The organism is Sphingomonas sp. UYP23, assembly GCF_054059235.1.
Window position 1 is genome coordinate 3,339,966 of sequence record NZ_JBSSBX010000001.1, and the last position, 56,064, is coordinate 3,396,029.

General features: G+C 65.0%; 56 protein-coding genes (2 of these 56 running past the window's edge). 45 read left to right on the plus strand and 11 right to left on the minus strand.

The window, feature by feature from the left end:
- Positions 1 to 886: the 5' portion of an MFS transporter gene (locus ACVWYO_RS16440; protein WP_457352591.1), read on the minus strand. The gene continues 323 nt to the left of window position 1, outside the view; only the first 886 of its 1,209 coding nucleotides appear in the window; it begins with the start codon at positions 884 to 886; its stop codon lies off the left edge, out of view.
- A gap of 134 nt (positions 887 to 1,020) precedes the next feature.
- Here ACVWYO_RS16440 and ACVWYO_RS16445 point away from each other — a divergent pair, with 134 nt between their 5' ends.
- The 5 genes from ACVWYO_RS16445 to ACVWYO_RS16465 are packed head-to-tail and all read left to right on the plus strand — an operon-like array spanning position 1,021 to position 3,580.
- On the plus strand, positions 1,021 to 1,929 hold the full coding sequence (locus ACVWYO_RS16445) for a class I fructose-bisphosphate aldolase (RefSeq protein WP_457352593.1): 909 nt from the start codon (positions 1,021 to 1,023) through the stop codon (positions 1,927 to 1,929).
- Positions 1,930 to 1,965: 36 nt separating this feature from the next.
- Complete coding sequence (locus tag ACVWYO_RS16450; RefSeq protein ID WP_457352595.1) at positions 1,966 to 2,415, plus strand: hypothetical protein; 450 nt, start codon at positions 1,966 to 1,968, stop codon at positions 2,413 to 2,415.
- A complete protein-coding gene (gene thiE, locus ACVWYO_RS16455) occupies positions 2,405 to 3,103 on the plus strand; it encodes a thiamine phosphate synthase (protein WP_457352597.1) in 699 nt (232 codons plus the stop codon). The genes ACVWYO_RS16450 and thiE overlap by 11 nt, the downstream gene beginning before the upstream one ends.
- A 32-nt stretch (positions 3,104 to 3,135) precedes the next feature.
- Positions 3,136 to 3,330 (plus strand): type II toxin-antitoxin system RelB family antitoxin, encoded by a 195-nt coding sequence (gene relB, locus ACVWYO_RS16460; RefSeq protein WP_457352599.1) that lies wholly within the window; start codon positions 3,136 to 3,138, stop codon positions 3,328 to 3,330.
- A complete protein-coding gene (locus tag ACVWYO_RS16465; protein ID WP_457352601.1) occupies positions 3,308 to 3,580 on the plus strand; it encodes a type II toxin-antitoxin system RelE/ParE family toxin in 273 nt (90 codons plus the stop codon). The genes relB and ACVWYO_RS16465 overlap by 23 nt, the downstream gene beginning before the upstream one ends.
- Position 3,581: 1 nt before the next feature.
- Here ACVWYO_RS16465 and ACVWYO_RS16470 read toward each other — a convergent pair whose 3' ends face one another.
- Positions 3,582 to 4,127, minus strand: coding sequence for a DUF882 domain-containing protein (locus ACVWYO_RS16470; RefSeq protein ID WP_457355023.1), 546 nt, complete (start codon positions 4,125 to 4,127; stop codon positions 3,582 to 3,584).
- A gap of 79 nt (positions 4,128 to 4,206) precedes the next feature.
- On the opposite strand from ACVWYO_RS16470, the gene ACVWYO_RS16475 reads away from it, so the two are divergent.
- The 4 genes from ACVWYO_RS16475 (at position 4,207) to ACVWYO_RS16490 (ending at position 7,418) form a co-directional block, all read left to right on the plus strand.
- The gene (locus tag ACVWYO_RS16475; RefSeq protein ID WP_457352603.1) at positions 4,207 to 5,223 is read left to right on the plus strand and encodes a L,D-transpeptidase family protein; all 1,017 of its coding nucleotides are present in this window, start codon (positions 4,207 to 4,209) and stop codon (positions 5,221 to 5,223) included.
- A gap of 4 nt (positions 5,224 to 5,227) precedes the next feature.
- Positions 5,228 to 5,839 (plus strand): M23 family metallopeptidase, encoded by a 612-nt coding sequence (locus tag ACVWYO_RS16480; protein ID WP_457352605.1) that lies wholly within the window; start codon positions 5,228 to 5,230, stop codon positions 5,837 to 5,839.
- A 57-nt stretch (positions 5,840 to 5,896) separates the two neighbouring features.
- Positions 5,897 to 6,460 (plus strand): elongation factor P, encoded by a 564-nt coding sequence (gene efp / locus ACVWYO_RS16485; protein WP_140849783.1) that lies wholly within the window; start codon positions 5,897 to 5,899, stop codon positions 6,458 to 6,460.
- Between the two features lie 145 nt (positions 6,461 to 6,605).
- A complete protein-coding gene (locus tag ACVWYO_RS16490; RefSeq protein WP_332791003.1) occupies positions 6,606 to 7,418 on the plus strand; it encodes an inositol monophosphatase family protein in 813 nt (270 codons plus the stop codon).
- A gap of 173 nt (positions 7,419 to 7,591) precedes the next feature.
- Here ACVWYO_RS16490 and ACVWYO_RS16495 read toward each other — a convergent pair whose 3' ends face one another.
- A complete protein-coding gene (locus ACVWYO_RS16495; protein ID WP_457352608.1) occupies positions 7,592 to 8,245 on the minus strand; it encodes a hypothetical protein in 654 nt (217 codons plus the stop codon).
- Between the two features lie 179 nt (positions 8,246 to 8,424).
- Here ACVWYO_RS16495 and ndhC point away from each other — a divergent pair, with 179 nt between their 5' ends.
- The 20 genes from ndhC (at position 8,425) to ACVWYO_RS16595 (ending at position 28,483) form a co-directional block, all read left to right on the plus strand.
- Entirely contained in the window at positions 8,425 to 8,799 is a 375-nt protein-coding gene (ndhC, locus tag ACVWYO_RS16500) for an NADH-quinone oxidoreductase subunit A (protein ID WP_457352610.1), read from the plus strand.
- Positions 8,790 to 9,368 carry a NuoB/complex I 20 kDa subunit family protein gene (locus tag ACVWYO_RS16505; protein WP_229839220.1) on the plus strand — a complete coding sequence of 193 codons (579 nt, stop codon included), beginning with the start codon at positions 8,790 to 8,792 and terminating at the stop codon, positions 9,366 to 9,368. Before ndhC ends, ACVWYO_RS16505 begins: the two co-directional genes overlap by 10 nt.
- Complete coding sequence (locus ACVWYO_RS16510; RefSeq protein WP_457352613.1) at positions 9,365 to 10,189, plus strand: NADH-quinone oxidoreductase subunit C; 825 nt, start codon at positions 9,365 to 9,367, stop codon at positions 10,187 to 10,189. Before ACVWYO_RS16505 ends, ACVWYO_RS16510 begins: the two co-directional genes overlap by 4 nt.
- Complete coding sequence (locus tag ACVWYO_RS16515) at positions 10,186 to 11,421, plus strand: NADH-quinone oxidoreductase subunit D (RefSeq protein WP_457352615.1); 1,236 nt, start codon at positions 10,186 to 10,188, stop codon at positions 11,419 to 11,421. The genes ACVWYO_RS16510 and ACVWYO_RS16515 overlap by 4 nt, the downstream gene beginning before the upstream one ends.
- A 26-nt stretch (positions 11,422 to 11,447) precedes the next feature.
- Positions 11,448 to 11,753 (plus strand): nuclear transport factor 2 family protein, encoded by a 306-nt coding sequence (locus ACVWYO_RS16520; RefSeq protein ID WP_457355024.1) that lies wholly within the window; start codon positions 11,448 to 11,450, stop codon positions 11,751 to 11,753.
- Positions 11,753 to 12,421, plus strand: a complete 669-nt coding sequence (locus tag ACVWYO_RS16525; RefSeq protein WP_457352617.1) for a complex I 24 kDa subunit family protein — start codon at positions 11,753 to 11,755, stop codon at positions 12,419 to 12,421. The genes ACVWYO_RS16520 and ACVWYO_RS16525 overlap by 1 nt, the downstream gene beginning before the upstream one ends.
- Positions 12,421 to 13,725: an NADH-quinone oxidoreductase subunit NuoF gene (gene nuoF / locus ACVWYO_RS16530; protein WP_140849777.1), complete on the plus strand. Its 1,305-nt coding sequence runs from the start codon at positions 12,421 to 12,423 to the stop codon at positions 13,723 to 13,725. The genes ACVWYO_RS16525 and nuoF overlap by 1 nt, the downstream gene beginning before the upstream one ends.
- Positions 13,725 to 15,725, plus strand: a complete 2,001-nt coding sequence (nuoG, locus tag ACVWYO_RS16535; RefSeq protein ID WP_457352619.1) for an NADH-quinone oxidoreductase subunit NuoG — start codon at positions 13,725 to 13,727, stop codon at positions 15,723 to 15,725. Before nuoF ends, nuoG begins: the two co-directional genes overlap by 1 nt.
- A complete protein-coding gene (gene nuoH / locus ACVWYO_RS16540; protein WP_457352621.1) occupies positions 15,722 to 16,891 on the plus strand; it encodes an NADH-quinone oxidoreductase subunit NuoH in 1,170 nt (389 codons plus the stop codon). Before nuoG ends, nuoH begins: the two co-directional genes overlap by 4 nt.
- Positions 16,888 to 17,373, plus strand: coding sequence for an NADH-quinone oxidoreductase subunit NuoI (gene nuoI, locus ACVWYO_RS16545; protein ID WP_133189365.1), 486 nt, complete (start codon positions 16,888 to 16,890; stop codon positions 17,371 to 17,373). The genes nuoH and nuoI overlap by 4 nt, the downstream gene beginning before the upstream one ends.
- Positions 17,374 to 17,406: 33 nt before the next feature.
- Entirely contained in the window at positions 17,407 to 18,018 is a 612-nt protein-coding gene (locus tag ACVWYO_RS16550) for an NADH-quinone oxidoreductase subunit J (protein WP_140849773.1), read from the plus strand.
- Positions 18,015 to 18,320, plus strand: coding sequence for an NADH-quinone oxidoreductase subunit NuoK (nuoK, locus tag ACVWYO_RS16555; protein WP_010187224.1), 306 nt, complete (start codon positions 18,015 to 18,017; stop codon positions 18,318 to 18,320). Before ACVWYO_RS16550 ends, nuoK begins: the two co-directional genes overlap by 4 nt.
- A gap of 5 nt (positions 18,321 to 18,325) precedes the next feature.
- Positions 18,326 to 20,476 (plus strand): NADH-quinone oxidoreductase subunit L, encoded by a 2,151-nt coding sequence (gene nuoL / locus ACVWYO_RS16560; protein WP_457352624.1) that lies wholly within the window; start codon positions 18,326 to 18,328, stop codon positions 20,474 to 20,476.
- A 115-nt stretch (positions 20,477 to 20,591) separates the two neighbouring features.
- On the plus strand, positions 20,592 to 22,121 hold the full coding sequence (locus ACVWYO_RS16565) for an NADH-quinone oxidoreductase subunit M (RefSeq protein ID WP_457352626.1): 1,530 nt from the start codon (positions 20,592 to 20,594) through the stop codon (positions 22,119 to 22,121).
- A complete protein-coding gene (gene nuoN, locus ACVWYO_RS16570) occupies positions 22,118 to 23,557 on the plus strand; it encodes an NADH-quinone oxidoreductase subunit NuoN (protein WP_457352628.1) in 1,440 nt (479 codons plus the stop codon). Before ACVWYO_RS16565 ends, nuoN begins: the two co-directional genes overlap by 4 nt.
- A gap of 5 nt (positions 23,558 to 23,562) precedes the next feature.
- A complete protein-coding gene (locus tag ACVWYO_RS16575) occupies positions 23,563 to 24,354 on the plus strand; it encodes a biotin--[acetyl-CoA-carboxylase] ligase (protein ID WP_457352631.1) in 792 nt (263 codons plus the stop codon).
- A gap of 30 nt (positions 24,355 to 24,384) precedes the next feature.
- Positions 24,385 to 25,167, plus strand: a complete 783-nt coding sequence (locus ACVWYO_RS16580) for a type III pantothenate kinase (protein ID WP_457352633.1) — start codon at positions 24,385 to 24,387, stop codon at positions 25,165 to 25,167.
- A gap of 124 nt (positions 25,168 to 25,291) precedes the next feature.
- Positions 25,292 to 26,929: a ribonuclease J gene (locus ACVWYO_RS16585; protein ID WP_457352635.1), complete on the plus strand. Its 1,638-nt coding sequence runs from the start codon at positions 25,292 to 25,294 to the stop codon at positions 26,927 to 26,929.
- A gap of 142 nt (positions 26,930 to 27,071) precedes the next feature.
- Positions 27,072 to 27,350, plus strand: a complete 279-nt coding sequence (locus ACVWYO_RS16590) for a DUF1467 family protein (protein WP_457352636.1) — start codon at positions 27,072 to 27,074, stop codon at positions 27,348 to 27,350.
- A gap of 89 nt (positions 27,351 to 27,439) precedes the next feature.
- Positions 27,440 to 28,483 (plus strand): GGDEF domain-containing protein, encoded by a 1,044-nt coding sequence (locus ACVWYO_RS16595; protein WP_457352638.1) that lies wholly within the window; start codon positions 27,440 to 27,442, stop codon positions 28,481 to 28,483.
- 43 nt (positions 28,484 to 28,526) lie between these two features.
- On the opposite strand, the gene ACVWYO_RS16600 is transcribed toward ACVWYO_RS16595, so the two are convergent.
- Positions 28,527 to 29,972: a carboxylesterase/lipase family protein gene (locus ACVWYO_RS16600; RefSeq protein WP_457352641.1), complete on the minus strand. Its 1,446-nt coding sequence runs from the start codon at positions 29,970 to 29,972 to the stop codon at positions 28,527 to 28,529.
- A gap of 640 nt (positions 29,973 to 30,612) precedes the next feature.
- Positions 30,613 to 31,170 carry a rubrerythrin family protein gene (locus ACVWYO_RS16605; RefSeq protein WP_457352643.1) on the minus strand — a complete coding sequence of 186 codons (558 nt, stop codon included), beginning with the start codon at positions 31,168 to 31,170 and terminating at the stop codon, positions 30,613 to 30,615.
- Between the two features lie 114 nt (positions 31,171 to 31,284).
- Between ACVWYO_RS16605 and ACVWYO_RS16610 the strand changes: the two genes are divergently transcribed.
- The 7 genes from ACVWYO_RS16610 (at position 31,285) to ACVWYO_RS16640 (ending at position 39,985) form a co-directional block, all read left to right on the plus strand.
- Positions 31,285 to 31,566 (plus strand): PepSY domain-containing protein, encoded by a 282-nt coding sequence (locus ACVWYO_RS16610; protein WP_457352645.1) that lies wholly within the window; start codon positions 31,285 to 31,287, stop codon positions 31,564 to 31,566.
- Between the two features lie 2 nt (positions 31,567 to 31,568).
- On the plus strand, positions 31,569 to 32,171 hold the full coding sequence (locus ACVWYO_RS16615; protein WP_457352646.1) for a cytochrome b/b6 domain-containing protein: 603 nt from the start codon (positions 31,569 to 31,571) through the stop codon (positions 32,169 to 32,171).
- A gap of 138 nt (positions 32,172 to 32,309) precedes the next feature.
- On the plus strand, positions 32,310 to 33,242 hold the full coding sequence (locus ACVWYO_RS16620; protein ID WP_457348219.1) for an IS5 family transposase: 933 nt from the start codon (positions 32,310 to 32,312) through the stop codon (positions 33,240 to 33,242).
- A 537-nt stretch (positions 33,243 to 33,779) separates the two neighbouring features.
- On the plus strand, positions 33,780 to 36,077 hold the full coding sequence (locus ACVWYO_RS16625) for an FdhF/YdeP family oxidoreductase (RefSeq protein WP_457352648.1): 2,298 nt from the start codon (positions 33,780 to 33,782) through the stop codon (positions 36,075 to 36,077).
- Positions 36,078 to 36,105: 28 nt separating this feature from the next.
- Complete coding sequence (locus ACVWYO_RS16630) at positions 36,106 to 36,957, plus strand: COX aromatic rich motif-containing protein (protein WP_457352650.1); 852 nt, start codon at positions 36,106 to 36,108, stop codon at positions 36,955 to 36,957.
- Positions 36,954 to 39,038 carry a cbb3-type cytochrome c oxidase subunit I gene (locus tag ACVWYO_RS16635; protein WP_457352652.1) on the plus strand — a complete coding sequence of 695 codons (2,085 nt, stop codon included), beginning with the start codon at positions 36,954 to 36,956 and terminating at the stop codon, positions 39,036 to 39,038. The genes ACVWYO_RS16630 and ACVWYO_RS16635 overlap by 4 nt, the downstream gene beginning before the upstream one ends.
- Positions 39,035 to 39,985, plus strand: a complete 951-nt coding sequence (locus ACVWYO_RS16640; RefSeq protein WP_457352655.1) for a cytochrome C oxidase subunit IV family protein — start codon at positions 39,035 to 39,037, stop codon at positions 39,983 to 39,985. Before ACVWYO_RS16635 ends, ACVWYO_RS16640 begins: the two co-directional genes overlap by 4 nt.
- Before the next feature lie 95 nt (positions 39,986 to 40,080).
- On the opposite strand, the gene ACVWYO_RS16645 is transcribed toward ACVWYO_RS16640, so the two are convergent.
- Genes ACVWYO_RS16645 through ACVWYO_RS16655 form a run of 3 tightly spaced genes read right to left on the minus strand, consistent with a single transcriptional unit; the run spans position 40,081 to position 44,617 of the window.
- On the minus strand, positions 40,081 to 41,799 hold the full coding sequence (locus ACVWYO_RS16645) for an SLC13 family permease (protein ID WP_457352657.1): 1,719 nt from the start codon (positions 41,797 to 41,799) through the stop codon (positions 40,081 to 40,083).
- Complete coding sequence (locus ACVWYO_RS16650; protein ID WP_457352659.1) at positions 41,796 to 43,058, minus strand: cation:proton antiporter; 1,263 nt, start codon at positions 43,056 to 43,058, stop codon at positions 41,796 to 41,798. Before ACVWYO_RS16650 ends, ACVWYO_RS16645 begins: the two co-directional genes overlap by 4 nt.
- Positions 43,055 to 44,617 carry a DUF389 domain-containing protein gene (locus ACVWYO_RS16655; RefSeq protein ID WP_457352662.1) on the minus strand — a complete coding sequence of 521 codons (1,563 nt, stop codon included), beginning with the start codon at positions 44,615 to 44,617 and terminating at the stop codon, positions 43,055 to 43,057. The genes ACVWYO_RS16650 and ACVWYO_RS16655 overlap by 4 nt, the downstream gene beginning before the upstream one ends.
- A 326-nt stretch (positions 44,618 to 44,943) precedes the next feature.
- Here ACVWYO_RS16655 and ACVWYO_RS16660 point away from each other — a divergent pair, with 326 nt between their 5' ends.
- From ACVWYO_RS16660 to tnpC, 5 genes are all read left to right on the plus strand, one after another.
- Entirely contained in the window at positions 44,944 to 46,356 is a 1,413-nt protein-coding gene (locus tag ACVWYO_RS16660) for a DUF2254 domain-containing protein (RefSeq protein ID WP_457352664.1), read from the plus strand.
- 121 nt (positions 46,357 to 46,477) lie between these two features.
- Positions 46,478 to 47,689 (plus strand): hypothetical protein, encoded by a 1,212-nt coding sequence (locus ACVWYO_RS16665; RefSeq protein ID WP_457352666.1) that lies wholly within the window; start codon positions 46,478 to 46,480, stop codon positions 47,687 to 47,689.
- A 108-nt stretch (positions 47,690 to 47,797) separates the two neighbouring features.
- Positions 47,798 to 48,139 (plus strand): IS66-like element accessory protein TnpA, encoded by a 342-nt coding sequence (tnpA, locus tag ACVWYO_RS16670; RefSeq protein ID WP_457349615.1) that lies wholly within the window; start codon positions 47,798 to 47,800, stop codon positions 48,137 to 48,139.
- Positions 48,136 to 48,477, plus strand: a complete 342-nt coding sequence (tnpB, locus tag ACVWYO_RS16675) for an IS66 family insertion sequence element accessory protein TnpB (protein WP_457349022.1) — start codon at positions 48,136 to 48,138, stop codon at positions 48,475 to 48,477. The genes tnpA and tnpB overlap by 4 nt, the downstream gene beginning before the upstream one ends.
- A gap of 49 nt (positions 48,478 to 48,526) precedes the next feature.
- Entirely contained in the window at positions 48,527 to 50,173 is a 1,647-nt protein-coding gene (gene tnpC / locus ACVWYO_RS16680; RefSeq protein ID WP_457355026.1) for an IS66 family transposase, read from the plus strand.
- A 281-nt stretch (positions 50,174 to 50,454) separates the two neighbouring features.
- On the opposite strand, the gene ACVWYO_RS16685 is transcribed toward tnpC, so the two are convergent.
- The gene (locus ACVWYO_RS16685) at positions 50,455 to 51,738 is read right to left on the minus strand and encodes a mechanosensitive ion channel family protein (protein ID WP_457352667.1); all 1,284 of its coding nucleotides are present in this window, start codon (positions 51,736 to 51,738) and stop codon (positions 50,455 to 50,457) included.
- A gap of 187 nt (positions 51,739 to 51,925) precedes the next feature.
- On the opposite strand from ACVWYO_RS16685, the gene ACVWYO_RS16690 reads away from it, so the two are divergent.
- The 4 genes from ACVWYO_RS16690 to ACVWYO_RS16705 all read left to right on the plus strand — a co-directional run bounded on the left by ACVWYO_RS16690 (position 51,926) and on the right by ACVWYO_RS16705 (position 55,493).
- The gene (locus ACVWYO_RS16690) at positions 51,926 to 53,929 is read left to right on the plus strand and encodes a glycoside hydrolase family 97 protein (protein WP_457352668.1); all 2,004 of its coding nucleotides are present in this window, start codon (positions 51,926 to 51,928) and stop codon (positions 53,927 to 53,929) included.
- A gap of 66 nt (positions 53,930 to 53,995) precedes the next feature.
- The gene (locus ACVWYO_RS16695) at positions 53,996 to 54,409 is read left to right on the plus strand and encodes a MarR family winged helix-turn-helix transcriptional regulator (RefSeq protein WP_457352669.1); all 414 of its coding nucleotides are present in this window, start codon (positions 53,996 to 53,998) and stop codon (positions 54,407 to 54,409) included.
- A gap of 118 nt (positions 54,410 to 54,527) precedes the next feature.
- Positions 54,528 to 54,833: a hypothetical protein gene (locus tag ACVWYO_RS16700; RefSeq protein ID WP_457352670.1), complete on the plus strand. Its 306-nt coding sequence runs from the start codon at positions 54,528 to 54,530 to the stop codon at positions 54,831 to 54,833.
- A 96-nt stretch (positions 54,834 to 54,929) separates the two neighbouring features.
- The gene (locus tag ACVWYO_RS16705) at positions 54,930 to 55,493 is read left to right on the plus strand and encodes a hypothetical protein (protein WP_457352672.1); all 564 of its coding nucleotides are present in this window, start codon (positions 54,930 to 54,932) and stop codon (positions 55,491 to 55,493) included.
- 62 nt (positions 55,494 to 55,555) lie between these two features.
- Here ACVWYO_RS16705 and ACVWYO_RS16710 read toward each other — a convergent pair whose 3' ends face one another.
- Positions 55,556 to 55,723 (minus strand): DUF4396 domain-containing protein, encoded by a 168-nt coding sequence (locus ACVWYO_RS16710; RefSeq protein ID WP_457352674.1) that lies wholly within the window; start codon positions 55,721 to 55,723, stop codon positions 55,556 to 55,558.
- 64 nt (positions 55,724 to 55,787) lie between these two features.
- A protein-coding gene (locus ACVWYO_RS16715) for a DUF4396 domain-containing protein (RefSeq protein WP_457352676.1) crosses the window boundary here: on the minus strand, positions 55,788 to 56,064 show its 3' portion. It continues 44 nt past the right edge of the window; the window shows 277 of its 321 coding nt (coding positions 45-321); its start codon lies off the right edge, out of view; it ends in the stop codon at positions 55,788 to 55,790.

The window sequence follows — 56,064 nt, forward strand, 5'->3', positions numbered from 1 at the left end:
GATCGGCGACGACGAACGACACGGTGAGCAGCGACAGCGCGAACAGCGTGGTGGCACGCGCGCGGCCCTTGTCGGCGAAATGGCCGGCGATCGGCGCTGCAAGCGCGCCGCCGGCGCCGGCCAGCGCGAACAACGCCACGCCGTTCGCGCCAAGCCCGAAACGCTGCGTCAGGACAAGCGGCGCCACGGTCCAGAACAGGTTGAACGCGATAAACAACAACGCCTGATACGCCGCGCGCAGGCGCAGCGCGGGATAGCGTCGCAACAGATCGAACGACGATGCGAGCAACGCTGCATAGCGCAGCGTGCTTTCGGGCCGCCGCACTGGCAACATCAGCAGCAAGGCGAGCCCAACCAGGGCAGTGACGCCAGCCGAGCAGAAGAACAGCGCGCGCCATCCGAGCGCTCCGGCGACGAAGCTCGCAATCGGCCGCGCGAGCATGATCCCGGTGAGCAGTCCGCTCATCACGAGCCCGATCGTACGGCCTTGCCGCGCCTGGCTGCTCAGTTTTGCGGCGAGCGGCACAAGGATCTGTGCGCCGACAGAACAGATCCCCATGATCGATGCCGCGACGAGGAACGTGCGCGGACCCTCCGCCATCGCGATGCCGATGCAGCCGAGCGCCGCGCCCGCGGTAGTGATGATGATGAGGCGCTTGTTCTCGATCAGGTCGGACAAGGGCACGATGAAGGCGAGGCCGAGCCCATAGCCGAGCTGGATCAGCGTGACGATCCCGCCCGCCGCCGCCGGCGACAGGCCGATGTCGGGGCCGATCAACTCGATCGGCGTCTGCGCATAATAGAGATTGGCGACCATCGCGCCACAGGCGACCGCCATCAGGGCGGTGACGATAGGGGACAGGTCGTGCGTATCAGGATCGCTCATCGCACAGCGAAAGCGCGCGGGCCGGCAAAAGGCAAGTGCGCAGGGCACAATCGCCCGACCCGAGATTGCTGCGTTGCAGTGCAATGCAAGGCTGACTATCAGCCGCATAAAGAGTCACAACTGGAGAGCTGTCGATGACCCCAATAGTTCAAGCCATTCTCGACAAATATGAGTCGGATAGCCCTGCGACCAAAGCGAATCTTGCGCGCATTTTGATGCACGGCAAGCTCGGCGGCACGGGCAAGTTGGTGATTCTTCCGGTCGACCAGGGCTTCGAACACGGCCCGGCACGCAGCTTTGCGGTCAACCCGCCCGCCTATGACCCGCATTATCATTGGCAGCTCGCAGTCGATGCGGGCCTTTCGGCCTTTGCCGCACCGCTCGGCATGATCGAGGCAGGCGCACAGACCTTTGCCGGCCAGGTCCCGACGATCCTCAAGGTCAACAGCTCGAACAGCTGGGCGCAGGGCGCCAACCAGGCCGTGACCGGTTCGGTCGAGGACGCTGTGCGGCTCGGCTGCGCAGCGATCGGCTTCACCATCTATCCGGGTTCGGACGATCTGTTCGAGATGATCGGCCAGATCCGCGAAATGTCGGCGGAGGCCAAGTCGGTCGGGATCGCCACCGTGATCTGGTCGTATCCGCGCGGCGGCGTGCTGCCCAAGTCGGGCGAGCTGGCGCTCGACGTCGGCGCTTATGCCGCGCACATGGCGGCGTTGCTCGGCGCGCACATCATCAAGGTCAAGCTGCCGAGCGATCATATCGAGCAGAAAGAGGCCAAGCCGATGTACGAGGGCACCGACTGGTCGAACCAGGCGGATCGCGTCAAGCATGTCGTCCAGTCGAGCTTCGCCGGGCGCCGCGTGGTCGTCTTCTCGGGCGGTGCGGCCAAGGGGGCCGACGCGGTCTATCAGGACGCGCGCGACATTCGCGACGGGGGCGGCAACGGCTCGATCATCGGGCGCAACACCTTCCAGCGCCCGCGCGACGAAGCGCTCGAGATGCTCGCCAAGATCATCGCGATCTACAAGAACGAAGAATAAGCCGTGGAATTCGCCTATCATCGTAGCCTGGCTCCGATGATAGGCGTCCTGCTCGGCATCGCGATCGTCGAGATGCTGGTGGTGCATCTTGTCGTCGTCGCGTGGTTCGGCGGGTGGGCGGCGTTGGTCGTCGGCGTGCTCGATGCGTCACTGGTGATTGCTCTGATCGGCCTGATCCGGTCATTCCGGCGCTTGCCCGTGACGCTGGCCGACGGCGTGCTGACGATGCGCGCGGGGGCGCTCCGATCGATTGCGATCCCGGTTGCCAATATCGCCGGATTGCGGGCCAGCTGGGATGCCGCGGCGATCAAGCAGCGTGGTGTCCTCAACCTTGCGTTGGCGAGCTGGCCGAGCGTTGTCGTCGATCTCGATCCGCCGATCGAGCAGCGCCGCGGGCGCCGCGTCCATGCCGTAGCGCACAAGCTCGATGATCCCGTGGCTTTCCATGCCGCGATCGCGGCGCTATCGCGCAGGGATGGATATTGAAGACGCACGCGGCGAAGACCCGCTCGGCCCGCTCGACCCCAATTTCGCGGCGCGCTTCACGCGCGATATCCGCCGGCCGCCGTGCCAGCTTTATTTGATCTCGCCGCTCGATGTGACCGGTGGCTTCCCTGATCGGCTGCGTCGAGCGCTCGACGCCGGCCCGGTCGCGGCGTTCCAGTTTCGCGTCAAGGACGTCGACCAGCATGTCGCGGCGGCTCTGGCCGATCCATTGCAGCGGATCTGCGCCGACGCCGACGTCGCGTTCATCGTCAACGACAGGATCTCGCTCGCCAAGCGGCTCGGGGCCGATGGCGTGCATCTCGGGCAGGACGATGGCGACCCACGCGAAGCGCGTTCCGAACTGGGTGCCGCGGCGCAGATCGGTGTTTCGTGCGCCGACAGCCGCCACCTCGCGATGGAAGCGGGCGAGGCAGGGGCGGACTATGTCGCGTTCGGTGCCTTCCATCCGACGACGACCAAGGTCACCGAGCATGTCGCCGATCCGGTTCTGCTGAGCTGGTGGACGACGGTGTTCGAAATCCCGTGCGTCGCGATTGGCGGGATCACGCCGGCCAATGCCGCGCCGCTCGTCGCGGCGGGTGCGGACTTCGTCGCAGTGTCGAGCGCGGTGTGGGGCGGGGACGAGGCGGCGGTGGTTCAGGCCTTCGCGGCGGTGCTTGCCCGGTAGAGACTCGCGGGCATTTGTGCTATCGCCTCGGCATGGCCAAGCTGTCTCCGATTGAGTCCGAATTCGCCACCACCGAGGAGGCCGAGGCGTATGACGTCTGGTTTCGCGCGAAGGTGCAGGAAGCGCTCGATTCGACCGAACCCGACGTGCCGCATGATGTCGTGATGGCGAGCGCTCGGGCGATCATCGAGAAGCACAAGGCTGATGCGGCTCGTTTGGCGCGCTAAGGCGCGGAGAGACTTCGATTCGATCGTCGATTATATCGCGAAGCGTAATCCCGCGGCTGCTGAAAGACTTGAGGCTCTCATCCAGCGATCGGTCGAGTTGCTTGTGTCACATCCGTTCATGCACCGGGTGGGGCGCATTCCCGAAACGCGCGAAGCCGTCGTCCACCCCAACTATATCGTCGTCTACCGTATTGAAAACGACGTGATCACGATCATCGCCGTTTTGCACACCCGGCAGGATTATCCCTGACTCACCACTGCCGCACGCGGCCCGTATCGACATGCACGAACCCGTCGCGCGGATAGTATCCCACGCCGCCGCCGCCGAGCGCGAGCGCCGCGCCGTGCAGCCGGTCGAGCCGCACGCCCGCGACCTTGATGTCGGTTGCCTTCCCCAGCATGTGCTGGCTCTGGCTCGCAACGCCGGTATGCGCGCCGCCCTTGGCGCGCAGCGAGGCGTTGGTGGCGGGGGAGCGATAGCCCGAGATCAGGTCGATCTTGGTGCGGCCGGTCAGTTCGAGCTTGTCGCGCAACCGCACGAGCAAGGCCAGCAAGCGACGGTCCATCGCGGTCGCTTGGCCGGTGCGCCAGTCGCGCAGGCCATGATTGAGCTCGGCTAGACCCTGGGGGACGAACGCGCCGTTGCGCGCGAACAGGGCGTCGACAGTCTCGTTGGTATGGACGTTGCGGATCGCCAGGCGCCATTCGGTACCGACCGCCACCGCAGGAAGCGGGAAGGAGAGGGCAGCGCCGCCAGCAAGAACGCCGCCGATGAGGCCACGCCGCGACAGGGTCATTTCGGGGTTGCGTATTTTGTCGGACACAAGCGTGTCGCAAGTCGTTGTCTGCATAGTGAATATGTAGGAGCCGAGCGTAATGCGGAAAATGGTGGCCGGAACGGCCTGTCTGGTGATAGCCTCCTTTGGGCTGATCGCCGCCGCCGCGCCCGGAACAAAGGTCGCCATGGCCGCCACAAAGCTCGATCCCTCGACGCTGCATGTGCAGGTGATCCTCGATCATCTCGGCTTCTCGCCCGGCGTACTCGACGGTCGCGAGGGTAAGTCGCTGGTTGCCGCCCTGAAGGGCTTCCAGGAAACACGCGGCCTTCCGCAAACCGGCGCGATGGACAAGCCGACGCTGCAGGCGCTGTACCCCGATCGCAAATGGCGTCCGACGGTGACGGTCACCCTCACGCCGGAAATGCTCGCCGGGCCCTACACCAATCCTTTGCCGAAGAACCCGGCACTCCAGGCAAAACTGCCGCAGCTGGGCTATCGCAACGCGATGGAGAAGCTCGGCGAGATGTTCCATACCACGCCAGCAGTGCTGGTCGAGCTCAACAGCCCGACGACGCCGCTCAGGGCCGGCAGCAAGATCGTGGTGCCCAACGCGATCGCATCATCGATGGCGTACGACGCGAAGTTGCCCGAAAAGTGGCGGCAGACGCTCGCCTCGCTCAACATCGACTCGACTCAGCCTGCAGGCGCCAAGATCGTGGTGAGCAAATCACGCGAAGTGCTCCGTGTGCTCGACAAGGACGGCAAGCTCGTCGCGCAGTTCATGGCGACGATGGGCAGCGAGCATGATCCGCTCCCGATTGGCACGTGGAAGATCAACGGCCCGTCGTACAATCCGACGTTCCACTACAACCCCAAATTGTTCTGGGATGCCAAGGGCAGCGCGAAGGCCGCCTTGCTTCCGCCGGGCCCGAATGGGCCGGTCGGCGTGGTATGGCTCGATCTCTCCAAGGAGCATTACGGCATCCATGGCACACCCTCGCCAGAGACGATCGGGCGCGCCGAGAGCCATGGCTGCATCCGCCTGACCAATTGGGACGTCGCGCGGCTGGCGATGATGGTCAAGCCGGGCACACCGGCCATTTTCGAGAAGTGACCGCGTGAACCGGGTCGCGCGTTTCATCCTGATCTCGCTGGCGATCATGGCGGCGGCGTGGATTGCCCTTCTGGCTTTGCTACCCGAGGCGTCGCGCCGGATCGGGGGCAGCATCTCGCCATCTCTCGGCGTTGCCCCTGGGTCTGCGGGCTCGGCGCCGGCGGGGGTGGGGGCTGTGCTCGCCGTCCCGGTCGGCGGTATCCAGCGGCAGGATATCCGCGACTCCTGGGGCGATCCGCGCGAGAATGGCTTGCGCGAGCATCACGGTGCCGATCTGGCTGCTCCCGCCAACACCCCCGTCTCCGCGGCGGCGCCGGGTGTGGTCGAGAAACTCTGGACCAGTGCGGCGGGCGGGACCACCGTGTACGTCCGCTCACCGGCGAGAAACTGGACCTATTACTATGCCCATCTCAGCGGCTATGCGCCCGGACTGCATGAGGGCCAGTCGGTCAAGGTCGGCGATGTGCTCGGCTATGTCGGCGATACCGGCAACGCCGGGGCGGGCAATTTTCACCTGCATTTCGGGCTGACCCACACCACACCCGACCAGCATTGGTACGAAGGCGTCGACGTCGATCCCTACCCCTATCTTGCCGGAAAGGCCTTGCCCCGCTAAGGCTCACCTCCGCGCGGCGTGCCGTGCGCTTGGCTCTTTCCAACTACAGGCTCCCCCATGAAGATCAACGCGGTCGAAATTCGTCCCGGTAATATCCTGGAATATGAAGGCGGTATCTGGAAGACCGTCAAGATCCAGCATACCCAGCCGGGCAAGGGCGGGGCCTATATGCAGGTCGAGATGAAGAACCTCATCGACGGCCGCAAGACCAATGTCCGCTTCCGTTCGGCCGAAAGCGTCGAAAAGGTGCGGCTGGACACGGTCGATTTCCAGTATCTGTTCCGCGAGGGCGAGACGCTGACCTTCATGGACAAGATCAATTACGAGCAGATCACGCTCGACGCGGGCATCCTCGGCGATGCAGCGGCGTTCCTGCAGGATGGCATGGATGTCGTGATGGAGCTGTGGGAAGAGCGCCCGATCTCGGTGCAGCTCCCCGACACGATCGAGGCGATGATCGTCGAGGCCGATGCCGTGGTGAAGGGGCAGACCGCCTCGTCGAGCTACAAGCCTGCGATCCTCGAGAATGGCGTGCGCGTGATGGTGCCGCCGCATATCGGTGCCGGCACGCGGATCGTTGTCGACGTTTACGAGCAGACCTACGTGAGGCGCGCGGACTGATCTAGGTCCCTCTCCTTGTGGGAGAGGGTGGCCAAGCGAAGCGAGGTCGGGTGAGGGCAGGGCCTTTACCGACCCTCACCCTCCCACCGCCGTTGGCGGCGGGCCCCGCCCTCTCCCGATGGGAGAGGGGATTTGGAAAAAGACTATGCCCTCCCATTCCGGCCTCATGACGATCATCGACCGCGCGGTCCGCAAGGCCGGCCCACGGCTTCGGCGCGATTTCAACGAAGTTCAGCAGCTGCAGGTCAGCCGCAAGGGCCCGGCCGACTTCGTGTCGATCGCCGACCAGCGCGCCGAACAGACGATCTACGAGGAACTGTCGCGCGCGCGCCCAGATTGGGGCTTCCTGATGGAGGAGCGCGGCGAAGTCGCCGGGGACCCCAACAAGCCGCGCTTCATCGTCGATCCGCTCGACGGCACGACCAACTTCCTTCACGGAATTCCCCACTTTGCCATTTCGATCGGCGTCGAGGAGCCGCTGCCCAACGGCAAGCGTGAGATCACCTCGGCGATGGTCTATCAGCCGATCACCGACGAAGCCTTCTGGGCGGAGAAGGGCCGCGGCGCCTGGGTGCAGGAGCAGCGGCTGCGCGTCTCGGCACGCCGCGACCTTGCCGACTCGCTGATCGCGACTGGCATTCCGTTCCTCGGTCATGGCAATTTCACCGAGTGGAGCCGGATCTTCGGTGCCATCGCCCCCGAAGTGGCGGGCATCCGTCGCATGGGTTCGGCCGCGCTCGATCTCGCATGGGTCGCGGCGGGACGGTATGACGGTTATTGGGAAAGCGGCCTGAAGCCGTGGGACGTCGCGGCAGGCATGCTGCTGGTCAAGGAAGCGGGTGGTTTCGTCAGCGATTTCCGCGGCAGCGACCAGATGGTCCAGCGCAGCGAAATCCTCGCGGCGAACGATGCCTTGCAGTCGCGCCTGCACAAGCTGCTGGCGAACGCCCTGCGCTAGGGTTCATGGTTCCGTTCGTTATCCGTCACCCCGGGCTTGTCCCGGGGGGCGCCGGGATACGCGGTCTGCGGTGGTAGGATGGACGGCACGATGGACCCCGCCACGGAGTCGGGGAGACGGAGGGTGTCGAGCCGGCGCGATCGCCCACGTTCACTAAGCCAGCGCATCCTGCCTCAACCTCGCGCTTTCCCGAGCCCATGTGCCGCCCGGTACCGATCGACCGCCGCCAGCACTCCGGCAATCTCCGCCGCTACAAAACCGGCATCGCGTGCCACGCCCGAATGCGCCTTGAGCCGATAGCGCCACGTCGCGGGCTGCCCCGGCACGTAGCGCGCCGCGAATTGCCGCAGCAAAGCCTCGTTCACGTCGAAACCAACCACCTCGTCGAACGGGCACCCCTCGACCCGACGGCACCCATCGCGCGAGCGGAGGATGACCGTCAGCGGTTCCGTCGCCGGCCCCGTCGGCGTCTCGTAATTGACGGTTTCGAACGAGTCGCGGTGGCGCGCGATATAATGCATCGCGTGATAGACCTGGAACCGCGCGGCGCCGCTCTGCTTGTCGATGAACACGCGGAAGAAGGCGTCGGTGTTGACGATGCCGAGCAGTCCGACATGCTGCTGCCAGCCATTCCGGGTGGTGATCGTTGCGACCGTCTCGAGCGCATCATCGCGCAGATCGGACGCCGCTTCGAACTGCTCGGGCGTCATGTCGAGCAAGCGTCGCAGTTGGCGCGGCATCGCGTCTCGATCGGCGCCGAGTCCGGGCGCGGGGAGGATCGCCAGGCAGACCGCAGCCAGAGCAGTGACGATATCGAGCCGACTCATGCGGATTCCCCCAAATCCAATAGCTTGATCCTCCGCCTCGAACCCACGCTCCGTCAAGGGCTCAGGTGGTTGCGCTTGTTGCGATTCATTCTCATGGCCCAGAGCCTTGCCCGCTCGGGACCATCGTCCTAAAGCCGCGGGCATCCGTTCGCACGTGCGAGAAGCACCCAAGGGTTATCATGCTCGACCTGTCGCAATATCTCCCGATTCTGCTGTTCCTGGGCGTAGCCCTGGTGCTGTCGAGCGCGTTCGTGTTCCTGCCGATCCTCGCGGCACGCTTCACGGGCGCGAACAAGCCCACCGCCGAAAAGCTCAGCGAATATGAATGCGGTTTCCCCGCGTTCGAGGATCCGCGCAGCCAGTTCGACGTGCGCTTCTACCTCGTCGCCATCCTGTTCATCATCTTCGATCTGGAAGCGGCGTTTCTCTATCCCTGGGCCGTATCGGTCTTCAAACTCGGCTGGGTCGCCTGGGGCTCGATGATGCTGTTCATCGTCGAACTCGCGCTCGGCCTCGTCTATGCATGGAAGAAGGGAGCGCTCGAATGGGAGTAGCACCAAGCCTGCCCGGTCACTCGGGCCCCGTCGAGCTGCTCCGGCAGCCAAGCGGCAGCGACATCATCCAACCCGATCAGGCGTTCTTCAACGATCTCAACGGCGAGCTCGGCGACAAGGGTTTCCTCGTCACCTCGACCGAGGACCTGTTCCACTGGGCGCGCACCGGCTCGCTGTGGTGGATGACGTTCGGTCTCGCGTGCTGCGCGGTCGAGATGATCCACGTCAACATGCCGCGCTACGATCTCGAGCGTTTCGGCGCCGCGCCGCGCGCGTCGCCGCGCCAGTCGGACGTGATGATCGTCGCGGGCACGCTGTGCAACAAGATGGCCCCGGCGCTGCGCAAGGTCTATGACCAGATGTCGGAGCCGAAGTACGTCATCTCGATGGGGTCGTGCGCCAATGGCGGCGGCTATTATCACTATAGCTACAGCGTCGTGCGTGGCTGCGACCGGATCGTTCCGGTCGACATCTACGTTCCGGGCTGCCCGCCGACCGCCGAAGCGCTGCTCTACGGTATCATGCAGCTCCAGCGGAAGATCCGCCGCGTCGGGACGATCGAACGGTGAGGGCGCCCGCACCCTCCTATGTCGCCAATGATGGCGTGATCGACGCGGCGTCGGCTGCGCTCGGCGGCCGTCTGCTGCATTCGCTCGACGCCGTCGGCGAAATCGCGCTGCACGTCGATCGCGTCTCGCTGGTCGAGACGATGGTCGCGCTGCGCGATACGCCCGGCCTCGAATATCAGCAGCTGATGGAAATCGCCGGCGTCGACTATCCCGATCGCGGGATCGATCGTTTCGAAGTCGTCTATTGCCTGCTCTCGCTGACTCGCAACCATCGCATCCGCGTGCATGTGCAGACCGATGACGAGAAGCCGGTGCCGTCGGTGACGGGCATCTGGCCGGTCGCCGGCTGGCTCGAGCGCGAAGTGTACGACATGTATGGCGTGCTCTTTTCGGGCAATGCCGATCTGCGGCGCATCCTGACCGATTACGGCTTCCGCGGTCATCCGCAGCGCAAGGACTTCCCGCTCACGGGCTATGTCGAATTGCGCTATTCGGAAGAGGCCAAGCGCGTCGTGTACGAGCCCGTCCAGCTCGCGCAGGATTTCCGCACGTTCGATTTCATGAGCCCGTGGGAAGGCGCAGAGTACGTCCTCCCCGGCGACGAGAAGGCGAAGGTTCCGGAGCAGAAGGGCGCGCCGACGCCGCTCAAGGCCGACGAGATCGTCAAGGCCGACGCCAACGTGTCGGCCAAGGCCGCGCCGAGCGATCCCAAGACGACCGAAAGCACCGCGCAATCGGGCGCCGGCAGGCCCGGTCCAGGTGCCGGCGAGAAGCCCGCCGATCCCGACGTCGTTCCCTCCCCCAAGGGGCAGAACCAGTGACAGAGTATCTCGACCAGCTCGAAAAGCGTGTCGACGGCGAAGACCCCGAGGTCGGCGACGTCGAAATCCAGAACTACACGATCAACTTCGGTCCGCAGCATCCGGCCGCGCATGGCGTTTTGCGTCTGGTGATGGAGCTCGACGGCGAGATCATCGAGCGCGTCGATCCGCACGTCGGCCTGCTGCACCGCGGCACGGAGAAGCTGATCGAATACAAGACCTACATGCAGGCGCTGCCGTATTTCGACCGGCTCGATTACTGCTCGCCGCTGTGCATGGAGCATAGCTATGTGCTCGCGGTCGAGAAATTGCTCGATCTCGAAGTGCCGTTGCGCGCGCAGTATCTCCGCGTGTTGTTCGCCGAGCTGACGCGCATTTCGAACCACATGCTCAACCTCGGTTCGCACGTCATGGACGTCGGCGCGATGACGCCGAACCTGTGGCTGTTCGAAATCCGCGAAGACTGCATGAACTTCTTCGAGCGTGTCTCGGGCGCACGCATGCACAGCGCGTATTTCCGTCCGGGCGGCGTCCACCAGGATGCGCCGCTCAAGCTGCTGACCGACATCGCCGACTGGCTCGACACGCGCCTGCCGCGTCTGTTCGAGGATGCGATCTCGCTCGTCGCCGACAACCGCATCTTCAAGCAGCGCAACGTCGACATCGCGACGGTCAGCCGCGACGATGCGATCAAGTGGGGCTTCTCGGGCCCGATGATCCGCGGCTCGGGCATCGCCTGGGATCTGCGCAAGTCGCAGCCGTACGACGTGTACGACCGGATGGACTTCGACGTGCCGGTCGGCACGCGCGGCGATTGCTATGACCGGTTCATGGTGCGCGTCGAGGAAGTCCGCCAGTCGGCGCGGATCATGAAGCAGTGCTTGAACGAGATGCCCGAGGGGCCGATCGCGTCGCTCGACCGCAAGGTCGTGCCACCCAAGCGCGCCGAGATGAAGCGCTCGATGGAAGCGCTGATCCACCACTTCAAGCTCTACACCGAGGGCTTCCACGTGCCGGCAGGCGACGTCTATGTCGCGACCGAGAGCCCCAAGGGCGAGTTCGGCGTGTATCTCGTCGCCGATGGCACCAACAAGCCGTACCGCTGCAAGATCCGCCCGACGGCCTTCTCGCATCTGCAGGCGATGGACTTCATGTCGAAGGGCCACATGCTCGCCGATACCACCGCCATCCTCGGCGCGATGGACATCGTGTTCGGCGAGTGCGACCGGTGACGGGCAAGCTCGAGACCGCGCATCGCATGATCGCGCTGTACAATGCGCAGGATGCCGACGGCTATGTCGACCTGATGACCGACGCGGCGTGCGAGGCGACCTATCGCGGCGCCGTCGTCCGCGAAGGGCGTGAGGGCGTGCGATCGGGGCTCAAGGCGATGTTCGCGCAGTTCCCGCACAACCATGCCGGGATCCTGTCGTCCTACGTGCTCGGCGACACCGTCGTCCTGCACGAGAATGTTTCGCGCGCGCCCGGCGGTGAAGCGTTCGAAGTCATGTCCATCTATTCGTTCGTCGGCGACAAAGTCGACCGCGTGGAGTTCATCCGCTAATGGCCGAAGCGCCCAAAATTCCTGACGAGGCCGAGACCCGCGCGCGCTGGGGCGCGTTCGCCTGGACGCCCGAAAATCAGACCAAAGCGAACGAGATCCTCGGCCGCTATCCCAAGGGGCGCGAGCAATCGGCATCGCTGCCGCTGCTCGATCTCGCGCAGCGCCAGGTCGGTGCCGAGACGCAGACGCAGGGTTGGTTGCCGGTTCCGGTGATCGAGTTTGTCGCACGCCAGATCGGCGTGCCGTACATGCGCGTCTATGAAGTCGTCAGCTTCTACACGATGTTCAACATGGCACCTGTCGGCCGCTATCACGTCCAGGTCTGCGGCACGACGCCGTGCCTGCTCGGCGGCAGCGACGACGTGCTGTCGGCGTGCAAGAACAAGGGTCTGATCAAGGGTCGCACGACGCCCGATGGCATGTTCACGCTGACCGAGGTCGAGTGCCTGGGTGCCTGCGCCAACGCGCCGATGGTCCAGATCAACGACGATAACTTCGAAGACCTGGATTACGACAAGACCACGGCGATCCTCGAGGCGCTCGCCACGGGCGGGACGGTGACGCCTGGCTCGCAGACCGGGCGTCGCGACAGCTGCGCCGCGGGTGGCCCGACCAACCTCGTCGCTATGGTCGACGAGAATCACGATTATCGCGGGGAGTGGGGCTGATGCTCGCCGATAAGGATCGCATTTTCACCAACGTCTACGGCTTCCAGCCGTGGAACCTCGACGCCGCGATCAAGCGCGGCGATTGGGACGACACCAAGGGCCTGATGGCACGCGGCCAGGATGCGCTGATCGATGCGGTCAAGGCGTCGGGCCTGCGCGGCCGAGGCGGCGCTGGTTTCCCGACCGGCACCAAATGGTCGTTCATGCCGAAGGAGCCGAAGGCGGATCGCCCGAACTTCCTGGTCATCAACGCCGACGAATCCGAGCCGGGTTCGTGCAAGGATCGCGAGATCATCCGCCACGATCCGCACAAGCTGATCGAGGGCGCGCTGATCGCGGGCTTCGCGATGCGCGCGCGCGCGGCCTACATCTACATCCGCGGCGAATATATCCGCGAGGCCGAAGTGCTCTTCGCGGCGATCGCCGAGGCGTATGACAAGGGTCTGATCGGCAAGAACGCTTGCGGGTCGGGCTATGATTTCGACGTGTTCTGCCATCGCGGCGCCGGCGCCTACATCTGCGGCGAAGAGACCGCGATGCTCGAGAGCCTCGAGGGCAAGAAGGGCCAGCCGCGGCTCAAGCCGCCGTTCCCGGCAGGGGCGGGGCTCTATGGCTGCCCGACGACGGTCAACAACGTCGAGTCGATCGCGGTCGTTCCGACGATCCTGCGCCGTAGCCCCGAGTGGTTCGCCAGCTTCGGCGCCGAGAACAACCGCGGCACCAAGCTGTTCCAGATCAGCGGCCATGTGAACAAGCCGTGCGTCGTCGAAGAGGCGATGTCGATCACGTTCCGCGAACTGATCGAAACGCATTGCGGCGGCATTCGCGGCGGCTGGGACAACCTGCTCGCGGTGATCCCCGGCGGATCGTCGGTGCCGCTCGTGCCGGCGGCCGAGATCATGGACTGCCCGATGGATTTCGATGGCCTCAAGAAGGTCGGCTCGGGACTCGGCACTGCGGCGATCATCGTGATGGACAAGTCGACCGACATCGTCCGCGCGATCTCGCGGCTGTCGTACTTCTACAAGCACGAGAGCTGCGGCCAGTGCACGCCGTGCCGCGAAGGCACCGGCTGGATGTGGCGCGTGATGGAGCGGATGCGCACCGGCGACGCCGACATCTCCGAGATCGACACGCTGTATCAGGTGACCAAGCAGGTCGAAGGCCACACGATCTGCGCGCTCGGCGATGCCGCGGCATGGCCGATCCAGGGCCTGATCAAGCACTTCCGCCCGGAGATGGAGCGGCGGATTACGGAAAAGCGTGGCGGTGGTCTCTCGCCGATGATGGAAGCGGCTGAATAATGCCTATTGTCAAAGTCGATGGCGTCGAAGTCGAAGTGCCCGCTGGTGCCACCGTGCTCCAGGCGTGCGAGATCGCCGGCAAGGAAATCCCGCGCTTCTGCTATCATGAGCGCCTGAGCATCGCCGGCAATTGCCGGATGTGCCTGGTCGAGGTGAAGCCTGGTCCGCCCAAGCCGCAGGCGTCGTGCGCGCTGCCGGCGGCGGACAAGCAGGAAATCTTCACCAACTCGCCGATGGTCAAGCAGGCGCGTGAAGGGGTGATGGAGTTCCTCCTCATCAACCATCCGCTCGATTGCCCGATCTGCGACCAAGGTGGCGAATGCGATCTGCAGGACCAGAGCCTCGCTTATGGCCGCGGCCACTCGCGCTATGACGAGAATAAGCGCGCGGTCACCGAGAAGTATATGGGCCCGATCGTCAAGACGGTGATGACGCGCTGCATCCAGTGCACGCGCTGCATCCGCTTTGCCGAGGAAGTCGCCGGCGTCGAGGAAATCGGCGCGATCGGTCGCGGCGAGGACATGCAGATCGTGTCGTACCTCGAAGGCGCCGTCACGAGCGAGTTGTCGGGCAATGTCGTCGATCTGTGCCCGGTCGGCGCGCTGACCTCGAAGCCCTACGCTTTCGAGGCGCGTCCGTGGGAATTGAAGAAGACGCTGACGATCGACGTGATGGACGCGGTCGGCACCAACATCCGGCTCGACAGCCGCGGTCGCCAGGTGCTGCGCGCCGTGCCGCGGATCAACGAGGACGTGAACGAGGAGTGGGCGAGCGACAAGACTCGCCACGCCGTCGACGGCCTGGTCCGCAAGCGCCTCGACACGCCTTACATCCGCACGGACGGCCGCCTCACCAAGGCGACGTGGGACGAAGCGTTTGCTTCCATCGCGGCGGTCGACGCGGGGTCGAGCGTTGCCGCGGTCGCGGGTGACCTGGTCGACGCCGAGACGATGTATGCCGCCAAGGCGCTGCTCGCGAGCATGGGGTCGACCCTGCTCGAAGGTCGCCAGACCGGCATGGATTACGACACGTCGAGCCTCGCTGCGGTCAATTTCAACACCACGATCGCCGGCACCGAAAAGGCCGACGTGATCCTGCTCGTCGGCAGCAATCTGCGCTGGGAAGCGCCGCTGGTGAACACGCGGATCCGCAAAGCCATCAAGAAGGGCGCCAAGGTCTTCGCGATCGGACCGGAAACCGAGCTGACCTACAAGGTCGAGTGGCTCGGCGCCGATCTGGCGCTGCTCGGCAATCTGCCGGAAGCCGTGACCGAGGCATTCGCTTCGGCGGAGCGTCCGATGGTGATCGTCGGCGGGGCAGGGCTCAAGGCACTCGGCGCCGCGCTCGCATTGGTTTCGCCGCTTGGCCTGATCAAGGACGCGTGGAACGGCTTCAACGTTGTCCATATGGCCGCGAGCCGGATGGGCGGACTGATGCTCGGCTTCGCGCAGAAGGGCGGCATCGCCGACCTCGTCGCGGCGGCGCCCAAGCTGGCTTTCTTCCTCGGCGCTGACGAAGTCGATTTCAGCAGGTTCGCTGGCAGCTTCAAGGTCTATGTCGGCCATCACGGCGACAAGGGTGCAGCGGCTGCCGATGTGATCCTGCCGGGCGCGAGCTATGCCGAGAAGTCGGGTACCTACGTCAATCTCGAAGGTCGCGTGCAGCGTGGCGAGCGGGCGGTGTTCCCGCCGGGCGACGCGCGTGACGACTGGACGATCCTGCGCGCGCTGTCGGCCGTGCTCGGCAAGACGCTGCCGTTCGACACGATCGAGGAATTGCGCGCGAACATGGCGAGCGATACGCCTGCGCTCGCCAATCTCGGCCTCGCCAGCCTCGACTGGGCACCGCCTGCGCTCGACGCGAGCGTGACCGGCGAGATCACCGGCTATCCGATCCAGGACTTCTACTTGACCAACGCCATCTGCCGCGCGAGCCCGACGATGCAGCGCTGCTCGTCCGAACTCGTCCACGGTGTCGACTATGCGGAGGCAGCGGAATGACCTCCTTCTTCACCTATCGCTTCGGCTGGGATTATGGCTGGGCGTGGTTCGCCGCCACGCTGATGGACATCCTGCTCGTCGCACTGCCGCTGATGCTGTCGGTCGCGATGATCATCTATGCCGATCGCAAGATCTGGGCGTCGATGGCGCTGCGCCGCGGCCCCAACGTCGTCGGGCCGTTCGGTCTGCTCCAGTCGTTCGCCGACGGGTTGAAGGTGTTCCTGCAGGAAACCATCATCCCGTCCGCGTCGAACAAGGTGCTGTTCCTGCTCGCGCCGATCATCACCTTCACGGTGGCGTTGATCGTGTGGGCGGTGGTGCCGTTCGATGCGCGCGCCGCGATCGCCGACATCAATGTCGGTCTGCTCTACGTGCTCGCGGCGTCGTCGCTCGGCGTGTACGGCATCATCCTCGCCGGCTGGTCGTCCAACTCGAAATATCCGTTCTACTCGGCGATCCGCGCCGCGGCGCAGATGGTGTCGTATGAAGTCGCGATCGGCTTCGTGCTGATCTCGATCGTGCTGTGGACTGGCAGCTTCAACCTGACGAACATCGTTCAGGCGCAGAAGGGCATGGGCTTCGGGCTGATCAACGGCTTCTTCATCAACCCGTTCCTCTTCCCGATGGCGGTGGTGTTCTTCATCTCGTCGCTCGCCGAGACGCAGCGCGCGCCGTTCGATCTGACCGAGGCGGAAAGCGAGCTCGTCGCCGGCTACCAGACCGAATATTCGTCGATGTCGTTCGCGCTCTACTGGCTTGGCGAATATGCCAACGTCATTCTGATGTGCACGCTCAACGCGACGCTGTTCTGGGGTGGCTATCTGCCGCCGCTCGACATCCCGATCCTGTACATGGTGCCGGGGATCATCTGGCTCTTCATCAAGATGCTGGTGTTCTTCTTCCTGTTCAGCTGGGTGAAGGCGACCGTTCCGCGTTACCGCTACGACCAGCTGATGCGGCTGGGCTGGAAGATCTTCTTGCCCCTGTCGCTGTTCTGGGTGTTCCTCGTCTCGGGCGTGCTGATGCTCACCCGCGTTGGCACCGAGTGTGCGCCGCAGGACCGGGTCTATTCCAAGCAATATCTCTATGACGACGGTCGTCAGCGCTATCCGACCGATGGCGTGTGCCAGGCCGCGTCCGCGAACCAGACGGAGAAGCGCTCGTGAACATCGGGCAGATCATCAAGTCGTACACGCTCTGGGAATTTCTCAAGGCGCACACGCTCACCTTGAAATATTTCTTCAAGGCCAAGGCGACGATCAACTATCCGTTCGAGAAGAACCCGATCTCGCCGCGCTTCCGCGGTGAGCATGTGCTGCGGCGCTATCCGAACGGCGAGGAACGCTGCATCGCGTGCAAGCTGTGCGAGGCGGTGTGCCCGGCACAGGCGATCACGATCGAGGCCGAACCGCGCGACGACGGCAGCCGCCGCACGACGCGCTATGACATCGACATGACCAAGTGCATCTTCTGCGGCCTGTGCCAGGAAGCCTGCCCGGTCGATGCCGTCGTCGAAGGCCCGAACTTCGAATATGCGACCGAAACGCGCGAAGAGCTGATCTACGACAAGGCGAAACTGCTCGCCAACGGCGACCGCTGGGAAAGCGCCATCGCGGCGAACCTTGCCGCCGATGCACCGTACCGTTAAGCGCCACGCAACTTAGAGGGGCCCACTGATTCCGTGATCCAAGCAATCGCCTTTTACCTGTTCGCGTTCATGGTCATCGCGTCCGCCGCGCTGACCATCACCGCGCGCAACCCGGTGCACGCCGTGCTGTGGCTGATCCTGGCCTTCTTCAACGCCGCAGGGCTGATGGTGCTCGTCGGCGCCGAGTTCATCGCGATGCTGCTCGTCATTGTGTATGTCGGCGCGGTCGCGGTGCTGTTCCTGTTCGTCGTGATGATGCTCAACATCGACTTCGCCGAGCTGCGCGCCGGCTTCGCCAAATATGCGGCGATCGGCGCGGTGTTCGCGGTCGGCCTCGCCGCCGAGATCATGGTCGCGTTCGGTGCCTGGAGCGCCGGCAAGATCGAGCTCGCACGCCGCGCCGCGCCGACGCCGGACACGGTGCCCAACATCGAGGCGCTCGGCATGCTGCTCTACACGCGCTACCTGTTCGTGTTCGAGGGCGCAGGGCTCGTGCTGCTCGTCGCGATGATCGGCGCGATCGTGCTGACGCACCGCGAGCGCAAGGGCGCGCGCGCGCAGAATGTCAGCCGCCAGAACGCGCGGCGTCCGCAGGATGCCACGCGCAACACGCAACCCACCGTCGGCAAGGGAATTGAGCTGTGATTGGTCTCGGCCATTATCTCGTGGTCGGCGCGATCCTGTTCGCGCTCGGCGTGCTCGGCATCATCGCCAACCGCAAGAACCTCATCGTCATGCTGATGGCGGTCGAGCTGATCCTGCTCGCGGTGAACCTCAACTTCGTCGCCTTCTCCGGCTATCTCCACGATCTCGTCGGCCAGGTGTTCGCGATGTTCGTGCTGACCGTCGCGGCGGGTGAGGCCGCGATCGGCCTTGCCATTCTCGTCATCTATTTCCGTAGCCGCGGGACGATCTCGGTCGACGACGCCAACCGGATGCAGGGGTAAATTTCGTGATCCTCTTCATCGTTTTCCTGCCGCTGCTCGCGGCGATCGTCGCGGGTTTCGCGAACAAGAGCTTCGGCGCGATCCTGCCGAAGGTCGTCACGACCGGCGCACTGTTCGCCTCGTGCATCCTGAGCTGGCCGATCTTCATCCACTACCTCGGTGGTGGCGAAGCGACGGTCACGCCGGTGCTCGACTGGATCCATTCGGGCGACTTGGCGGTAGACTGGTCGCTGCGCGTCGACGCGCTGACCGCGGTGATGCTCGTCGTCATCACGTCGGTGTCGGCGCTCGTCCATCTGTATAGCTGGGGCTATATGGAGGAGGACCCCGACCAACCGCGCTTCTTCGCGTATCTGTCGCTGTTCACCTTCGCGATGCTGATGCTCGTGACCGCCAACAATCTCGTCCAGATGTTCTTCGGCTGGGAAGGCGTCGGTCTCGCATCCTACCTCCTGATCGGTTTCTGGTTCCGCAAGCCGAGCGCCAATGCCGCCGCGATCAAGGCGTTCGTCGTCAACCGCGTCGGCGATCTCGGCTTCATGCTCGGCATCTTCGGCACGTATCTGGTGTTCAATACCGTCTCGATCCCCGAGATCCTGCGGCTCGCGCCGGGGATGGCCGGGTCGACGATCGGCTTCGTTGGGGGCCGCTTCGATACGATGACGGTGCTGTGCCTGCTGCTGTTCGTCGGCGCGATGGGCAAGTCGGCGCAGCTCGGGCTCCACACCTGGTTGCCCGACGCGATGGAAGGCCCGACCCCGGTGTCGGCGCTGATCCACGCGGCGACGATGGTCACCGCGGGCGTGTTCATGGTGTGCCGCCTGTCGCCGATGTTCGAGACGTCGCCGTTCGCGCTGACCGTCGTGATGACGGTGGGTGCCGCGACCTGCCTGTTCGCGGCGACGGTCGGGCTGGTGCAGACCGACATCAAGCGCGTCATCGCCTATTCGACCTGCTCGCAGCTCGGCTACATGTTCTTCGCCGCTGGGTGTGGCGCGTATGGCGCCGCGATGTTCCATCTCTTCACGCACGCCTTCTTCAAGGCCTTGTTGTTCCTCGGTGCGGGTTCGGTGATCCACTCGATGCATCACGAGCAGGACATGCGCTATTATGGCGGCCTGCGGAAATCGATCCCGATCACCTTCTGGGGCATGATGATGGGCACGCTGGCGATCACCGGCGTCGGCATCCCGGCCGTGTTCGGCAATCCGCTCGCGATCGGTTTCGCTGGCTTCCACTCGAAGGATGCGATCATCGAGGCGGCCTGGGCTTCGGGCCAGCATGGCGCGTCGATCGTCGGGATCATCGTCGCACTGCTGACGAGCTTCTACTCGTGGCGCCTGATGTTCCTGACCTTCTGGGGCAAGCCGCGCTGGGAGCAGTCCGAGCATATCCAGCACGCGATCCACGACGCACATGGCCATGGCCATGACGCCGGTCACGACGATCACGGCACGACGGCCGCACATGCTCACCACGGCGAAGCCGCCGAGGAAGGGCAGGGCAGCGAGCCGCATGCTCACGATCATCGGCACGATCACGGCCACGTCGTCCAGGCGCATCCGGTGTTCACCACGCACGGCGACGGCACGGGCGGCTATCATCCGCATGAGAGCCCGTTCCCGATTCTGCTGCCGCTGATCATCCTGTCGATCGGCGCGATCGCTGCGGGCTTCGTGTTCCACGGCTATTTCATCGAGCCGAGCGCGGGCGAAGAATATTGGCACGGCGCGATCGCGTTCCGCGAGCATCTGATGCACGCGATGCACGAAGTGCCACTGGGGGTGAAACTGTCGGCGTCGATCGCGATGCTGACCGGGTTGCTCGGGGCCTACATCTTCTACATCCGCTCGCCGCACGCGCCGCGGAAGCTCGCCGAGACCTATGCTCCGGTCTACGACTTCCTGCTCAACAAATGGTATTTCGACGAGCTGTACAATCTGCTTTTCGTCAAACCCGCTTTCGCCATCGGCCGCTTCTTCTGGCACCGCGGTGACGAGAAGACGATCGACCGGCTCGGCCCCAACGGCTCGGCCTGGGTCGTGTCGCAAGGCTCGCGCGTCGCTGGAAAGCTGCAAACTGGATATGTCTACACTTATGCCTTTGTCATGCTGCTCGGTCTGACCGGCGCCGTCACTTGGGCGATCACGCGATGAGCGCGCGCCTCCACACCGTCGCCCCGGCGCAGGCCGGGGCCGGCCAGCCGCATGTGGCTAACGCCGGACACACCAACGCAGCGACCCCGGCCTTCGCCGGGGTGACGGGGATACAATGACCGGCTTCCCCATCCTCTCCGTGATGCTCGCCATCCCCGCGCTTGCGGCGGTCGCGTGCCTCTTCGTCAGTGCGCAGGGCGCACGCTGGATCGCGCTGATCGCGACGCTGATCGATTTCGTGCTCGGGATCGGCCTGTGGGCGAGCTTCGAGATTGGCGGCCCGCAGTGGCAGTTCGTCGAGAATGCCGGCAGCCTCGGCGTGTTCAGCTGGAAGCTCGGCCTCGACGGCTTCGCGCTGCTGCTGGTCATGCTCAGCGTGTTCCTGATGCCGATCTGCATCGGCGCGAGCTGGGTCGCGATCGAGAAGCGCGTCCAGGAATATATGGCGGCGTTCCTCATCACCGAAGTGCTGATGATCGGCACCTTCGCGGCGCAGGACCTGTTCCTGTTCTACATCTTCTTCGAGGCCGGCTTGATCCCGATGTACCTGATCATCGGTATCTGGGGCGGTGCGAACCGGATCTACGCGTCGTACAAATTCTTCCTCTACACGCTGCTCGGCTCGCTGCTGATGCTCGTCGCGATGCTGTGGATGGTGAATTTCGCCGGCACCTCGGACATTCCGACGCTGCTCAACACCGATTTCCCGGTGCAGGTGCAGACCTGGCTGTGGCTCGCCTTCTTCGCCTCGTTCGCCGTCAAGATGCCGATGTGGCCGTTCCACACCTGGCTTCCCGACGCGCACGTGCAGGCGCCGACCGCAGGGTCGGTGATCCTGGCGGGCGTGCTGCTGAAGCTCGGCGGATACGGCTTCCTGCGCTTCTCGCTGCCGATGTTTCCGGAAGCCTCGGCACAGCTGACCTGGCTGATCCTCGCGCTGTCGGCCGTCGCGGTGATCTACACCTCGCTCGTCGCGTTGGTGCAGTCCGACATGAAGAAGCTGATCGCCTATTCGTCGGTCGCGCATATGGCGATCGTGACGATCGGCCTGTTCGCCTTCAACCGGCAGGGCATTGAGGGCGCGATGATCGTCATGCTGTCGCATGGCCTCGTCTCGGCGGCGCTGTTCCTGTGCGTCGGCGTGATCTACGACCGGCTCCATACCCGCGAGATCTCGCGCTATGGGGGTCTGGCGATCAACATGCCGCGCTACGCCCTGCTGTTCCTGTTCTTCACCATGGCCTCGATCGGCCTGCCGGGGACGAGCGGCTTCGTCGGCGAGTTCCTTTCGCTCGCCGGGACCTACCGCGTCTCCACCACTGCCACCTTGCTCTGCACGACGGGCATCATCCTGGGTGCCGCCTACATGCTCTACCTCTACCGCCGTGTCGTCTTCGGCGAGATCGTTCATGACGACGTCCGGGCGATGAAGGACATCAGCCTGCGCGAAGCTGCGTTGCTGGCGCCGATCGCCGCGGTTGCCTTGTGGATGGGCGTTTACCCTGAGAGCTTCCTCGCCCCGATGCGCAGCGATGTCGCGACGCTCGAGGCACGGATCGCACGCGCGACGCCCAAGGGTGACTCGCTGCCGACGCCGGGCAAGGCTCCGGCCACACCCGCGGTACATGCGGAGGCACGGCCATGAACGCTTCGCTGTTGATGACGCTGCCCGAGCTGGTGCTCGCGGCGGGGGCGATCGCTTTGATGCTGGTGGCCGCCTGGGGCGGGCAGGGGTCAACCCGTCTGGTGTCCTGGGCTGCGGTTGCGGTGCTGATCGGCGCCGGGCTTGCGCTGCTTGGGCCGGCGTCCAAGGGTGGCGCTGCGTTCGAGGGACTGTACCGCGCTGATGCCTTTGCGGCTTATGCCAAGGTGCTGATCTACGTCGCCTCGGCGGTTGCGATCCTCATCGCGCCGCGCTTCTTTGCGCAGGGTCGCGGGGACGATCTGCGTCCTGAATATCCAGTGCTGATCCTGTTGTCGGCAGCGGGCATGGGCATGATGGTGTCGGCGGGCGATCTGCTGACGCTCTATGTCGGTCTCGAACTGCAGAGCCTCGCGGCGTACGTGCTGGCGAGCTTCATGCGGCGCGATACGCGGTCTGCGGAAGCGGGCCTCAAGTATTTCGTGCTCGGCGCGCTGGCGAGCGGCATCCTGCTCTACGGTATCTCGCTGGTCTACGGCTTCAGCGGCACGACGCTCTTCTCGTCGATCGCGACCGCCTATGGCGCGGGTCATTCGCTCGGCCTGACCTTCGGGTTGGTGTTCGTCTTTGCGGGTCTCGCCTTTAAGATGAGCGCGGTGCCGTTCCACATGTGGACGCCGGACGTGTATGAAGGCGCGCCGACCCCGGTGACGACCTTCTTCGCTTCGGCGCCGAAGGTAGCGGCGGTCGCGCTCGCGGTGCGCGTCGCGATCGAGGCGATGGGCCCGGCGACCGACCAGTGGCGCCAGATCGTGATCTTTGCCTCGCTCGCGTCGATCATCTTCGGCGCGGTTGCGGCGATCGGCCAGACCAACGTCAAGCGGCTGCTCGCGTACTCGTCGATCAACAATGTCGGCTTCCTGCTCGTCGGCCTCGCCGCCGGTACGCAGGAGGGCGTTGCGTCGGTGCTGTTCTACCTCACCGTCTATGTCGTGATGACGCTCGGCAGCTTCGTCGTCGTCCTGCAGATGAAGGATGCCGAGGGCCAGCCGGTCGAGACGCTGGCGAGCCTCGCTGGCCTGTCGCGCTCGCGGCCGGGTCTGGCGCTGGCGATGGCGATCTTCATGTTCTCGCTCGCGGGCATCCCGCCGCTGCTCGGTTTCAACGCCAAGCTGGCGGTGTTCACCGCGGCCGTGAATGCGGGCCTGTATCCGCTGGCAGTGGTCGGCTTCGTCGCCTCGGTGATTGGCGCGTATTATTATCTGCGCGTCATCAAGGTGATGTATTTCGACGAACCGGCCGAGGCCTATGCGGGCCGTGCGACGCCGGTCGAGAGCGCGGTGATCGCGGTGTCGGCAGTGTTCGTCTCGCCGATCGGGTGGCTCCTGCTAGCACCGCTCGGCGTGGCGACGATGTTCGCGGCGAAGGCGCTGTTCTGACGGCGATGATCCGCACCGTCGCCGAGACGGGGTCTACCAACGCCGATATGCTCCTCCTCGCCGCTGCGGGCGCCGAGGAGGGGCTTTGGCTACGGGCCGAACGGCAGAGTGGCGGGCGTGGCCGGCAGGGGCGGGTCTGGGCCTCGCCGGTGGGGAATTTCTACGGGTCGACGGTAGTGCGGGTGCGCGCTGGGGATCCGGCGGCGGCTACGTTGGCTTTGGTTGCGGCGATTGCCTTGGAAGAGGTGGTGCGCGTCTATCTGGCCAACCTTGTCGCCCCGGCGAAGGCCGGGGCCGCTGTGTTGGGACGCGCGCCGGCCGGTGTGCGCGATGCGCCAGCGGCCCCGGCCTCCGCCGGGGCGACGATGTGGATCAAGTGGCCCAACGACCTTCTTCTGGACGGCGCTAAGCTCTCGGGCATCCTGCTCGAACGCGCCGGGGACGCAGTGATCGTCGGGATCGGCGTAAACCTCGCGCATCACCCCGACGACACGGATCGTCTCGCCACCAGCCTCGCCGACCACGGCGCAACCCCCGATCCCGCTGACTTCGCCGAAACGCTCGCCGAGGCCTTCGCCCGCTGGCTCGCCATCTGGCGCGGGCAGGGCCTCGCTCCAATCCGCGCGCGCTGGCTCGAACGCGCGCACCCGATCGGCACCGCGCTCACCGCACGCCTGCCCGACGGCCAGGCGATCGATGGACTGTTCGGCGGGCTCGACGACGATGGCGCGCTCATCCTGCGCTTGGCGGACGGCGGCAGCCGTGTCATTCACGCCGGCGACGTGTTTCTGATCTAGCTTCCCATCCGTTCGTACAAGGCTCCGCCCATGCTGCTCGCGATCGATGCCGGCAACACCAACATCGTCTTCGCGCTCGTCGAGGACAAAGCGATCAAGGCACGTTGGCGCATCGCCACCGATCCGCGCCGGACCGCCGACGAATATGCGGTGTGGCTGCATCAGTTGCTCAACCTCGAAGGTTATGACCGCGCAGCGGTAACCGGCGTCATCATCGCCACCGTCGTCCCGCGCGCGCTCCACAATTTGCAAACGCTCGCGCGGAAATATTTCAACACCGAGCCGCTCGTCGCGGGCGAAGCGCCGGTCGAATGGGGAATGGCGCTCGACGTGCTCGAACCCAAGAGCGTCGGCGCCGATCGCGCGGTGACGATGATCGCGGCGCACGCGCGTCATCCGGGCGACCTGATCGTGATCGATTTCGGGACGGCTACCACGCTCGATGTGGTCGATTATACCGGCGCCTACAAAGGCGGGATCATCGCGCCGGGCATCAACCTCTCGCTCGACGCGCTCGTAACCGCCGCCGCCAAGCTGCCGCGCATCGCGATCGAGGCACCGGCGACCAGCAGCGTGATCGGCCGCGACACCGTTAGCCAGATGCAGATCGGCATCTTCTGGGGCTATGTCGCGATGATCGAGGGGCTGGTCGCGCGGATGAAGGCCGAGGTCGGGCGGCCGATCAAAGTGGTCGCTACAGGCGGCCTAGCGATCCTGTTCGAGCAGCACACGACCATGTTCGATGTGGTCGAACCCGATCTTACCATTCAGGGGCTGGCGATTCTGTGGGATCGCGCCCATATAGGAGCCTAGAGTCAGCGAGTGTGCGCCGCATTTCGGAGCCCCGCTTCCCCAACTCTTACGATATTCCGCGCTTAACAGGCGCAAACCTGAAGGCACGCGCGATGCGCGGCCGAAATGAAAGTACCGATTCTACGTGACAAAACCAAAGAACGAGCTCCTTTTCCTGGCCCTTGGCGGGTCGGGCGAAATCGGCATGAACGTCAATCTCTACGGCTGCGAAGGCAAGTGGCTGATGGTCGATTGCGGCATCACCTTTGCCGATCCGCAATATCCTGGCATCGACGTGATCCTGCCCGACCTGCAGTTCATCGAGGAACGCCTCGACGATCTGGTCGGCATCGTGCTGACGCACGGCCATGAAGACCATATCGGCGCGCTGCCGTACCTCGCCGAAGATCTCGGCGTGCCGCTTTATGCGACGCCGTTCACCGCCGGCCTGATCCGCGGCAAGCTCGAGGAAGAGGGCAACGCATCGCGCGTCAAGCTGCGCGTGATCCAGCCCAACGCGCCGTTCGACCTCGGGCCGTTCGGCGTCACCTTCGTGCCGATGTCGCATTCGATCCCCGAGGCGAGCGCCTTGTTGATCGACACGCCGTACGGCCGGATCTTCCACACCGGCGACTGGAAGCTCGATGCGGCGCCCGTCATCGGCCATCCGTCGAGCCCGGCCGAGCTCGCTGCAATCGGCGAGGACGGCATTCTGGCGCTGGTCTGCGACTCGACCAACATCTTCAACAACGACGCTTCGGGCTCGGAGAGCGACGTGTTCTCGGGGCTGATGGACGTGATCAGCAAGGCCAAGGGCCGCGTGATGGTGACGTCGTTCGCGTCGAATGCCGCGCGTCTCCACACGCTCGGCAAGGTCGCGATCGAGACGGGCCGCTCGCTCTGCGTCCAGGGCCGCTCGCTCGACCGCATCCTCAAGGTCGCGCGTGCGACGGGGTATCTGAAGGACTTCCCCGAGACGATCGATGCCGAGGCCGCGATGCGGCTGCCGCGCGACAAGGTGCTCGTCGTCGCGACGGGCGGGCAGGGCGAGGAGCGCGCCGCGCTCGCCCGCGTCGCCAACGGCCAGCATCCGATCGCGCTCGCGACCGGCGACACCGTCGTCTTCTCGTCGAAGCAGATCCCCGGCAACGAAGTCGCGATCGGTCGCATCCAGAACCAGTTGGCGGCTAAGGGTGTGATCATGATCACCGACCGCCAGGCGCATGTCCATGTGTCGGGCCATCCGGGTCGCCCCGAGCTGCTCCAGATGTATCGCTGGATGAAGCCGGAGATCCTGATGCCGGTCCACGGCGAGATGCGCCACTTGATGGAACATGCGCGCTTCGGCCTGTCCGAGAGCGTACCGCGCGCGCTCGTGCAGACCAATGGCGACATCGTGCGCCTCGCACCGGGCGCGCCGACCAAGATCGGCAATGCGCCGGTCGGCCGGCTCGTGCTCGACGGCGACGTGATCCTGCCGGGTGACGGCCAGACGATCAACGAGCGCCGCAAGCTCGCGCTCAACGGGCAGATCTCGGTCGCGGTCGCGATCGGCTCGCGCGGGCTGATCGGCACGCCGCAGGTCCGCATCCAGGGCATCCCGGTCGAGGAAGACCGCGAGCCGTTCCTCGAGGAAACCGTCAGCGCGGTGATCGCGGCGACCAAGCAGGGCGGGCGCGACCGTGACAAGCTGCGCGAGCAGATCCGCCTCGCCACGCGCAAGGTCGCGACGCGTTGGACCGGCAAGAAGCCGAACGTCGACGTGCTGCTGATCGAGGCGTAAGACATACGCCTTAGCCCCTCCCCTTCAGGGGAGGGGTTGGGGAGGGCAGTGCACGGGGCGACGCTCTCTGCGAGGCACTTCGCCACTCCCATCCCCTCCGCTAAAGGGGGGCGACCATGCGGCTAGGACAGGATCAAGACCAATGCGGTGGACTTCGGCGCTGGCGATCTACTTCCTGTTCTGGGCGTTCTCGGTCTTTTTCGTGCTGCCGTTCGGCGTGAAGACGAGTGACGAGGCAGGTGTCGCGCGCGTTCCAGGCCAGGCCGAGAGCGCGCCGCACGAATTTCGCCCCGGTCGGATCGCCAAACGCGTTACGATCCTCGCGACCATCCTATGGGCGCTCTACATGCTCAACTTCCATTTCGGCTGGCTGACTCCACAGATGCTCGACGTGTTCGGGACGTGGAACGGGGTCGCGTAAGAAAAGGATCGCCGCGGCTATTCCCTGAATCGTTCTGCATCCGTTATTAACGCGTTCTTGGTAGATACCGGCGTGAAACGGGGCAGAGAATGACGGTGCGGCGGGCGCAAGAGGGGGCGGGGCAAGGGTCGTCGAATGGCGATCCGTTCGGCGATATCGGCGCGAGCGTTCTCGCGTTCCTCGCCGAGCAACCACTCGGCCCGACCCCAGGCAATTACGAACTGGGCTATCTCTATCGCACCGATCGCGACAGCCTGGCCGCGCGGTCGATCGACGCGGTCCTTGCCAGCGGCGCCACGCTGACCCAGGCGCAGGCCGACTATATCCTCAGTGCCTGTCATGCCCCGCCGCGGCAGAGCGGCGACGCGTGCGACGGCGCGGCGGAAACGCCGACCGGCGCGCGGCTCCGCCACCAGACGCTGCAGCTGCATGATCTCGCCAGCGATGCGGCGACCGTCACCGGGCAGTTCGGGCGCGATCTCAGTGCCGAACTGATCCATATCGAGGCCGATTCGCTGCCGATCGCGCGGACGATCACGACGATGATCGCGCGATCGGGCGATGCCGAGCGCAATCTGGTCGCGGCGCTCGAGCAGATCGACGCGCTGCACGCCGAGGTCGCCGCGGCGCAGAACGATGCGCTGCGCGATTCGCTGACCGGGCTCGTCAACCGCCGGGGCTTCGCCGCCGAGCTTGCCAAGGGGGCGAGCGATGCGCCGGTCGCTCTGGCGATCTGCGACATCGACCGGTTCAAGGCGATCAACGACCGGCATGGCCATCCGGTCGGCGATCGCGTGATCAAGGCGGTCGCCGAGTCGATCGCGCGGTGTTGCGCGCCACACGTCGTGTCGCGGTGGGGCGGCGAGGAATTCCTCATTCTGATGGACGATGTCACGCTCGCCGAAGCGCACGAGATCGTCGCGACCGCCAATCACGCGCTGCAGAACCGCGCGTTCCGGATCCGCGAATCGGGCGAAGCGCTCGATCCGATCACGTTTTCAGCCGGGATCGTGCTGACGCAGCGCGCGTCGGCCCTCGATTCGATCGCGGCGGCGGACCTTTTGCTTTACCGCGCGAAGGAAGCGGGGCGGAACTCGGTCTATAGCCAGGACAGCACGCAACGCGCCGCGTGACCGGGCGCGTTGCGCGCTTGCGCCCGTTCCGTGTCGCGATCCGCTATTTCCCCGGCGCGGCCGCTGCGGCCCGCCCCGCGTCGATCTCCGCACCCCACGGATCCGGCCGCGCCACGGCTGTGCCGTCGACGCCGAAGTCCATCAGCGTGTCGCGCGCGCGGTCGTAGCGCGGCCAATCGGCAAGCCCTGCGCCGTTGGGCGTACCCGTCTTGGCGAAGGCGACGATCGCGCGGCTCATCGCCTTGCCGATCGCCACGTCGGTCGGCGTTGTTGCCGCGCCATATTTGATCGCAGTCGTATCGAGGAAGAACGGGATATCGGTCGCGTGCTGCGCGTCGGGCGTGCCGACCGAGCTCGCGACATAGGAAAAGCGATATTCCCAGACCGGAACGCCCGCCGCGGCGAGCGTGGCGGAGACGGCGCGCGCGCCGGCGATCATCGCGCCAGTCTTGCCGCCGATGTCGGCGCTGGTCGCCCCGATCAGCATCGGAACCTTGGCAAAGCGCCCGCCGGCATAGGCCTCATGGGTATCGACCACCACGCGGCCGTCGGGGAAGGGGCCGCCATAGGTTGCAGGCCCGATTTGGGGGCGGCGTGCCAGATTGAGCCCGTCGGTGACTTGCTCGGCGCTCAATGCACGCAGCTTGGCGAGCGCGTCGGGGGCGGTGGGCTCGATCCCCTTTGCCGTGGCGAAGGACGCGCCGATCTGCTCGGCCGCAGCGAGCGTGCGGTCAGGCTCGGCGCCGGCATCGCCGCCCGACATCACGATCGCCTTGGCGAACAGGCCGGTCGCCAGCGGGGAGGTCACCAGCGCATGGACCGAGCGCCCACCCGCGCTTTCGCCCATGATCGTGACGTTGGCCGGGTCGCCGCCGAAGCGCGCGACGTTACGCTGAACCCAGTGCAAAGCGGCGATCTGGTCCATGATTCCGTAATTGCCGAGCTGGCCGTGATCGGGATCGGCCTTGCTCAACTGAGGAAAGGCGAAGCTGCCGAAGCGTCCGAGCCGATAATTGAAGCTGACGAACACCACGCCCTGCTGGGCAAGCGCGGCGCCGGCATAGGTCGGCGGCGAAGCCCCGCCGTTGACGAAGCCGCCACCATAGATCCACACGATTACCGGCAGACGGCCGCGCGCCGCGGCGGGTCTCCAGACGTTGGCGTAGAGGCAGTCCTCTGCCGGCTGCGTGCCGAGCGGCGCGGCGTCGCTCGGGAAGGGCAGCTGCATACAGTCATGCGCATAAGCGGTCGCGTCGCGCACGTCCCGCCACGGGGTGGCGGGCTGCGGCGCGCGCCAGCGCAACGCGCCGACCGGGGGCGCGGCGAAGGGAATGCCCTTCCAGCTGGCGACACCCTCGGCCGTCGTGCCGCGGACGCTGCCGATATCGGTTTTGACGACGGGCGCCTGCCCGGATCGGGCCATGGCGGGCGCGGCGAGCGCAATGCCGGCCAGCAAGGCGATCAGGACGGACTGTTTCATGCGACGCATTCCTTATGAACTCACACCGACGCTACGCCGTTCCACGCACGGGTGTCACGTTGGTCCTCGGCGCGGGAGGCATATCGCTTGTCGAAAGGGTGGAGGGCAGCGCCGAGCCTCGGCGCGCCGCTGGTGCCGGCTGCAGGAATCGAACCCGCGACATCCAGTTTACAAAACCGGAGGTTACCCATCCTAAACGCTGTCGGCAGCACATCGAAAACCGCAGAAATCTGCGGCTATTCGGATTTCTGCTCCCGTTTTCACAGCCAGTCAAATCGAAAAAGGTCACAAAATCGGTCACAAATTGTCTCAATCTTCGTGCGCGGCACAGGAGCCACGGGAGAAGACGCATCGCTGCATTTGGTCGTGCAGCGCCAGCGAACGCCGTGTGAGCGTATGATGTTCGTGGGACAGATCGAGAGCAGCCGAACGGCGCTCTTCGGACCCCGGACATATTTGCGAGGCCCCTCCGGCGACCCGTTATTCAACCGACACGCGCGAACGCCGCGGCAACAGCACGGCTGGGCACACCGACTGTACTTGGCGCCGCCAGCACAACTCGTTCGAGCAAGCCCAGGAGGCTATTACAGAGTTCCCATACGGCAGGTCGACCGGGGGCGGGGGGCGGCCGATCGACGTCGTCGCTGACTTATTTTTTAGACAGCTTCGCAAGCGCGGCCTTATACGCGTCGTAATGCGCGCCTTCGTCGACCGCGATCTGCCGGAACATCGCCGCGACCTTTACATCGCCATCGGCTTGCGCTTGCTTGGCGAAGTTCACATACATCGTGACGTTCTCATAATGCTCGCCAGCCATCGCATCTTCGAGGTTGGCACTGTTCGCACCACCGAGCTGAAGCGCCTGTGCCTCACGGTCGAAATGCTCGTTCGCTTCGATGTTTGCCGACGCGCGGAACAGCTTGGCGAGCGCCGGTTTGCCGGCTGCCTGCGCCTGATCGGCATAGCGGAGATATTTGAGATTGGCATAGGCTTCGCCGTGCATCGCGGCTTCGAGGTTGGTGCGGGTCTGCGCCGACAGCGGCTTGCCTTCCGGCGGAGCCGCGATTGCGCTGGCAGAACAGAGAGCGGCAAACGTGGCAGCCGCTGCGAACAGGGAACGGTTCATGTCAATCTCCGGTATGCGCCGACAGCGGCGACGCCCGGCTTGTGGAGGGATGTCCTGACGCACTCCTGACACGCCGATCACAAAGTCAAAAAAAGCGCGACCATACCTTTTTCGCCGGCCGTCAGCTTTTCGTCAGGCCGTGGGCGCAGTTCGATTGGGCCGGGGCAGCTCCCCCGATCACAAAGGATTGTCCCTATGACGCTTGCAACAATGCTCAAGCTGGCTCTTACGGCCTCGGCCCTGTCGCTGGCCTCGATCGCAAGCGCCGCCCCGGTCTGCACCAAACTCCCGCCGGCCAAGTGGCTTACCCAGGCGCAGATGAAAGCGAAGATCATCAAGATGGGGTATCGCGACATCAAGGTCTTCCAGGTTTCGGGCAGCTGCTACGAAATCTATGCCCATACCAAGGACGGCAAGCGCGCCGAGGTCTATTTCAACCCGGTGACCGGCGCGGTCGTCCAGAACAACGTCGACTGATCGTGGCTGCGACTGCCCCCGTCGCCGCTGCGCCCACCCCTGGCCCGGCCCCCCGCCGGGTCAGGGTGTGGGATCCTGTCGTCCGCATCTTCCACTGGACGGTCGCAGGCGGCGTCATCGCCAACCTGACCTTTCTCCGGCATGCAGAAAGCCCACATATCTATGTTGGGTACGCCGTCATCGCCGCGCTGATTGTCAGGCTCGTCTGGGGCCTCGTCGCGCGGGGGCATGCCCGCTTCGCGACCTTCGTGCCTGGCCCGCGTCGGTTGGTCGGCTACCTTGCTGCGATGCTGGCTAAGCGCGAGCCCCGCTATCTCGGCCATAATCCGGCAGGAGCTGCCATGATCGTGCTGCTGTTGATGCTGCTAGCGACGATCGGCACGAGCGGATGGATGATGGGTCTTGATGCGTTCTGGGGCGTCGGTTGGGTCGAGACCCTGCATGAGATCGCCGCCAACATATTGATCGGGGCAGTAGCCCTGCACGTCATTGGTGCGATCGTCGAAAGCGTCCGCCACCGCGAGAACCTGCCGCTCGCGATGATTACAGGCTACAAGCGGGCGGCAGAAGGGACGGACATCGACAATGCGCTTGCTGCTGGTTGAAGATAACGCCCGTCTCGCGAGTCTCATTCGCGAGGGTCTCGATCGCCAAGGTTTCGCCGTCGATTGGTGCGAAACGGCTTTGTTGCAAAACTGATGGCGGGGATTCACGCAGGGAATCGAGCGGTATAGATAGGCGTAATGCCCAAACCTGCCGCACCTGTGTATCGTACGACGAACTGGCCTGAGTATAATGCGGCGCTGAAGCGGCGTGGGTCGCTGGAAATATGGTTTGATCCGGAGATGCACTGGCTTTCGAAGCCGTGTGGTCGCCCTGGTCGCCCGATGCGGTTTTCAGACAGCGCGATAGAGCTGTGCCTGACGCTGAAGACGCTGTTCAACCTGCCTTTGCGGCAAGTGACGGGGTTGGTTTCGAGCCTGATCAAAATGGCGGGGCTGGATTGGTCGGTGCCGGATTATACGACGCTGTGCCGACGGCAGAAGACGTTGAAGGTCAACCTCGGCGGGCGGATCAGCTCGGGCGGACTGCACCTGCTGGTCGACAGCACCGGGATCAAAATGACGGGAGAAGGCGAGTGGAAGACGCGCAAACACGGACCGTCCTACCGTCGCCAGTGGCGCAAGGTGCATCTCGGGATTGATGCTGGGACGCTGGATATCCGGGCCATTGAGGTCACGACGAATGCCATTGGTGACGCACCGACGCTGCCCGTTCTCCTGGCGCAAATTCCCGGAGACGAGCGGATACTCAGCGTCGGCGGAGATGGCGCTTATGATACCAGGGACTGCCATGCCGCTATTGCCGGGCGCGGTGCCGATGCGGTCATCCCGGTCCGCCGCAACGGGCAACCATGGGCAGAAGGCGGTCCCGGCGTCGATGCACGCAATGGAGCGCTACGCGCGACAAAGCGGCTTGGTCGCGCAATCTGGAAAAAGTGGAGCGGCTATCATCGCCGCAGTCTGGTCGAGACCAAAATGCACTGCTTCAAACTCCTGGGCCAGCGCGTTGTCGCCCGCACCTTCGATCGTCAGATTACCGAGCTCAAAGTCCGTGCTGCAATTCTCAATCGGTTCTCCGAAATAGGAACGCCGGTGACCGTCCGCATCCAATAACATCTTCAAGTAAAACGTCGGTCATGCTCTCGCGTAATTATGCAACAAAGCCACCCTAATATGAAAAGCCGCATCCCCGTGCCAACGCAGGTACGTGAGCCAATATCCATTTTCTGGCAGGCGTTCACCCACGCAGACGGAAAGCTGCTGGGTCGAGTCGACTAGAGGCCTCGTGCTAAAGCGCGGATAGTCTTCGGTAACGCGGCTGTCAGCTTGGCTTAGACATCGACGACGTATGGCAGCTAGCCTCCCTTCGGAAGCAAGACTGCGGCGTCTGCTGCTGATGGGCCAATTTGAGCGGTGACTAAGATGGCGGATCATTCTCCAGCGTATTCTGACATTTTTGTTAAGATGTCCGAATGTTTTGCCTCTTTGCGGTTTGCGGTTCAGGATCGATCCATCGAGTTGAACGCGCCGCCGAATTTTCGGCCGGCAATCGGAGAGTCCTTCGAGGCGGTAAGCGGCGTTGGTTCGTTATGACCCTAGAGGCGCCGGAACCGACCGGCCCCGACCTAACCCGCATCAAGGACTGTATCGATGACCGACCAGAAGGACCTCCCACACGACACCGGTCCAGCAGGCGGTTGGGGGTCGATGAAGGGAATCTCGCAGATTTTCGGCGAGACTTGGCCCGTGGGTGGGGCGGTGCGCAGCCTCGGCCGGTTGAACAAGCCCAAGGGCGTGATGTGCGTGTCGTGCGCATGGCCGAAGCCCGCCAATTATTCCGCGTTCGAATTCTGCGAGAACGGCGCCAAGGCGACGATGTGGGAGCTGACCAAGGATCGGTGCACGCCCGAATTCTGGCAGGACGAGGGGCACTCGGTCACCGCGCTGCGCGATTGGAAGGATCATGATCTCGAAAAGACCGGGCGGCTGACGCATCCGCTGCGGTACGATGCCGCAACCGATCGCTATGTCGCAGTCAGCTGGGACGAGGCGTTTGCGGCGATCGGCAAGACACTCCAGTCGATCGATCGCGAAAGCGCGGTGTTCTACGCGTCGGGCCATGCGGGGCTCGAGGCCTCGTATCTCTATGCGCTGCTGGCGCGGACCTACGGCAACAACAACCTGCCGCAGAGCTCGAACATGTGTCACGAAACGACCTCGGTCGGGCTGACCAAGGTGATCGGCTCGCCGGTCGGGACGATCGTCTGGGAAGATCTTGCGGAAACCGACGCGTTCTTCTTCTTCGGGCAGAATCCCGGCACCAACAGCCCACGGTTCCTGCATCCGCTCAAGGACCTGAAGGATCGTGGCGGCAGGATCGTCACGTTCAACCCGGTGATCGAGCAGGGCCTGGTGTCGTTCGTCGATCCGCAAAGCCCCGCGGCGATGCTGACCGGCAAGGAGACCAAGATATCGGATCAATATCATCAGCTGAAAGCGGGTGGCGACGTCGCGGCGATCCTCGGGCTGTGCAAGTGCGTGGTGGAGGCCGACGACGCGGCCCGGGCAGCGGGCAAGGCCGAGGTGATCGACCACGCCTTCGTCAAGCAGCACACCACCGGCTTCGACACCTTCATCCAGTCGTGCCGCGACGTGACCTGGGCCGAGATCGAGCAGGAATCGGGTCTGACCGAGGCGGCATTGCGCGACGCCGGTGACGTCTACATCGCCGCCGAAAAGGTGATCGGCGTGTACGGCATGGGGCTGACCCAGCACACGCACGGCGCGCTCAACATCGCGATGCTGGTAAACCTGCTGCTGCTGCGCGGCAACATCGGCAAGCCAGGTGCTGGCTGCTGCCCGGTGCGCGGGCACAGCAACGTGCAGGGCCAGCGCACCGTCGGCATCGCCGAGAAGGTCAAGCTCGTCCCACTCGACAAGCTCAAGGCATTGTTCGGCTTCGATCCGCCGACCAAGGACGGCATGAACATCGTCGAGGCGGTCGAGGGCATGTTCGCGGGCAAGGTCCGCGCGTTCGTGTCGCTTGGCGGCAACCTCGTCCGCGCTGTGCCCGACCAGAAGCGCATGGAGCAGGCGTGGGCGGCGCAGGATCTGACCGTGATGATCTCGACCAAGCTCAACCGCAGCCATCTTTTTCCGGCCAAACAAGCGTACATCCTGCCGTGCCTGGGCCGGTTCGAGGTCGACGAACAGGCGACCGGTAACCAGTCGATCACCACCGAAGACAGTTTCTCGATGATCAGCGCATCGGTCGGCCATACCGCACCGGTATCGGACATGGTGAAGAGCGAGCTCGCGATCGTCACCGGCATCGCCAAGGCCACGGTCGCCGCGTCGCCAGCGTTGAAATGGGATGAATGGACCGCCGATTACGGGCTCGTCCGCGACCTGATCGAACACACCTATCCCGACGACTTTCGCGATTACAATGCACGCATGTACGAGGCTGGCGGCTTCTACCGCGGCAATGGCGCGCATGAGCGGATCTGGAAGACGCCCGAAGGCAAGGCTGTGTTCACGACGCCCGGCCAACTGAATTCGCTCGGGTTCAAGGATGCGCCGGGTCGCTACCGGTTGATCACGCTGCGATCGAACGACCAGTTCAACACGACCATCTATGGCTATTCGGACCGCCTGCGCGGGCTCGAGGGTTCGCGCGACATCGTTTTGATGAGCCCCGAGGATATCGCGGCGCGCGGGTTCCACGATGGTCAGCGCGTGACGCTGGTCACTGATGTCGACGGCGGCGACGATGATGGCCAGGATCGCCGGCTCGGCGGGCTGACGCTGACCGCTTACAAGCTGCCGCGCGGGACGATCGCGTCCTATTATCCCGAGTGCAACGTGCTCGTCCCGATCGGCCACCACGATCAGCTGTCGAAGACGCCGGCCTCGAAATCGGTGCCGGTCCGGGTCGAGGCGGGCTGAGCGGCCGGCCCGCAGGAGGATGGATCGCGTGAAGGCGATACCCTGGCGACGCGCAATCGGTTGTCTGGCGCCCGTGCTGCTATCGGGTTGCGACGTGCTCAGGCTCGGCGTGGTCGGCCATGCCGGCCCGATCGCGGCGAGCCAGTGGCATCTGTATCTCATCGTCGGCGCGGTCCTTGTGTTCGTCGCCGGCCCTGTGTTGCTGCTGACGCCGATCATGGCGTGGCATTACCGGCTGTCGAACAAGAACAGCGCGTTCAAGCCGAAATGGGACTTCTCCTGGTGGATCGAGGCGCTGATCTGGCTCCCGCCGGTGGGGATCGTGATCGGGCTGGCGATCGTCTTGTGGACCTACACGCACGCGCTCGATCCGTATCGCCGGATCCCGTCGGCACAGCCTCCGCTCGAGATCCAGGCGGTCGCGCTCGACTGGAAATGGCTGTTCATCTACCCCGACGCGCGGATCGCGACCGTCAACGAACTCGATATTCCGGTCGGCAGACCCATCCATATCACCCTGACGAGCGGGACCGTGATGCAGTCGCTGATGGTGCCGCAGCTCGCCGGCCAGATTTATGCGATGGCCGGCATGACCACGCAGCTGAACTTCGCGGCAAGCCGTCCGAGCGTTTTTCGCGGTGAGAACACCCAGTTCAACGGCGCCGGTTTCCAGAACCAGAAATTCGCCGTCATCGCGCGTCCGACCGCCGACTATCGGCAATGGCTGGAGCGCGTTCGCGCAAACGGTCAGCCGCTCGACGCAGCGCGCTATGCCCGGCTCGCCAAGCGATCCGTGATCGCCCGGCCGCTATTTTACGCGTCGACGCCGCCCGACCTGTTCTCGCATATCGTCGCCCAAATCCCGGAAAAGACACGATGACCGACGGCATCTGGCCAGCTTTGCTCGGCCGCTTCACCTGGAACGCGCTGGCGTTCGTCCGCGCGTGGCAAAACCCGACCGTCAACGAGATCATCGGGGCAGGGGCGGCAATGATGGTCGTGCTCGGTGCGGCAAGCGTGATCACGCTCATCACGGTGACCGGAAAATGGGGCTATCTGTGGCGTGAGTGGCTGACCAGCCTCGACCACAAGAAGATCGGCGTCATGTATGTCGTGCTCGCCTTCGTTATGCTCGCGCGCGCGCTGGCGGAGGCGGTGCTGATGCGGATGCAGCAGGCAGCGGCGGTGAACGCGCCCGGCTTTGTCGAACCCGATCATTTCGCGCAGCTGTTCAGCACGCACGGCAGCATCATGATATTCTTCATGGCGATGCCGTTCCTGACCGGCATCATCAACTATGTCACGCCGCTCCAGATCGGCGCGCGCGACGTGGCGTTTCCGCTGCTCAATTCGATCAGCCTGTGGCTCACCGGCGGGGCGGCGGGGCTGATGATGGTATCGTTGGTGATTGGGCGCTTCTCGACCGGCGGCTGGACCGGGTATCCGCCCTATACCGAACTCGCCTTCAGCCCCGATGTCGGTCCGGATTACTGGATCTGGGCGGTGACGCTGGGATCGATCGCCTCGACGCTGTCGGGGCTCAATTTCGCGGTGACGATCTACAAGCTGCGCTGCCCCGGCATGACGCTGATGCGGATGCCGTTGTTCTGCTGGACGACACTGTGCACGTCGATCCTGATGATCTTTGCGATGCCGCCGCTGACCGTTGCGACCGCGCTGCTCGCGCTCGATCGCTATCTGGGGTTTCACTTCTTCACCAACGACCTCGGCGGCAACATGATGAACTATGCCAACCTGTTCTGGCTGTTCGGTCATCCCGAGGTCTATATCCTGATCCTGCCCGCCTTCGGCGTCTATTCCGAGGTGGTGTCGACCTTTTCGTCGAAGGAATTGTACGGCTACACCTCGCTGGTGCTGGCGACCATGGCGATCGCGGTGCTGTCGTTCACCGTCTGGGTCCATCACTTCTTCACGATGGGGCAGAGCGCGAATTTGAACGCGGTGTTCGGGATCGCGACGATGACAATCGGCGTGCCGACCGGCGTCAAGATCTACGACTGGATCTGGACGATGTTCCGCGGCGAAGTGCGCTTCACCGTACCGATGCTTTACTCGCTCGCGTTCATGATGACCTTCGTGCTCGGCGGGTTCACCGGTATCCTGCTCGCGTTTCCGCCGCTCGATTACCTCGTCCACAACACGCTGTTCCTCGTCGCGCATTTCCACAACATGCTCATTCCCGGCCTGCTGTACGGCATGCTGGCGGCCACGCATTACTGGTTTCCCAAGGCGTTCGGTTTCCGCCTGAACGAGAAATGGGGACGGATCGCGTTCGGCTGTTGGGTGTTCGGTTTCTATCTCGCCTTCATGCCACTGTACGTGCTCGGCGCGGGTGGCGCGGCGCGGCGAAGCCAAGCGTTCTTCGAACCGGCGTTTCGACCGTGGCTCTACGTCGCCGGCGTCGGCGCGCTGATCCTGCTCGCGGCACTGACCGCGTTGTTTGTGCAGCTGTGGGTCAGCATCCGCGAGCGTGACGACAACCGCGTATTCGCTGGCGATCCTTGGGACGGGCGCGGGCTCGAATGGTCGACGTCCGCGCCGCCGCCCGAGTATAACTACGCGGTGATCCCGGTGGTCGACGGCCGCGACCCATTCTATGACGGCAAGCGTGACGGCGATGCCTACGCAGTCCCGGCGGGGTATGAGGACATCGCGGTCCCGCGCAACAGCATGGTTGGCCCCGCGACGGGTATCCTCGGGGCTGGGCTCGCGTTCGGTCTGGTCTGGCACATCTGGTGGCTGGCGCTGCTGTGCGTTGCAGGGATCATCGCCACCGTGATCGCCCGCAGCTTCATCCGCGACGTCGAGCGCATCGTTCCTGCCGCCGACGTCGCGCGGATCGAGGACCGCTGGCACCACGCGATCGCCGCGGCTCGACCGATCTCCCGCCATCACGAGACGACGTCGGCCAATCAGGGCCTCGCCGAGGTGACGGCATGAGCGTCGGCGACATGCGGCACGCCGGCATCAATCTCGGCGCCACCGACCGGGAAACGCACGACCAGGCGGAACCCGACATATTCGGCTTCTGGATCTTCCTGATGAGCGATGCGGTGATCTTCGCGCTGCTGTTCGCCGTCTATGGCACGATGCTCGGCGCAACCGTCGGCGGGCCGACCGCAGCCAGTGCGTACAGGATCGGTCCGACCTTCGCCGAGACGGTGATCCTGCTGACGAGCAGCTTCACCTTCGGCATGGGCTCGATCGCGATGAAGCACGGCGCGTCGAACCGAGTGCTGCTCGGCTGGCTTGCCGCCACGCTGATCCTCGGCTTCGCTTTCCTGGGCCTGGAACTGCACGATTTCGCGACGATGATCGGCGATGGCGCGGTGCCGACGCGCAGCGGGTTCCTCTCGTCGTTCTTCGCGCTTGTCCCGCTGCACGGCGTGCATGTGGTGGGCGGCTGCCTGTGGCTGATCGTGATGATGGTGCAGGTGCCGACTCTTCGGGCGCGATGCGCGGGTGAAGATCAATCTGCTGCGGCTCGGGCTGTTCTGGCACTTTCTCGACATCGTCTGGATCGCGATCTTCTCGGTCGTCTATCTGCAGGGGTTGATCCGATGACCGCGCCGCAAGCCGATCCCCGCCGGGAGAAACGTCGCGAAATCCGGAGCTATGTGATCGGCTATGCGCTGGCGCTCGCGCTCACCGGAGCGGCGTTTGCCGCAGTGCACTGGCCGCGCTTTCCGGCGCGCACGACGCTGGGTCTCGTATTCGGCCTCGCGCTCATCCAGATGATCGTCCACCTCCGGTGTTTCCTGCACGTCAGCCTCAGGCGATCGTCGCGCGACGACCTGTTGCTCATCCTGTTTTCGACGCTGATCATCATCCTGATGGTGGCCGGGACCATCGTGATCATCGCCAACTTGCACGCTCGCATGATGTAGAGCGAGGCGGTGCCGCCTGCACCGTTACGCACGGCGCAGGCGGTTTACGCATGCCGAATCTGAACGACAGTTTCCACCACCCGAGCGCGATATATTCAACGATACCCGATCGAGAGGGTCGCCGCCGCCGTTGCGATAACGATCACGACCAGCATCGCGCCCATCCGGGCATAATCGGTAAAGCGATAGCCGCCCGGCCCCATCACCAGCAGATTATTCTGGTGGCCGATCGGGGTGAGGAAATCGGCGGAGGCGCCGATCAGCACCGCGAGCAGGGCCGCATCGGGGCGCACGCCCAGCAGATGCGCCGCATCGATTGCCAGTGGGCCCATGATGATAGCGGTGGCGACATTGTTGAGAAAGATCGAGAGCAGCATCGTCACGCTGCACAGCGCGGCGATTACCCAGAACAACGGCAAACCGGCGAGCGTCGTCCCGAGCCAATGGGCGGCGATGGCGGCGGCGCCGCTTGTCTCAAAACTCTGGCCGACCGGGATCATGGCGGCGAGCAGGACGATCACGCTCCAGTCGATCGAACGATAGATTTCGTCGGTCGGGATCAGACGAGTAGCGGCGAGCAGCACCGCGGCGGCGAGAAACGCAAGTGCGGGCGGCGCGCCGAAGACGACGATCGTGAGAATCGCGGGAAGGAAGATTGCGACGATCGGCAATGCGCGGCGCCGCGTGAGCGGAATCATGTCGAGACGGTCGATCTCGAGCAGGCGGGCGCGGCTGGCAAACGTCGCGAGATGCGCGGCCAAGCCGCGGATATAGAGCTGGTCACCGGCTTCGATCCGCAGCGTCGCGAGCGGCACCTTGCGCCGCGCTGCGCGCGGACCGACCGCAACGACGTGCAACTGCTCCGCGCTGCGGATGCGCACCGCCTCGTGCGAGAGGCCGATCAGAAACGATCCGTGCGCGACCGCGACGCGCGCCGTTACCGCGTCGGGCGTCGCGGCCGGATCGGTCTCGGCCTTCAGTCCGGTCGCGGCCGCGCTGGTCCATTGCTGGTGCCGCGAGACGACCAGCAGGCGATCACCGGCTTCGATAGTACCTGCAGGGGTAACCCGCTCGCCGTGGCGGAAGATCGCGAGCAGGCGCACCGAGGCGGCGCGCAGCGTGGGGAGGATCGCGGCGATCGCAAGCGGGGCTTCCGCGGCAAGCTCGTAGACCCGCCAAGGTGGCCGCGCCGCGTCCCGAGCAGACTGGCGGATCGGCAGCAACCGCCATCCGATCAGCGCCAGATAGAACAGTCCGACGATCGAAACCGCGACCCCGACCGGCGCCATCGTAAAGAAGCCGAACGGTGCGCCGAGTTCCTTCTCGCGCACCGAGGACAGTATGAGATTGGCAGGCGTCCCTATCAGCGTGGTCATTCCGCCGAGGATCGTCGCAAAGGCGAGGGGCATCAGCGTGACCGCAGGCGGGCGCTTCGCGTCGCGCGCGATCTCGGCGGCGATCGGCATGGTGATGACCAGCGCGGCGATGTTGTTCATGAACGCCGAAAGGAACGCGCCGACGACCAGCAGCATCGTCATCCGCACAGTGAATCCGGCGCGTGGTGGAATTGCCACGCGGGCGATCTCGGCGGCGATCCCCGAGAGTTCGATCGCGCGGCCCACCACCAGGATCGCGGCAACCGCCAGCACGGCTGGATCCGCGAAACCGACAAAAGCATCGGCCGGCTTGGTCAGCCCGACCGCCACGCACGCCAACAAAGCGAGCAGCGCTACGAGATCGTGCCGCACCGCTTCCGACACGAACAGCAGCAGCGCGCCGACCAGGATCAGCGCGCTGAGCAGGGCAGGGCTCACGCGGATGTACCCGAGCGCCAGCGGATCACGCGCTCGATCGTGCCGCCCTGTACGATCACCGAGAAGAGCACGACGATATAGGTCGCCGCCAGTGCAAAGGCGCGCGCTTTCCCATCCGGCAACCCCAGCGCCAAGGCGACCGAGATACCTCCGCGCAACCCGCCCCAGATCAGCGTGATCGGCGCGAGCTTGCCGAGCGACAGCAGAGGCCGCATTAGCAGGAGAGGCCCGACCACCGAGATCGCGCGCGCGATCAGCACCAGCGGGATCGCGGCTAGGCCGAGCACGATCAGCCGGACGTCGGCGGGGATTGTCACCACTTCGAGCCCGATCAGCAGGAACAGCACGGCGTTCAGGATATCGTCGATCAAAGCCCAGAATTTGAGCAGATAGTCGCGCGTCGTATCGCTCATGGCATGGGCCACGCCCTGGTTGCCAATGATCAACCCGGCGACCGCCATCGCGACCGGTCCGCTGACGTGCAGCCGGCTTGCAAGAGCATAACCGCCCATCACCACCGCAAGGCTGATCATCACCTCGACCTTGTAATCGTCGATCGAATGCATCGCCTTGTAGGCGAGCCAGCCGGTCGCCAGGCCGAGCAGGATGCCGCCGCCTGCCTCGACCGCGAACAGCTCGGCGGCGGCGGGGACCGACAGCGGCTGGCCGCTCAGCGCGGCGGCGAGAATGATCGCGAACACAACGACACCGACCCCGTCGTTGAACAGGCTTTCGCCCGCCACGGTCGCCTGCAGCGTCGGCGGAACCGATGCTTCCTTCATGATCCCCATCACCGCGACCGGATCGGTCGGGCTGATCAGCGCACCGAACACCAGACACCAGGCGATCGGAATGGCGATACCAAGCAGGCTGGCGATGAGCTGAAAGCCGACGCCGATCAGCACGGTCGACAGTATTACGCCGACCGTGCTGAGGATTAGGATCGGCCAGCGCCCACGTCGCATCTCGGTCCAATCGACGTGCAACGCGCCGGCGAAGAGCAGGAACGACAGCATCCCGTCCATCAGCGTCGTGTGGAAGTCGATGCCGGCGATGAACCGCACGATGTCGTGGCTGACCGCGCTGGCCGGCAGCAACCGGTCGAGCCCGACCACCATCAACGATGCGACGGCGCCCATCACCGTCAGGCCGATCGACGGCGGCAGTCCAAGGAAACGCCGGTTGAGATAGCCAAGCGCCGCCGCCAGCACGATCAGGATCGCGGCAGCGTCGAATGGCGTGATGGCGAGGCCGCTCATTGCCCGCCTGCCTTCAGCGTCACGACCTGGCCGCCCCCCGGGGAGGGCGCCGCGCTCATATGGTTGGCGCGCAACAGCGTGGCGATGGCGAGCGCGCGGCGCTGGTTGAGCGTCGGACGGGCCGGCGGAGTGTCGCCGCCGGGAAGCCCCGGCACCGCGAGCGATGCGATGTTCCAGCGCCGCGCTTCCCAGATCGACAGCAGCACCGCGTCGCGCGCCGCCGCGTCGAGCGTATCGACATTGGAGGCGAAACGGATCGCGGGCAATTGCGCGAGCGGCGGAATAATCGTGATCTGCCATCCCGCCGCGGCGAGCGCGGCACGCTGCTCGAGCACGCGGAAGGTATCCGGGTTCGCGCCCGCCAGTGGCGCCGCGGTCGCGGTCGCGCGGTGGTGATCGCGGTCGAGCGTCACTTGCTCGGCGGGCACGCCGGCCGCGAGCGCCACCAGTCCGACGATGCGGGCGGCCTCGGCATCCTCCGCTGCAGCGGTGTCGGTCGCCTGCCGGAGCTCGGCGCGTTGGGTTTCGAGCGCGCCGGCCGAAGGATCGAGCAGCACCTGGTCGAGCTGGAGCTTGACGGGGCGGGTTAGCCGCTTGGCAAGTTGGGCTTGCAAGGCGCCGCTGTCCTTCGCGTTGGTGCGGGGGGCGATCACCACCGATCGTACCGCGATCGGCGTCCTATCGAAATCGATATCGAGCTGGGTTACCCGCGCGTTTGCACCGAAGGCGCCGTTGAGGAACGAGCGGACTTGCGTCGCGGTGACGGTTTCCCTCGCGATCCGGCCGAGCGACACCGCGAGCGGGACGCCCATCACAACGAAGACCAGCATCAGGACGATCGTTTGCGCCCAGCTCTGCGTGCCCGACAGATAATGGCCGAAGCCGTAGAACCGCGCCATCACGGTCGCCGAAAGCGCGATCGTGAGAAAGTTGGTGGCAAACAGCGCGAGCGCTCCGCCGAGCACCGCCATGTTGCCCGTCGCAAGACCGTAACCCACCACAGCCAGCGGCGGCATCAGCGCGGTCGCAATCGCCACGCCGACGATCGTCTCGCCGCGCCCGCGGATGATTGCAAAGGTGCCGGCGAGCGACGCGAACAGCGCGACCAGCAGATCGAACAAATTGGGGCGGGTCCGCGCCAGGATCTCGGCAGTCGGCGCCTTGAGCGGCGAGCAGAGCACGATCAGCGCGGTGAAGGCGACCGCAATGACCGACCCGATCGCCAATGCCGTCAGTGAGCGACGCAACTCGGCAAAGTCGAAGAGCGCGAGGCTGAAGCCGAGACCGAGAATCGGGTTCATCAAAGGCGAGATCAGCATCGCACCGATCACGACGGCAGGCGACGAAAGCAACAATCCCAGAACCGCGATCCCGGCCGACATCATCGTCATGAAGGCGTAGCGGCTCGACCAGCCGCTCTCCTCCACGATGCGCTCGACCACGCGCTCATGATCGACAGGTCGGACGACGGCCATCCGCCACCAGCGGTACAGGCGGAATCGCTGGAGCGGAGGGCTTGCGGGGCGTTCGGCGTCGATCGTCGGCCGAGGATCAGGCATTCCATTCTCCGAAGAGGCAGCGTGGACACGACAGGCGTTCGCCCGGCGCCAGGCGGTAGCCGGCTGGCCGATCTAGCCTGAACGCGGTGAAAGCCCAAATCTCTCTCATCGTCGGTTTTTTCATGCAATCTTCCGACTGCGGTCCTGGGGAACGGATACGTTTGCGGAACGAACCGACGGTCGGGACATTATCAGAAGAGCTCATTCGCGCGACGCGATGTCGCCCCCTTTTTGAGAAAGACAGCGCTGATGCATCGCTCGCCCGCGCCGCTCGCGAAACCGATCGATTCCGCATCGTGCCGCACCGCCAGGCACGCCGCTGCCCGATGAAGAGCTGGTTGCTTCGGATCGGAGATACGCTGAGCGCGAGCTATTGGTTCGTGCCGTCCATCATGGCCTTCGCCGCGGTCGTCCTCGCGGTGCTGATGATCGTGATCGACGGCTATGCGGGGTCGGCCTGGATCGAACGGGTCGGCTGGCTGTACGCCGCACACCCCAACGGCGCGCGGCAGATGCTATCGTCAATCGGCGGATCGATGATCACGGTGGCCGGTACGGTCTTTTCCGTGACGATCGCCGCAGTCGTCTATGCCTCGGGGCAATATGGTCCACGGCTGCTGACCAATTTCATGCGCGATCGCGGCAATCAGGTCACGCTCGGCACGTTCATCGCCACCTTCCTCTATTGCTTGGTGGTGCTGCGCACGATCCGTTCGGCCGAGGAAAGCGGGGGCTACAGCTTCGTGCCCAACCTCGCGCTGCTGGTCGCCGTCGTGCTGGCGATCTGTTCGATCGCGGTGCTGATTTTCTTCATCCACCATGTCCCGAGCAAGATTCATATCAACAGCGTCATCGAGGATATCGGCGAACGGCTCATCGAGGAGATCGGCAACCGCTTTCCGCGCTTCATCGGCGATGCACGGCCCGAGGACGCGCGTCAGGCGCGATCCACGGCAGTCCCTGAGCCGTTCCGCCCCGACGCCAGCGCCGCCGAGGCCGAGCGGAGCTTGCGCATCGTGGGCGAGCGAACCGGCTATATCGAGCTGGTCGACGGCACGGCCTTGATCGAGCAGGCGCGCAAGCACGATCTCGTGCTGCGGCTGCACTATCAAGCGGGGGACTTCACGCATGTCGGCCGCACGCTCGTCGAAGCCTGGCCGCCCGAATGCTGTGACGAAGACGCGACGGTCGCGATCCGCAATGCATTCTCGGTCGGCGCGCGTCGCACTGCGCTTCAGGATTTGCGTTTCCTGATCGACGAGCTGGTCGAGATCGCGGCGCGCGCGCTCTCGCCCGGCGTCAACGACCCGTTCACTGCAGTCACCTGCATGGACTGGATTGGGGCGGCGCTGTGCGATCTGGCGAAGCGAGATTTGCCGTCGCATCTGCGTGTCGACAAGGACGGCGCATTGCGCGTGATCGCGCATCCCGAAACCTTTGAAACCTTCATGGCGCGCTCGTTCGGCGCGCTGGCGCAATACAGCGCAAGCGACATGGTCGCGGCTTTGCGCTTCCTCGATACGCTCGCAGAGATCGCGCTCGAATGTGGCGATCCCGATCGAGTGGCGACCGTCGCGCACTATGTGGACGTGCTCGAGGGACTTGCCGAGCCTGCGCTCAGCGGCTTCAATCTGCAGCGCGTCAAGAAGAGCGCGGACACGGTGCGCCGTGCGCTCGCCGAGCCTGACTATAAACGCCGCCTGCGCGCCGCGACCGGCTCGGTCGGCGGTACGGCATGACGAGGAGAGCTACGATGCCCCATGCTGGACTGTGCGTCATCGGCGGGCTCGGCCGATGCCGCTGCGCGGACTGCGGTGCAGCGCGACACCAAGTGCAGCGGCGCAGCCGCGAGGGGGGCGCATGATCGTCGCGGTCGCAATCCTCGCGGCGGTCTGCGTTACCGCACTGCTGACGTTCACCCGTTTTTCGCATTCCACCACGTGGCGCGCGACGGTGACGCCGCTCGCTTCGATCATCGGTTCTGGATTCCTGATCTGCGGGCCGCTGCTCGCGCGCGAATTCGGCTCGGCCGCGATCCTTGCGATGGCCGCGCTGCTCGCGATTGCCTATGCGGTCGGAGCGGTGATCCGCTTCAACATCATCCATGTCGAGAACATTGCGCCCGAGCTGTCGCTCAACGATCCGATGGCCTGGGCGATGCGCGCCGCTCAGGTCATGCTGGCGATCGCCTATGCCGTCTCGGTCGCCTATTATCTCAAGCTGCTCGCCGAATTCACGATGAAGCCGCTCGCTATCGCGCCCGAATGGCACGGTCTGGTCGCGAACATCGTCGTCACAGTCATCATCGTCGCTCTCACCACACTCACCTTTTCGGGCGACATCCGCAAGATCGAACATGCCGCCCACGCCAGCGTGTCGGTGAAGCTCGGCATCATCGCCGGATTGCTCGCGGGGCTGGGCCTGTGGTGGGCGACTCGTACCGGTTTGCCGCTCGACTTGCCCGCGACCAAGCTGTCGTGGAGTGGAATACCGTTGCTGCTCGGGTTGCTCATCACGGTTCAAGGCTTCGAGACGTCGCGCTACATGGGCGACAGCTACGATCAGGCGACGCGGGTGCGGACGATGCGCCACGCGCAATGGTTGTCCTCCGCAATCTATCTCGCCTTCCTCGCGCTGCTGACTCCGTTCCTGCGCGAGGCGCAGCACGCTGAAGGCGTGGCTGGGATCCTCGACATCATGGAGCTGGTCGCGCCGGCGCTCGGGATCTTCGTGCTGATCGGGGCGGTGTCGAGCCAGTTGAGTGCGGCGATCGCCGACTCGATCGGGTCGGGCGGCCTGATGGTCGAGGTGTCGCGCCGCAAACTCGGCGTACGGGGCGCCTTCATCACCGCGAGCGCCTTGTCGATCGCGGTGGTATGGCTGACCGATCCTTTCTCGGTGATCGCTCTGTCATCGCGCGCGTTCGCGCTCTTCTACGCGATGCAGGCCGTGCTGGCACTATGGGTGTCGTTGCGGACGGGGAAGGGCGGCTTGCCCGCGCGGATCGGGTTCGTGCTCGTCGGTGCGGTCTGTCTGGTGGCGGCGCTGGCCGGAGCGCCCGCGGAGGGATAGCGGTCTTGAACGAAAGTGCGTAGCCATCCGGCGGGGGCCGCCTTGCTGATTGTGAGCTGGAGCTAGAGGACGTCCTTACAGTCGCACGTAAGGACGTCGGTTTCGATCATGGTGCAGGTAACGATACTGGCGGGACCGGAGCGTCGCCGTCGCTGGAGCGATGAGCAGCGCGAGCAGATTGTCGCAGAGGCGTTTCAGTCGGGCGCGCGGGTCTGCGACGTGGCGCGGCGCCATGACGTTGCCCGCAGCCAGATCTACGAGTGGCGGCAAGTGATGCGGCGCCAGGCGGACCCGGCCTTCGTGCCGGCGGTGCTGGTGGATGAGCGACCCCAGCAAGTGTGCGAGCCCGTTGTCGCTGCCGTTTTCGATCTGCCCGATGGCGGGCGGCTGAAGATCTTTGCTTCAGCGTCACCGGCTCTGGCGGCGGCGGCCTTGAAGGCGATGCGATGATCCCGTCGGATGCACGGGTGTGGATCGCGATGGGCCACACCGATATGCGCAAGGGGATGCAGGGTCTGGCGCTGCTCGTGCAGCAAGGTCTGGGCCGCGATCCGCATGGCGGCGACCTGTACGTGTTCCGAGGCCGTGCCGGATCGTTGGTGAAGATCATCTGGCACGACGGGATCGGCGCATCGCTCTACTCCAAGCGGATCGAGCGCGGCCGCTTCATCTGGCCCTCGGCGAAGGATGGCGTGGTGTCCTTGACGCGCTCGCAGCTGGCCTGCCTGCTCGACGGGATAGACTGGCGTAATCCGCAGCATAGCTGGCGCCCGGCGAGCGCGGGATAGCGCATTTTGCGGCTTGCATGAGGGCGTGGAGGATGATTCACTCTCCGTCGTGGAAGCCGTCATTTCGCCTCTTCCGGATGATATCGCAGCGCTCAAGGCGCTGCTTGCTGCAACGATCCAGCGCGCCGACGAGGCCGAGGCGCGCCTTGCCACCGCCGCGGCGCGCGAGAGCGCGACCCAGGCGATGATCGCGCACCTCAAGCTGCAGATCGCCAGGCTCAGGCGTGAACAGTACGGCCCAAGCGCCGAGCGCAGCCGCCGTCTGCTCGAGCAGATGGAGCTGCAACTCGAGGACCTTGAAGCGGACGCCGGCACGGACGGCCTCGTCGCCGAAGTCGCCGCCGCCAAGGCGACCAGCGTCGCCTCGTTCGAGCGCAAGCGACCGGCGCGCCAGCCATTCCCCTCCCATCTGCCGCGCGAGCGCGTGGTCATCGCAGCGCCGTGCGCGTGCGCGGCCTGCGGTGGCACGCGCCTGTCGAAGCTCGGCGAAGATGTGACCGAGACGCTCGAGGTGATCCCGCGCGCGTGGAAGGTCATTCAGACCGTGCGCGAGAAGGTCGCCTGTCGGGACTGTGAGAAGATCACCCAACCGCCGGCACCGTTCCATGTCGTGCCGCGCGGGTGGGCCGGACCCAGCTTTCTCGCGATGCTCTTGTTCGAGAAGTACGGGCAGCACCAGCCGCTGAACCGCCAGGCCGAACGGTTCGCCCGCGAAGGCGTGCCGCTCAGCGTCTCCACGCTCGCCGATCAGGTCGGCGCGGCCGCCTTTGCGCTCACGCCGCTTTACAAGCGGATCGAGGCGCATGTCCTCGCCGCCGAGCGGCTGCACGGCGACGATACGACCGTGCCGGTCATGGCCAAGGTCAAGACCGATGTCGGTCGATTGTGGGTGTACGTCCGCGATGATCGGCCGTTCGCCGGTGCCGATCCGCCGGCAGCACTGTTCCATTACTCACGCGACCGACGCGGCGAACATCCCCAGGCGCATCTCGCGACCTGGTCCGGGATCCTGCAAGCCGACGCTTATGGTGGCTATGGTGCGCTGTATCGAGACGGGCGCTTGCCCGGTTCAGTGCGCGAGGCTGGTTGCTTCGCGCACGCCCGGCGCAAGTTCTTCGAGCTCGCCGATGTCGCGGGTGCCGCTCGCAAGAAGAGCCGCGGCGAACACGCCGGCATGATCTACCCGATCGCGCTTGAGGCGGTGCGACGGCTCGATACCCTGTTCGACATCGAGCGTGAGATCAACGGCAAGCCTCCCGCCGATCGCCTGGCCGCGCGGCAGCAGCGCAGCGCGCCGGCAATGAACGAGCTTCAGGCCTGGCTCACCGCCCAACACGCGACGTTGTCGCGCAACCACGACCTCGCCAAGGCGATCAACTACATGCTGCGGCGCTGGGGTGCGTTCACCCGGTTCCTCGACGATGGCCGGGTCTGCCTCTCCAACAACGCCGCCGAGCGTACGCTTCGCTGCATCCCGCTCGGCCGCAAAGCGTGGCTGTTCTGCGGTTCCGATCGTGGCGGGCAGCGTGCCGCGATCCTCTACACCCTCATCCAGACCGCGCGGCTCAGCAACGTCGATCCGCAGGCCTGGCTTGCTGACGTCCTCGCCCGTATCGCCGATCATCCCGCCGTCCGGCTCGACGAACTCCTTCCCTGGAACTGGTCACCCTCGAACCAGGTCGCAAAAGCCGCCTGATGGCCACCCCGTCCGTGGTGTTCACCAGTCGCTACGCCGCAAGCCGACTCCGCGTCGATCTCGACCTCATCGAGGACTGGCCGAACAGATGTCACCCGAGGACGGCTGCCTCAGCATCGTCGACAGCCTCGATGAAACAGCCGAGTCCGTCACCGCATTCACTCGTCGGGGCCTCGATCGCCTCACCGAAATGCTCGATGAACGACGCTCGCAGTTTCTGCGAGATAGCTGAGACAACGCGGTCCTCGCCGGATGGATACGAAAGTGCGCCTGCTGGGGCGCTATCTCTCGGTCGGGGCGGACGGGGGCATCGAGCGGACATGAATGTCGCGCTGTGGGAAGGGCAGTTCGACCTGATTGTCCGCGAACAGGCGCCACAGCCGGTTGAGGATGTCTGAACGGACGTTGCCGACGCCTAGCTCCGGATCGGCGATCCACACCAGAATGTCGTGATCGACCGAGCTGTCGCCGAAGCCCTTGAGCCAGACGGACGGCTTGGGCGCGTCGAGGACGCGTGCGGCACCGGCCGCTGCTTCGATCATCAGCTTCTGCGCCAGCGCCAGATCGCAGCCGTAAGCGACGCCAACCGGGATGTGAATGCGCACGTTACGGTCGGAATAGGACCAATTTTCCACCGCTTCGGTCATCAATTGTTCGTTGGGAATCAGATGTTCCTTGCCGTCGCGCGTCACGACCGACACCGCGCGCACCCCGATCTTGCCGACCGAGCCGAACGTGTCGCCGACCACGATCACGTCGCCCGGCTTGATCGAACGATCCATCAGCAGGATCAGCCCGGCGATCAGGTTGCCGAAGGTCTTTTGCAGGCCGAAGCCGATCGCGAGGCCGGCCGCGCCGGAGAAGACCGTAAGTGCGGTCAAATCGATGCCGAGCAGATCGATACCGAGCAGCACCGCCACCACGACGACGCCGAGCCCGGCCAGCTTTTGCACCAGCACCCGTTGTGCGAGATCGAGGCTGCTCGTCCGGCCGATGAGGTGGACGAGCACATGGTTGGCCGCCTTCGCGACGACGTACAGCAGCGCGATGATGACGATCGCATTGATCGCTGCAAGCAGGGTGATGCGATGCTTGCCGACCGAAACGCCGATGCCGTCTAGCCCATGGATCATCGGCTGCATCCCGCCGAGCGTCGCGGCGGTGGCCGCGACGAGCGCCACGAGCGCGATGATCGTCGCCGTACCCTTGCCCAAGCCTGCGGTGCGGCCGATGCGGTGGACGAGACGACCGACTGCGACGCCGAGCGCCACCGCCAGCAGCATCAGGGAGAGCGGGCTGAGCGCGACCGAGTTGCCGACGACCAGCAGCAGGAGCGAGATCACGCCATATTGGATGATCGCGGCGACGACCTTTTCGGGAAACGCCGCCGCCCGACCGCCGAGCCGCTTCAGCCGGGCGGAAAGCGGCGGAGCGGCGCGGTGCCCGGCGAACCACCCGATCGCGATCGCTCCCGCGATCAGCACGACGGCGACGATCAGCGATTCCACGTCGGGGGAATTCGGGATGGGGATGCCGCTATCCGCGAGCCAATTGTGCCAGTCCATCGCTGCTTCCTGTCTTATGGCGTTCGGCTGGGGGAGCGCTGGGTGAGGAGACGCTCCCTTCTTGCCACACGCTTTACCGTTCGCAAACGCTAGGGGCCGCTCCGCGATCGATCCAGCGCGTGCAGCCTCTCGTCAAGCGCCGCGCGATAGCGTAGCGGGGCGCTCGAATTTTAACGAGGAGGCCGTCTTGGCGATCCGTATACCGGCGGGTTGCGCCCTTTTGTGCGTCTTCCTGCTGTCTGGTTGCGAAAAGCCGATCGTCGCCCGTTCGCAAGTCGCCCGGTCGCCCGATGGGCGCATTGCCTTGGCGATCGGACTGGCGCGCGACGGCAGCCCGCTGTTTCGCGTGCGCCGCGATGGCCGCGACATGATCGCGCCATCGACGCTCGCGCTCGCTATGACCTCGCGCGGCACCGCCGTACGCTTCGACGACCTCACAGTGACGGCGGTCGATCACGGCCAGCGGGATGAACGCTATGCCATGCCGGGTCGCGCCGGCCCCGTGCAGTCGCGTTTCACGACGATGATGGTGCATGTGCAAAGTCGCCATGCGCCGGTGCGGCGCTTCGATCTGGAAGCGCGGGTCAGCGATCAGGGCGCCGCGGTGCGGATCGTGGTGCCGCAGCAGCCGGGTGTGGATCAGGTCGCGATCACGGCCGATCGCACGCAGTTCCGCTTCCCTCAGGACCGTGCGTGCCTTGCCGTGCGGCATTACGAAATGAAGAACAGCCATGAGGGCGACTACACGCCGGTCAAGGCGAGCGCGCTGGCACCCAATGGTCTGTACGATATTCCGCTGGTCTGCCGTACCGGCCATGGCGGGGAGACGCTGGCGCTGAGCGAAAGCGGGATCGAGAATTTCGCTGCCGCCTATCTTGCCGGGACCGAAGACGGACGCGGCGTGCGGCTGCGGCTGACGCCCAACCCGGCGCATCCCAAGGCGCCGCCGGTGATGATCGCGCACGGCGCAGTGGTGACGCCGTGGCGCGTCGTGATGCTCGCCGACCGGCCCGAGGATCTGATCGCCTCGACGCTGATCGACGATCTCGCCGGCGCGTCGCGCGTGGCCGATGCGGGCTGGATCCGTCCAGGCAAGGCGGCGTGGGACTGGTGGTCCGGGTCGCTTGCCCCGAGCGTACCGAACGCGGGTCACAATGACGCGACCTATAAGGTGTTCATCGATTTCGCCGGCCGCTTCGGCCTGCCCTATATGATGATCGACAAGGGCTGGGCGTGGCGCCCGCCGGGCGAAAGCGTGAACAAGCCCAACGCCGACATCACGCGCAATGCGGTTGGCGTGGATATCCCCGAACTCGTCCGCTATGCCCGCGCGCGCCACGTGAAGCTGTGGCTGTGGACCAATTGGGAGACGCTCGACAAACAGATGGCGCAGGCGCTGCCGCTGTACGAACGGCTCGGGATCGCCGGGATCAAGGTCGATTTCATCTATCGCCAGGACCAGGAGATCGTCGGCTTCTATCACCGCCTGCTCGCCGCGGCGGCGAAGCATCATCTGATGGTCGACCTGCACGCGGCGATGGTGCCGCGCGGGCTCGCGCGCACCTATCCCAACTTCCTCACCCAGGAGGGCGCGATGGGGCTCGAGTACAATCGCTGGTCGACCAAGGTGACCTCGGGATACAATGTCCGTGCGGCCTACACCCGCGCGATCGTCGGTCCGATGGATTACACGCCGGGCGGCTTCCGAAACGTGGCACCGGCGCAGTTCCAGGAGCGCTCGATCGGGCCGATGGTGATGACGACGCGCGCGCAACAGCTCGCGCTGTTCGTCGTCTATCCGAGCCCGTTCATGATGCTTGCCGATGCGCCGTCGGCGTATGAGGACGCCGCGCATCGCCCGGTTCCCGGCGCCGATTTCCTCAAGCTCGTGCCGGCCGCATGGGATGAGACGCGCGCAATCGGCGGCAGCTTCGGCCAATCTATCACGGTCGTACGGCGCAAGGGTCGCGACTGGTTCGTCGGCGTGATCAACGATGAACATCCGAGGCAGATCGCGGTCCCGCTGGCGTTCCTGGGCAAGGGGCGCTGGCAGGTCGACAGCTGGACCGACGGCGCGGGCTATACCGCGATCGATCGACGTGCAGGGGTGGTACGCGCGGGGGCGGGGAACCTGATCCTCGCTGCTCATGCCAATGGCGGCGCGGCGCTCCGGTTCCGACCCGCACGATAGGGCGCGAACCGTGGGGATCGTGGCGGCCGGATTGCACCGCTATGCCCGCTTCGGTACCGCGTCGGGATGAGCAGCGCCGCCGCCCCCTCGCTTTCCCAAGCCGACTATGAATCGCTGGCCGCGTTCCGCTACGAGCTGCGGCGCTTCCTTCAGTTCAGCGAACGGGCGGCGAAGGGGTTGGGCCTCACCCCGCAACAGCATCAGGCGTTGCTGGCGATCCGTGCGGCGCCGGGCCAGACGATGGGCATCGGCGATCTTAGCGAGCAGCTGTTCATCCAGCCGCACAGCGCGAGCGAACTGGTTGACCGGCTCGTCGCGCTCGACCTTCTCTCCAAGCAGAGCGCGCAGGAGGACCGGCGCCGGTCAGTGCTGGCGTTGACGCCCGTAGCGACGACCATTCTTACGCAGATGTCGACCGTCCACCGCGCCGAAGCCGTTCGCATCCGCGAAACATTGACCGCGATCCTCAATCGTCTCTGAACACTCGAATTCGTCTGCCTACACTTGAATTATATCGGGTTACGACATATATTCAAGTTAGGACACGAAGCGAGTCGTTCGCTCCATTTCACGCTCCGGTCCGAAAGGAGAGTGAGTCATGGATGTTCTCCACATGGTCTTGACGATGGCAACCGTCACAGCAGGCGGAGCGCTGGGCGCGGGCGGGATCGGCTGGCTTTTCTGGACGGCGTTCAAGCTGGTCCACCGTCCGCAATGGGGACCCGTGCTCGCCTTCGTGCTTGTGCTGATGCTGAGCTATCCCTGGCTCAGAACCAACGAATTCGCGCAGACGCTGCTTCTGTTCAGCGCGCTGACCGCCGCCGTCGGGCTGGTGTCGCCGTCTGACTCTACCGGGGGCAAGAAGCGCTCCAACGGCGGCCATCGATTCGGTGAAGGCGCCTGATCCGATCGAGCCTGATGCCGTGACGCCGGTCGCTTAACCCTCGGTCGAGACCCCCGGGCCTCATAGACCGCTATCAACAATCGAAGGACACTGATTATGACCCTCATCCCGAAATCAGGCTTTTACGCGGCCCTCGCACTGGCCTTGGCCGTGCCGGCGAGCGCGATGGCGCAGCAAGCCACGACGATCGCGCCGGGGATGCGGGTCGAAGGGTCTGCCGGCGGGCTGATCGGGACGGTGACCGCGTTCGACGGCACATCGGTTACGGTCAAGACCGACCGGCACAGTGTGCAGATCGCCAAGACCTCCTTTGCGCAGGACAAGGGCCGGTTGCTGCTCGGTATGACGCAAGCACAGCTCAACGAGTCGATTGACAGGAGTCTTGCTGACGCCGCCACCAAGCTCGTCCCCGGTGCTTCGGTCGTCGGTTCGCAGGGGGCGCCCGTGGGCACGATCGCCGCGATCGACGACCAGTTCGCCACGCTCAAGCTGACATCGGGCAAGCTGGTCAAAATCCCGCGCGCTGGCCTCGCCGCTGGCGCAAACGGGCCGACGATCGGCATGACCGCGAGTGCGTTGGATGCCGCTGCCACCGCCGCCGCTGCGGCGCCCCCCGCCGCCGCAGCGGCGACGACCACCCCTGCGACCGCGACGCCCTAAGTCCGCGCAGGCCTGCGATACGGGGCAGGTGGTACTTGCTGGGGCCGCGGTGCGCCGCGGCCTTACATCTTTTCTTTCCGGCCGATGTGGATCAGCAGCCAGTTGACCGGAGAGGCGGTGGCGAAGCCGGCGAGCATTGCGACGTGCATCGCAAACCAGAATCCCGCGCTGTCGACCGGTGCGATCCCACCGACAGCGTGCGCGAAGCGGACAGACTGAAGCAGCTCCATGCACCCATACATGCCGACGTCCCATGCCGCGATCGAAGCTATGTCGGCCTCGTAGCGCGGCGCGTCATCCCTCGCCGAGTGACAAGTGCCGCATCGGCGCGATGCTGAAAAATGGAAAGATCACGCCTATCTCTGGCGCGACCAGGAAATCGGAAACCGGTATCGCAAAGGTCCTTTCCGCGAACAGGGTGTGCCACCCGAACCAAACCGCGATCGTCGGAAAGACGAAGACGTGCCACTCGGCGATCAGATCGCCGAGCGTACACCCCGCGCCGCAATGGCTGGTGGCCTTGTCGACGATAATTGGAAAAGGCGGCTCGCGTGTCGGGGTGTCAGCGTCG

Excerpts from the sequence above, each read along its gene's own strand:
- thiE (WP_457352597.1), top strand. The coding sequence starts at position 2,405 with ATGGATATTGAAGACGCACGCGGCGAAGACCCGCTCGGCCCGCTCGAC.
- ACVWYO_RS16575 (WP_457352631.1), top strand. The coding sequence starts at position 23,563 with ATGATCCGCACCGTCGCCGAGACGGGGTCTACCAACGCCGATATGCTC.
- ACVWYO_RS16685 (WP_457352667.1), bottom strand. The coding sequence starts at position 51,738 with ATGGACTGGCACAATTGGCTCGCGGATAGCGGCATCCCCATCCCGAAT.
- ACVWYO_RS16600 (WP_457352641.1), bottom strand. The coding sequence starts at position 29,972 with ATGCGTCGCATGAAACAGTCCGTCCTGATCGCCTTGCTGGCCGGCATT.
- efp (WP_140849783.1), top strand. The coding sequence starts at position 5,897 with ATGAAGATCAACGCGGTCGAAATTCGTCCCGGTAATATCCTGGAATAT.
- tnpA (WP_457349615.1), top strand. The coding sequence starts at position 47,798 with ATGGTGCAGGTAACGATACTGGCGGGACCGGAGCGTCGCCGTCGCTGG.
- ACVWYO_RS16665 (WP_457352666.1), top strand. The coding sequence starts at position 46,478 with ATGATCGTCGCGGTCGCAATCCTCGCGGCGGTCTGCGTTACCGCACTG.
- ACVWYO_RS16655 (WP_457352662.1), bottom strand. The coding sequence starts at position 44,617 with ATGCCTGATCCTCGGCCGACGATCGACGCCGAACGCCCCGCAAGCCCT.
- ACVWYO_RS16505 (WP_229839220.1), top strand. The coding sequence starts at position 8,790 with ATGGGAGTAGCACCAAGCCTGCCCGGTCACTCGGGCCCCGTCGAGCTG.
- ACVWYO_RS16625 (WP_457352648.1), top strand. The coding sequence starts at position 33,780 with ATGACCGACCAGAAGGACCTCCCACACGACACCGGTCCAGCAGGCGGT.
- nuoH (WP_457352621.1), top strand. The coding sequence starts at position 15,722 with ATGACCTCCTTCTTCACCTATCGCTTCGGCTGGGATTATGGCTGGGCG.
- ACVWYO_RS16595 (WP_457352638.1), top strand. The coding sequence starts at position 27,440 with ATGACGGTGCGGCGGGCGCAAGAGGGGGCGGGGCAAGGGTCGTCGAAT.
- ACVWYO_RS16565 (WP_457352626.1), top strand. The coding sequence starts at position 20,592 with ATGACCGGCTTCCCCATCCTCTCCGTGATGCTCGCCATCCCCGCGCTT.
- ACVWYO_RS16470 (WP_457355023.1), bottom strand. The coding sequence starts at position 4,127 with ATGACCCTGTCGCGGCGTGGCCTCATCGGCGGCGTTCTTGCTGGCGGC.
- ACVWYO_RS16610 (WP_457352645.1), top strand. The coding sequence starts at position 31,285 with ATGACGCTTGCAACAATGCTCAAGCTGGCTCTTACGGCCTCGGCCCTG.
- ACVWYO_RS16490 (WP_332791003.1), top strand. The coding sequence starts at position 6,606 with ATGCCCTCCCATTCCGGCCTCATGACGATCATCGACCGCGCGGTCCGC.
- nuoF (WP_140849777.1), top strand. The coding sequence starts at position 12,421 with ATGCTCGCCGATAAGGATCGCATTTTCACCAACGTCTACGGCTTCCAG.
- relB (WP_457352599.1), top strand. The coding sequence starts at position 3,136 with ATGGCCAAGCTGTCTCCGATTGAGTCCGAATTCGCCACCACCGAGGAG.
- ACVWYO_RS16445 (WP_457352593.1), top strand. The coding sequence starts at position 1,021 with ATGACCCCAATAGTTCAAGCCATTCTCGACAAATATGAGTCGGATAGC.
- ACVWYO_RS16580 (WP_457352633.1), top strand. The coding sequence starts at position 24,385 with ATGCTGCTCGCGATCGATGCCGGCAACACCAACATCGTCTTCGCGCTC.
- ACVWYO_RS16650 (WP_457352659.1), bottom strand. The coding sequence starts at position 43,058 with ATGAGCGGCCTCGCCATCACGCCATTCGACGCTGCCGCGATCCTGATC.
- ACVWYO_RS16590 (WP_457352636.1), top strand. The coding sequence starts at position 27,072 with ATGCGGTGGACTTCGGCGCTGGCGATCTACTTCCTGTTCTGGGCGTTC.
- ACVWYO_RS16635 (WP_457352652.1), top strand. The coding sequence starts at position 36,954 with ATGACCGACGGCATCTGGCCAGCTTTGCTCGGCCGCTTCACCTGGAAC.
- ACVWYO_RS16695 (WP_457352669.1), top strand. The coding sequence starts at position 53,996 with ATGAGCAGCGCCGCCGCCCCCTCGCTTTCCCAAGCCGACTATGAATCG.
- ACVWYO_RS16525 (WP_457352617.1), top strand. The coding sequence starts at position 11,753 with ATGGCCGAAGCGCCCAAAATTCCTGACGAGGCCGAGACCCGCGCGCGC.
- ACVWYO_RS16640 (WP_457352655.1), top strand. The coding sequence starts at position 39,035 with ATGAGCGTCGGCGACATGCGGCACGCCGGCATCAATCTCGGCGCCACC.
- ACVWYO_RS16475 (WP_457352603.1), top strand. The coding sequence starts at position 4,207 with ATGCGGAAAATGGTGGCCGGAACGGCCTGTCTGGTGATAGCCTCCTTT.
- ACVWYO_RS16465 (WP_457352601.1), top strand. The coding sequence starts at position 3,308 with ATGCGGCTCGTTTGGCGCGCTAAGGCGCGGAGAGACTTCGATTCGATC.
- ACVWYO_RS16705 (WP_457352672.1), top strand. The coding sequence starts at position 54,930 with ATGACCCTCATCCCGAAATCAGGCTTTTACGCGGCCCTCGCACTGGCC.
- nuoN (WP_457352628.1), top strand. The coding sequence starts at position 22,118 with ATGAACGCTTCGCTGTTGATGACGCTGCCCGAGCTGGTGCTCGCGGCG.
- ACVWYO_RS16520 (WP_457355024.1), top strand. The coding sequence starts at position 11,448 with ATGATCGCGCTGTACAATGCGCAGGATGCCGACGGCTATGTCGACCTG.
- ACVWYO_RS16660 (WP_457352664.1), top strand. The coding sequence starts at position 44,944 with ATGAAGAGCTGGTTGCTTCGGATCGGAGATACGCTGAGCGCGAGCTAT.
- ACVWYO_RS16495 (WP_457352608.1), bottom strand. The coding sequence starts at position 8,245 with ATGAGTCGGCTCGATATCGTCACTGCTCTGGCTGCGGTCTGCCTGGCG.
- ACVWYO_RS16620 (WP_457348219.1), top strand. The coding sequence starts at position 32,310 with ATGCCCAAACCTGCCGCACCTGTGTATCGTACGACGAACTGGCCTGAG.
- ACVWYO_RS16450 (WP_457352595.1), top strand. The coding sequence starts at position 1,966 with ATGATAGGCGTCCTGCTCGGCATCGCGATCGTCGAGATGCTGGTGGTG.
- ndhC (WP_457352610.1), top strand. The coding sequence starts at position 8,425 with ATGCTCGACCTGTCGCAATATCTCCCGATTCTGCTGTTCCTGGGCGTA.
- ACVWYO_RS16700 (WP_457352670.1), top strand. The coding sequence starts at position 54,528 with ATGGATGTTCTCCACATGGTCTTGACGATGGCAACCGTCACAGCAGGC.
- ACVWYO_RS16710 (WP_457352674.1), bottom strand. The coding sequence starts at position 55,723 with ATGGAGCTGCTTCAGTCTGTCCGCTTCGCGCACGCTGTCGGTGGGATC.
- tnpB (WP_457349022.1), top strand. The coding sequence starts at position 48,136 with ATGATCCCGTCGGATGCACGGGTGTGGATCGCGATGGGCCACACCGAT.
- nuoG (WP_457352619.1), top strand. The coding sequence starts at position 13,725 with ATGCCTATTGTCAAAGTCGATGGCGTCGAAGTCGAAGTGCCCGCTGGT.